This is a genomic window from Aggregatibacter kilianii (genome assembly GCF_003129965.1).
GTDB classification, from domain to species: Bacteria; Pseudomonadota; Gammaproteobacteria; order Enterobacterales; family Pasteurellaceae; genus Aggregatibacter; species Aggregatibacter kilianii_A.
In genome coordinates, this window is record NZ_NRCJ01000008.1 from 57,455 (window position 1) to 115,125 (window position 57,671).

Here is a 57,671-nt window from a genome sequence, read left to right on the forward strand (position 1 = left end):
TTTTTTTGAAAAAGTTGAAATATTTGCTGAATTTGTGACCTAGATCACAAAAAAAGAGAGTAGGGGAGTGGGGATTTTAAAAAGTGCGGTAGGAATTTCGGGCAAAAGAAAACCGCCACGAGGGCGGTTTGTTGATTATTTGTTTTCTTCTATTGTTCTTTCGGCTATATCAAAGATTAAGTTCTGAATAGTAAGAAAATTAATAATAAAGTAAATAATGCCTACCAAAGAAAATGATAAAGCAAATATTTTGGGATCAAATATGATTGTAAAATCAGCAACAGAAATGCAGTTGCGGTTAAACATTTGGCTGACCAAGAATGTTACTGTAGATAGTGAGAAATATACCATAAAAGAATTTCTCACATTGGCAATGTTGACTTTTATACGTTGAAAGATTTGTTTGTTTTTAATCGGACTTGGATTAAATGTACACACAATTCCCATTCCAATGGAAAACATAATGCCGGATAAGGTATAAATGGTAGGCACTATAGCTTGATTCATGTTATCTTCTTGATTAAAGATATAAGATAACACGAATGACGATAAAGATGTCATTAAGCTAACTATTGTCCATTTATTTTTTATCTGCATTTTCAAGTTCTTTTATAAAAATTTCCATTTGTTGGAAAAGGGTCTGTTCATTAAGTTTACCCGCGTCAGTAGTATCCACTTCAACCTGCTTAGTCTTTTCAAGTTCGCTTCCTGTAACAGACTTCCCACCGCGGGTCTTAAACGAAATATTATCTAAATCAGAGACCGGTTTCAACATTGCTGAAAATACTTTTTTGACCTCTTCAGGTGAGTTTTTAGTTGGCTTTTTAATTTGGATTAATAACTTGGCTGACACAAGCTGACTAAAATCAATATCTTCCAAGTCCTCTGCATCAGCAAATAATTCTTTAACATGCTGAACGGCAAGGTTAGTAATGTCTTTGTATCTGGATACAACTGAGTTGCCCGCATTATCTCTGGCACTTGCTTCAATATTTGTTTTGTTATCATTACTTGGATCTTGAATAACGAAAGATCTCACATTGCTTAAATCATATTCTTCTTTAAGTTCTATTACCGGATTAATCTCAATAAGTTCGTTTAATAGCCAATTTATATAGGTTTGTAAACGCATGATGGTTGTTCTGCCTGATAAATTAGTTACAACGAAATGATTGGAAAGTAAAAAATAATAATGATCTCTGTATATGGCACTTGTGCTAAGTTTAGCGTTAAGTAAATCTCCAATTGAGAAATTTGCTTTCTCAAATAGCTTTTCATCAATATGCTGAACATTATCTCCAGGAGCAATACGCAACATTGTTGCAAAGACGATGTCGTTTTTGCTTGTATCGAAGTGAGAAATTAAATCTTCTTCTTTCTTTGGATCGTCTTTATTTAGCAACATTCTACGTTCGTTACTAGACTTAGAATTGTCTAACTTTTGCTTTAATAGATCTGCGACTTTAAGCGATTTTGTCACGGCATTATTTGAAATCTCAAATGCTCTAAGCTTCACTTGTTTGCTCATAATCATTTCCTTAGGTTAGCAGTTATAGATCAACAATATCCAGTGTTAGCTTTTTGATCAGTTTTCCAACAAAATGAATCTGTTCTACCTGGTCTTTTTCTAAAATTTCAGGATCGTAGCTTGGATTGTCCGAAATTACTTTTAGTCTGTAGCCGCTTAGATACTGCAAGCGTTTAATCCTTGCTTTGCCCTCATATACGAATGCGTAAATGCCATCATCTTTGAATTCATTAATTGTCTGATCAATTGCTACTATATCGCCGTGTTTTAGGCTCATTTCAGCATTAGTCGGATTGTACATGCTGTTTCCGTCGATAATCGCAATCGAGAGATTATGAGCCGTTCTGCGTTGGAAAATCTCCATGAACTTGTCGCGCGAAAATTCAATAGAGCGGATTGTGTCCGGGTAATCAAGGTTGATGACGCCATCACCGGCGGCAAGATGGTTATCAAGTAGTGTGAGCTTGATTGAATCGGTGGCTGTCGGTTCCGAAAACTCTTTTGCTTTTGCTACAAGAGTAGTGAAGTCCTCGGAAATATCAGGATCTATATCAGATGGTTCAACATCAAGAATCGAAGCAAATTTAATGATTGTTTCTTTGCTTATAGGCTGCTTACTATTTGGGTTCATATAGTGACTTACACCGCCCTGTGTCTTAATATCCAACAGATTAGCGATTTTAGCTTGAGTTAATCCAAAATCTTTTTTCTTTGTTTCATAAATACTTTTTAGGCGAGTTTTAATCTCAAAAAGTCTTTGTTCCACTTCGCTCATTGTATCCCTCTCGTATCTTTTGCCGGAATTATATTAGCCCCGCTAATAAGATCAAGAACAGTGAAAATATTAAAACTATTGAACAAGGTAAATAGTTTTGCTAATATTTAACTATTCAGGAGGCTATATGAAACTAACCGATTATTTAGCCGAGAAAAAACTCACTCAAGAACAGTTTGCTCGGCTTGTACAAAAAACCCAAGGATTTGTTAGCCATTATCTGACGGGACGTTGTGAATTAAGCGCGAAGACGACATTAGCTTGGTCTGCAGTAACTGATTATTTAGTTACTCCGCATGAATTAAGTCCGCACTTATATCCAAACCCAGATGATGGATTACCAAAACACCTTAGAGCGTAATTTATCAACCCAACAGAAAAAGAAAACCATAAAAACAAGGCAAAAATTATGGCAATGAAGAAAGTCATCATCGAAATGATAGAGAAAATACCTGGTGGCAAAAGTGCGGTAGCGGGTTTTCTTGGATTTTCGGAAGCGGAGCTTAACAACCGTCTTTACCAGACCAAAGGGCAACGCTTCAAAAATGAGGAGCTGATCGCATTGCAGGTTGAGTATGGTTGCACTGATTTTATCGATGAACTTTGCCGTAGTGCCGGTGGACGTTTTGTACCTGACGCAACAGCAAGCGAATTAGATGCAGTGGAAATCTCAACACTACAACTGCATGAGTTATCAGCGCGTGGATTGCTATTTGAAGCATTGGAGAGCGCGTTAGCCGATGGCGAAATCACTACCGATGAAGAAGATGTAATCCGCAAATTATTAAGCAAACATTTAGCGGCAACACAGCATTCTGTTGAATGTGTTATTTCGCTAAACAAACGGCAATAAAAAACCACAGCGCCAACTGTGGTTTTACTCAAAGGAATTTTTATGGAAATAAAAATACAGTTATATGATACACAAATTCGCCAAGATGAACAAGGGCGTTTTTGCTTAAATGATTTACATCAAGCCAGCGGCGGTGAAAGTCGTCATCGTCCGGCTTATTGGTTATCAAATCAGCAAACGCAGGAGTTAATCGGCGAAATTTCAAAAGACGGAATTCCGTCTATCCTTACAAAACAAGGACTTGGAACATTTGTAAGTAAGGAGCTTGTTTACGCTTACGCAATGTGGATCAGTCCGAAATTCCACTTATACGTTATTCGCACATTTGACAACTTGGTAAGTCGTCAAAATTCGACCGCACTTTTACCACAAAATTACGCCGCTGCATTGCGTGAGTTGGCGGAATCAGTAGAGCGCGAAGAAACCTTAAAACTGGAAAATAAACAGCAAGCCGACCATATCGAAGCGATGAATAGCTATTTCCGCCAAGGCATGACCGCACCGCAGTTTGTAAAAGGCTTAAACGGCGTAAATTCAACGCAAATCAACACGTTTTTACAGCAAAAGAATTGGCTTTATAAAGACCAACGCGGCGAATGGCGCGTAACGTCTTATGGTCGCGATCGGTATATGACCGAAGAAACTAACGAGGTTGTGCCTCACGGAGCGGATCCGATTATCAAGTACAAGCCAACGTTACTTAAAAAAGGCGCAGCGAAACTCTATGAGTGGTACGCAAAAGGGTTGTTGCCGATGAAAGCAACGTGGAACGGCAAATTTATACAAGAGAAGGCGGTGGGGTTATGAGTTTTAATGCAGTAGCTAAAGCAGTTGAAATTCCGTTATCAGGTAATCTCAAGCTTGTATTTATTTTAATGGCTAACTATGCCGATGAAAAAGATTGCTGTTATCCAAGTCAGCCAACTTTGGCAAGACAGGCAGGAGTATCAATAAAAACTATTCAACGTGTAATTGAGAAATTAGAAGAACTTGGTTTTGTAAAAACACTGAGAAAAGGTACAGGAAATAAATCATCTCTATACCAACTCATTTTCTCTTTAGGATCTAGTCAAAATGTAGCCCCTGACAATTTGTCGGGTAGTCAAATTGTCCACCCAGACAAGTCAAATTGTCCACCTAGGGTAGTCAAAATGTCCAGTCAGGGTAGTCAAATTGTCCATCGATCCTATCAAGATACTATCAATGATCCTATTAATGAACCTATCAATAATACGGACGGTGCGAAAAAGCCGAAAAAAGTATCTGCGCTTAATCCCGAAACGGTAGATTTGCCTGAGTATGTTGATCGTAAAACTTGGATTGCTTATTGCCGAATGCGAAAAGCGAAACGTGCTGAGATTAAAACCGAAGAAACGCTTGAGAAGTGTTTGAGTGATTTAGAAAAATTCAGTGGCGGTGATCCGCAAAAAGCGATTGCGGTACTGGAACGTTCGATTGGTAATACTTGGACTGGGTTATTTGAAATTAAAAATTATTCGCTAGTAAATCCCAATAAACCCAATGCCCACACAGGATTTCAAGAGCGCAAATACACTGAAACAATCCCTGATTTTTATGCCGATGCGGTAGAGGCGATGGAGCAACAAAATGGCTAAATTAACCGAATTACAAGCTGAGTTAGCAAAATTGGAACAGACGTTGTTGAGTGTTGAGAGAATTCAGCAAGAGCCAACGGCTAAGCGTAGTATTTGTGAGGCAAATTCTAACCATGGTGAATACGCTTATCACGAAAGCACGAACCAGTTAATGAATCGAACATATACGTTTAAGACGGCTTGCCCACATTGTACCGCAGAGAAAATTGCGACGTTGAAAAAAGAGATTCAAGCAGAAAATCAAAGCGAAATTTTGAGTTTGAAAACATTATCAAATATCCCAATGCGTTTTGCCCATTGCAGCTTGAGCAATTATGAACCTGTGAATGATGGTGCTAAAAAAGCCTTAGCTTATGCGACACGCTATGCGGATAAATGGCTTGACCGTTTGGCAAAAGGTGGTGGTTTAGTATTTTGCGGTAAACCAGGGACAGGCAAAAATCATTTAGCTTGTGCGATTGCCAATAGCATTATCGAAAATCATCAAGCTAAAGTATTAATCTCAACCGCATTGCGTATTGCTCGTGATATCAAAAACTCTTGGAGCAGAGATAGCCAAATTAGCGAAGAACGGGCAATTAAAACCTACACAGACAAAGATTTGCTGATTATTGACGAAATTGGTATTCAGTTCGGCTCAGAAGCGGAAAAAATCATTTTATTTGAAATTATCAATACTCGTTATGAGCAAATGAAACCCACGATCTTAATCAGCAATTTATCTGAACAGGAGTTGGGTACTTATATCGGTGAACGAGTATTAGATCGCATGATGGAAGGTCAAGGGGCAATTATTGCATTTGATTGGGAGAGTTATAGAAAATGACAGACTTTGACAAAGATACCTATCCAACATCATTTTCACTATTTAACCCGATTCATGCTGAATTTGGCTTCACGATTGATGGTGCCGCACTGCCCCACAACGCAAAACTTGAGCGATATGTAACGCCTGAGATGGATTATTTAACTTATCCACTACAAAACGAGCGCATTTTCATCAACCCGCCATTTAGTGATCCGTTAAGTTTTATCAAACGTTCCGTCGAACTGTTTGAAAATCACAACTGCTTAGTGGTGATGTTGTTGCCGGTTGACATTAGCACGGAATGGTTTTCGTTAATCACTCAAAAAGCAACAGAAATCCGTTTTATTGTTGGTGGCCGTATTAAGTTTTTAAGTCCTCAGACTGGTTTATGGACTGATGTTTGCCGTGGTAATCATTTAGCGATATTTGACCCACGTCACCGCAATATGGGGCAGGTTATCCGTCATGTTCACATTGACGACCTTGGGAATTTCGAATGGCGAGCCAAAAGCAGAAGAAAACAGTAATTCACGCAGTTAAATATGCGAACGGTGCGGTGGTAGCGGAAACAGACTATGACCGCAATTTACTAAAAGGGCTACCGATAGGAAGTGCGGTAAAAATTACACCTATCGGCAACAATCGAAACTATCAACATCACAAGAAGTTTTTTGCGCTACTCGATGCAGGTTTTGAATACTGGCAGCCTGAATTTAGCGTACTTACCCAAGCGGAAGAATGGATAGCGCAGGCGGTTGCAAAAGAAATCGCGGTAGCGGCAAACGATGAAAATCTGTATCAGAATGTAACTAAACCGATAGCAGATAGCGTGCTGGCAAAAGTGCGGTCGAATCGCGAATCAAAATTAGATTATGAGGGCATGAAAACCCTTGAAGCGTATCTCGATCATGTGATGAAAAAAGCGGGATTTTACGACATCAAGCCAGCACAAGACGGCGGAACCGTTAAAGAGCGTTGGTCAATCTCATTCGCGAATATGAGTCAAGAACGATTTAACGATGTGTATAAAACAGTGTACGGCGTCATTTGGAACGAAACGCTTTGTAATATCTACGAAGACGAAGCGGAGCTTGATAACAAAATAAATCAACTAATTGGATTCGCCGCTTAACCGTCAATTATTAGTTGACAGTTAAAAGTGCGGTCATTTTTAGAGGTGTAAATATGGGAAAAATAGATTATCGCAAAGAAGCAAAGGGGCGTGATTGCCAAGTGCGGTTAATTGGGGTTTGTAATTATAACCCGGAAACAACCGTATTAGCACACATACGCGCCGCCGGCATTACTGGAGCAGGGCAAAAAGCGCCCGACCAATTAGGGGCGTGGGCGTGTAGTTGCTGCCACGATGCGATTGACTTGCGAACAAAGACCGGTTACTCCAAGGACGAACTGCTACTAGCTCATTTTGAGGGTATGGCCCGCACACAGGCGATTTTAATCAGCGAGGGTAAGCTATGAGCGACTGGTTAGAAATCTGTTTACCGTACCCGCCGAGCGTGAATCATTACTGGAAGCATACAAGACAGGGTAAACACTACATTTCAAAGGCGGGGCGTGAATTTAAACACGTTGCGACAGAAGTTTGCCGACAATTCGATCCGTTTGAAAGTGCGGTCGAAATCAAGATAGAAATTTACTTCCCGGATAATCGCCCACGCGACCTTGATAATCTGCCTAAAGGAATTTTTGATAGTTTGGTCGGCGCGGGTTTAATCAAGGACGACAACAGAAAAATCATACGCAAGTATTCAATTGAGGAAAAAGGCGTAGTGAGTAAAGGCAAGTCAATCATTAAAATTAGAGGTATTGAGTAAATGCAGTATAGCGTAGAGAAAATTTTAGTTCGTTGGGGAAATTGCTGGGGGCGCGATAGAATCGGAACGGAATATCCAAGTGTTACACCAAGCATTCCTGTTTTGCCATCAGAGCCACGTAAAGCATGGTTAAAGCATTTGAGTGATGAAGAATGCTTAAAAATTGAAGGTGCCATAATGGCATTGCATGGAGTGGATCTATTGGCGTACCAGGTCACTATGGCAATGTATATACAAGACTTAAGCGAAAAAGACATTACCACTGCGCTAAATATCTCCCCATCAAAAATGTACCGCATGCGCAATCGCGGTATAGCATTTCTGCAAGGTGCCTTTTCTATGCTAAAAATCAAATATCACTATATTGGATAAACTGATACAAGCCCGCAATACACGCGGGCTTTTACTTAGCAAATCTCCGATAACTCATGACAGCTTAACGTGTCAAAAAAATCACACAATAACCGCTCCAAAACCTCCATTTCACCGTTGTTGCAGTGAATGGGTTCTAGGGTATCGCTTACCCTGGACGCGATGGAATCAACGCCTAACGCATCAATAAACGGTGAATTAAGACTGATTAGCCATTGTTTGAATTGTTCTTTCATTGTTGTTCTCCTGCGTTTGTAAAATGCGCGGTGAGAATAACTACGAAAGAAAGTGCGGTCGAATTTTAATAATGGAATCTGCGATCCACATCGCAAAATTGAAATAAATTCGAGGGAAAACTTACGGAAATGTCTTGGGTTTTGTAGAATGGGCGTTTCTATTAAACCAAGAGGAATCCAAAAATGAGCGATCAAATTTTCAAAGAAAAAATATTAGCGCATTCTCAACATATTATGAGAGTTGGGCAACATTGTACAACCGAAGAAACAACGAAGCAGGCTTTGATTCTTCCTTTTCTTGATATTTTGGGATTTTCAGCGTATGACCCAACTAAAGTGAAGGCAGAATATGCCGCTGATTTTACTGGTGCGAAAAATGGCGAACGAGTTGATTATGCTTTATTCTGCCATAACGTGCCGGTGATGTTTATTGAAGCCAAATCTTATAATGAGGATTTAACTAATCATTCTCCCCAGCTTGCAAGATATTTTAATGCAACACCTGAAGTTGCTGTAGCCGCAATTACAAACGGGCGTGAATGGAGGTTTTTTACCGATTTAAAAGATAAAAATATTATGGATAATGCGCCATTTTTACGCGTTAACTTTGAAGCATTAGACGAATCAAAGATTCCCCAATTATCTCAATTTTGTCATGATAAGTTTCAGCCGGAAGCATTGCGGACATTAGCGGAAGAAAGTATTTATTTATCAGCCTTTACTAAAACCATTTCATCTTCATTAAAAGAAGTGGATAGTGAATTTGTTCGCTATGTGGCAGGGCGCGCTAATATTGGAAGACAGCTAAATCAACGCTTTATTGAATCTATCACGCCAATAGTCAAGCAAGCTGTAGAAAAAGCGGTAAGCGACATGGTAGTTTCAGGATTATCGAAAAAGGCTGTTGATACCGAATCTGTTAATGAGCCCGAATCTGAAATCATTGATGAGACTGCGCCGATTATAGATCCTGAAAACAGCAAAATAGTTACCACATATACTGAGAGACAGGTTTTAGAATATGTGTCAATGATTCTTGGTGAAGAGTCTGATTTAATCGCTAAAGACACTGAAAGTTATTTTAGTATTTTATATCAGGGAAAATCTAACAGATGGATATTGCGCTATTTTGATAACAAACAACGCCCTTCAATTACTATTCCTATTGAACTGACACCAGAAAACCAAAAAGAGATTTCTAGAGCGGGATTGGAAATTTCAGGCAGTCAAATTATTATAGATTGTCCTGAAAATATCTTGAGATTAAGTGGCATTATTCGAGATTGTTTTGAATATTGCATAAATGATGAAAACTTTAGAAAGAAATCTTCATAAAACCCAAAACCCCGTTTACAAGACGGGGTTTTTGTTTTATATTGTGCTCCAAGGCTCGTAACCTTAACAAGAAGCGGAAATCCGCACCCGACAGCATAGCGGTTTTTTTATGCGTAAAATTTGTGATCTCGTTTAGTTTTATTGCCATTAAGACTTAATACGCATACATCAAATTCTATCTATGCCGAGAGGGCGGAGAATACAACACCCGAAAGGGGAATAATCCCGGCCGACTTCTTGCGGTTTACGAACCTCTTGGCACCCTTAATTGGGTCAATCTAAACTTCGTAAAATTCAAGGAGAGACTTATGTCTAATCAAACCCAACTTTCCACATTCAATTTTGAATCAAAATCTATCCGCACTTTAGCTATCAATAACGAACCTTGGTTTATTGCTAAGGACGTTTGCGATGCAATCGGCATTGATAACAACCGCAAGGCACTCTTAGCATTAGATGAAGATGAAAAGGGTGTAACTTTAAGTTACACCCTTGGCGGACAGCAAGAAATGAACATTGTCAGCGAAAGCGGAATGTACACTTTAATCTTACGTTGCCGTGATGCCGTTAAAAAAGGATCTGTTCCGCACCGTTTCAGAAAATGGGTTACAGCGGAAGTTTTACCGGCAATCCGTAAAACAGGGAAGTACGAAGCCAAAACCACCGCAGACGATCGCACAGGCTTACGTAATGCCGTAAATATGTTAGTGAGCAAGAAAGGCTTGATTTATTCCGATGCTTATAATCTTGTTCACCAATACATGAACGTAGAGCGCATAGAAGATATTCCGGCAGATAAATTACAAAGTGCGGTTGAATATGTGCATAGAATTGTGCTTGAAGGTGAGCTTATCACTGAACCGAAAAAAGATGAACTTTTCACCCGTGAATTTACAGAGCATGAATTACAACAGCTTGTGTGGGCATGGTTTGCTTTATTGCGTGGCACCGAACTTTGCCAAAATCTTCTCCCTGCATTAAAACAAATAGGCTCACATTATGCTGCGCCCGTTCATGACATTGCTTATGAATATCGCAGCACTATCCGTCAAGCGCATAATGTGTTAAGTCGCATTACGGATCAATTTGAATGTAAGCAAGGCAATAACTGGCGAGTCTTAAAATATCTTAGAGCCTATGACCCTAAAGCAACGGGCTTTCAGCTAGACATCCTATAAAACAACACAAAATCCGACCGCACTTTTACCTTGAGAAAATCGTGCGGCGGATTTTCACACCCAAAATCCACGAAAAGGACACATTATGTTCAAGATTGTATTGGCGGTGGCGTTGTTGTGGGCGGCATTCGCATTAAATTTACACCAAGACTGCGACGGGCATATTTGCCATGTAACACAGGTAAAATAAATTTATCAAAAAACACTTGATTACTTGCAAGTGAAAGTATATAGTTAAGTATATCTTGCGATATTAGCAAGTAATTAGCGCAGAAATGAATTCTATCGTAACCCTGACTGGAAACAGTTGGGGTTTTTTATTACCAATTTTATAGATTCCATGAACAGCGGAATCTGCTGCAAAGCTCACGTTTACAGCGCGGGCTTTTTTGTTGCCCCGCAAAAAGCGAGGTGGAGTATGAAAATGTTTAAAGACGCAGGAAATCAGAGTGTTTTTTGGTCTGGGTTTGGGGCTTTCTGGGCTATGTATTCGCTTCAAGAATGGTTAGCAATATTCGGTCTGTTAATCGGATTAATTAGCGGACTTGTCAACATGTACGCTAAATGCCAAGAAGGGAAAGTGCGGCAGAATGAAGAGCGCCGAGCAGAAGAAATTCACAAGCTCAAAGTAGATCGATTAAAAAGGGGGTTAAGGGATGATGTTATCGAAGACTAGAGGGGCATTAGGCGTGTGTTCCGTGCTAGGAATTATTGGCATCATGTATGCACAATTCGGCACTGAAATTCGGTTAAGTCCGAAAGGTGCAGAAATCATCGGTAACGCAGAAGGTTGTCGCCGTGACCCGTATAAATGCCCGGCAGATGTGTTAACCGTTGGTATTGGTTCAACAGAAGCAGGTGGAGAAGAAATCGATCCGAAACGTCGATACACCGATTTCGAAATTGCCGAACGTTGGAAAAACGACATTAAGATTGCTGAATCATGTGTGAACAGATTCGCCAAAGGTGAACAATTGCCGCAATCAGTTTTTGATTCCGTCGTATCCATCACATTCAATGTTGGGTGTGGGCGCATTCAACGGTCAACATTATTTAAGAAGCTCAATGCAGGGGACTATGCCGGAGCTTGTAACGAATATCCAAAATGGGTGTATGCCGGTAAAACCAAACTGCCTGGCTTAGTAACCCGTAGGGAAAAGGAAAAAACGCTATGTTTAACCGACCTATCGAAACAATAAAAACTTACTTGATTGGCGCTTTAGCCGCGGTAGTTTTGGGCTTGGGTGTATGGTCACGGTACCAGCACAGTAATATTGTTGACTTAAAAGCCGAGAATCAGGCGCAGGCCCAAACTATTGAGCAACAAGAATCAGATATTACAGCGCTGAAAAAAGAAGCTCTGGATAATCAACGAATCTTGTTAGAGCTATCACAACGTGAAGCAGAAGCAAGGAGCGAAGCAGATGATGTTATCAAATCAATCCCGCAAGATGTCAAAAAAAGCAATCCTTACAATAGCGTTGGCCCTCGCGGCGTTATTGAGTTCTTGCGCAAATAAGACTCCCCCAAGCATTTGCCCAACACTACCACCCGCTTATATAGCCCATCTAGACAAGACGGGATTTAGTGGCAACACTTATGGTGATATTACGCAATACTCTGTAATACTTAAGCGTGAGCGTGATGTTTGTTTAAGTCGCTTGGATAAGATCCGTGAATGGCAAGTTGAGAGTGTTCAACATTAAAAACAATAATAAAAGGCGGTTAAAACAACCGCTTTTTGTAATCTATATGCTACATATTTTAAATCTAATTCCGCCGCGAGTATCAAAAATCTCGGGATTATATTTAAACTATGTAATGTATATATAACAAATCAACCAAAAAGGATTAACCATGAGCAGAAAAGACGAGGTTAAATCCACGTCTCGGCGTGGTGAATCTAAATTAACTAACAAGCAAAAGCGATTCATTGAGGAATACCTCATTGACTTAAACGCAACCCAAGCAGCGATTAGAGCAGGGTATAGCAAAGATACTGCTAAAGAGATAGGTTATGAGAACCTCACCAAACCTCATATTCAGGAGGCTATTGCAGAAGCTCAAAGCAAACGGTCAGAGCGTGCGCAAATTAAGCAAGATGATGTTATTCGAATGTTGCTTGAAAACATAGAAATTGCTTCCGGTAAAAAAGCCGTGATCAAGACCGAAATAAGAAAATCGGAAGACGGTGAGCTTGTGGGCGACGATATAGCGCAATTCGTTTATGAATCATCTAGCGTGAACAGATCTTTGGAATTGCTTGGTAAGCATTTGGGGATGTTTAAGGATGGCATAGACATTACAACAGGCGGGAAGCCTTTACCGACAACAATCAATGTGAGTTTTGGAGATGGCGACGCTTGATATTAAGTTCCCGCCTAAGTTTAAACCGCTATTTCAAGAGATTTGGCGGTTTATTATTTTCTACGGCGGTCGTGGTTCCGGGAAGAGTTTTAATATCGCAAGGGCATTAGTCCTTAGATCTTACACTAAGCCGATTCGCGTTTTGTGCTGTCGTGAGATTCAAAAATCTATTTCTGATTCTGTTATTCAGATGTTAGCTGATCAGATTGAATTGTTGGGGCTTCAATCATTCTTTGAGGTGCAAAAAACACAGATTGTTGGGCGTAACGGTTCACGGTTTACTTTCGCCGGGCTAAGAACAAACATCACATCTATTAAGTCAATGACAGGGATTGATATTGTTTGGGTGGAGGAAGGGGAAAATGTCTCAAAAGACAGTTGGGATGTTCTTATCCCCACAATTCGGGAAGATGGTTCGCAGATTATTGTGAGCTTTAACCCTAAAAATATTCTTGATGACACTTATCAGCGATTTGTCATCAATCAGCCTGAACGTTGTTGCTCTGTACTGGTTAACTGGCAAGACAATCCATATTTTCCGAAAGAATTAATGGAAGATATGGCGCAAATGAAAGAACGTGATTATGAGCTTTATTTGCACGTTTATGAAGGTCAGCCGATTGCCGATTCGGATCAGGCGATTATTAAGCCGTTATGGGTTGAATCTGCTGTGGACTCTCACCGCAAACTAGGCTTTACAGCTAAAGGCATGAAAAAGGTTGGATTCGACGTTGCAGATGAGGGCGTGGATAGTAACGCAAATGCGTTTGTTCATGGCTCGATTGTTGTTGATATTGATGTTTGGAAAAACGGTGATGTGATTGATTCTGCTAATCGCACGAATCAAAGTGCGGTCAAATTTGGTGCAGATTTAATTATTTTTGACAGTATCGGTGTCGGTGCCGGTGTGAAAGCGCACTTCAAGCGTTTACCAAAATCGCTAAAAGTCGAAGGGTTTAACGCCGGCGGTTCGGTTGCTTATCCGGAGCGCGAATATATCAAAGGTAAGAAAAACCAAGATATGTTCGCAAACATCAAGGCGCAAGCTTGGTGGGCATTAAGAGATCGTTTCTACAAAACTTATCGAGCTGTAAAACATGGTGATGTTTACCCTGAAGATGAATTAATTAGCTTGTCTGGCGAAATTAAAGAGCTTGAATATCTAAAAGCGGAATTATCGCGTCCGCGTGTTGATTATGACAATAACGGACGGGTGAAAGTCGAAAGCAAAAAAGATATGAAAAAGCGCGGCATACCTTCGCCAAATATGGCGGATGCCTTGGTGATGTGCTACGCGCCAACAAAACCAAAATCACTACTGGATTTATAACATGAAATTTTTTGACGGCATTAAATCACTTGCGCTGAAACTCGGAAGTAAGCAAGAGCAGACGTATTATTCGCGTGGCTTGAGTTTAACTGACGATCTGGTGCAATTAGAAGCCCTTTGGCGCGATAACTGGATTGCTAATAAAGTTTGCATTAAGCGCCCGGAAGACATGGTGCGTAACTGGCGCGAGATTTATTCAAACGACTTAAATTCAAAACAGTTAGATTCATTCACAAAATTTGAGCGTTCACTCAAATTGCGCGAAACACTTACTAAAGCCCTCCAATGGTCAAGCCTTTATGGCTCCGTTGGTTTGTTGGTTGTAACTAATTCTCCGAACATTAGCGCGCCATTGAATCCAACTGAACGTCTAAAACGTTTGATTATTTTGCCAAAGTGGAAAATCAGCCCGACCGGCACTAAAGATGATGATGTGCTTTCGCCTAATTTCGGACGATATAGTGAATATTCAATTCTTGGGGGTTCCCAATCAATTACCGCTCATTACTCCCGATTAATTATTCTAAATGCCAATGACGCGCCATTATCTGATAACGATATTTGGGGCGTTTCCGATCTGGAAAAAATCATCGATGTACTGAAGCGGTTTGATAGTGCTTCAGTGAACGTGGGCGATCTGATTTTTGAAAGCAAAATTGACATATTCAAAATTGCGGGGCTGTCGGACAAAATTGCCGCTGGTATGGAAAACGAAGTCGCAAGTGTCATTTCTGCGGTGCAGTCTATCAAGTCGGCAACAAACAGTCTTTTACTTGATGCCGAAAACGAGTATGACCGAAAAGAACTGACATTTTCAGGGTTAAAAGACCTGCTTACCGAATTTCGCAATGCGGTAGCGGGTGCGGCGGATATGCCGGTGACAATCTTATTCGGGCAGTCTGTTTCTGGATTGGCGAGCGGCGACGAAGACATTCAAAACTATCATGAATCCATTCATCGCTTGCAAGAAGCGCGACTTCGCCCAATCTTTGAAGTCATCGATCCGATGATTTGCAATGAGTTATTTGGTGGTGTTCCTGCCGATTGGTGGTTTGAGTTCGTACCATTAACTACGGTGAAACAGGAACAGCAAATCAATATGCTGAACACGTTCGCCACCGCCGCGAATACGTTGATTCAAAACGGTGTATTAAACGAATATCAGATTGCTAACGAACTGCGCGAAAGCGGCTTGTTTGCAAATATCTCCGCCGAAGACATTGAGGAAATGAAAAATGCTGATGAATTTGCCGGAAATTTTGAAGAGCCAGAAAACATGGAGGGCGCGCAAGTTCAGACCGGTGAAGGTCAGCAAGCGGGCGGAGCTTTGGTATAAACAACAGCTAAAGCAGCTTGTAAAAACGATGACAAGCGACGTAGAAAGGGCATTGCAACAACCGCAAGGCTCTTTTTTTATGGACGCCGCCGAGGGATTTAAGGCGATTAGTGCGAAAGCCTTGTTAGCATATTTGGAAAAGTACGAAAAAACCGACCGCACTTCACAGGTTGAAAATATTGCGCAGGGTTTTGTTATTCGTGGCGACGCACAAAACCAGGCGGAAGTGTCAACGAACCTAAAAAATCAAACAGGTGTGGATTTAGCTGGGTATTTGCGCAATAGCCCGAACATTGCCGAGAAAGTCAATGCGATGACAACGGCAAATGTGCAGTTGATTAAATCTATCCGGTCACAGTATTTAGATAAAGTTCAGAGTGCTGTTACTCAAGCCTTGGTTAGCGGCTCCCTGAACAAGGATTTAACCGCGCAAATTAAAGCGCTTGGGCAAACAACCGAAAAGCGCGCTGCATTTATCGCCCGTGACCAATCTTCAAAGCTTAACGCCGCATTGACACGGGCGCGCCATGAAGATTTAGGCGTTAAAAAATATATGTGGAGTACGGCTGGTGATGAGCGTGTGCGGGATAGTCACGCAGAGTTGGACGGTCAGATTTTTAGTTATGACAAACCGCCTGCGGTTGGCAATCCGGGGCATGATTTTAACTGCCGGTGCGTGGCTATTCCGGTGTTCGACGAGGTGCAGGAGAAAACTAAAGCGCAAGAGATACTATCGGAGCCAGTCAAAGAGAATTTATCGCTTTCGGTTGATAGGATTGTTGAAAAATCACAGAAGATAGAACCTACAATTACGGCAGATATTAACAATATTGCCATAAAAGCAGGTGGTAAACTTGTCGGATTAGAAAATCGTCTAAAAAGTCCATCTTCAATAAAGAGAAAAATTGAAGCGGAAGTAGCAGATGGATTTTCTAAGTCACTGTCACTGAATAAAATTCGTGATGCTATTCGGTACACGACCGTTTTCAAAGAAAAGGACTTTGTTACTCGCTATAAAGCAATGCAGTATTTGTTGGCAATCAAGGGGTATAAAACCATCATAGTCAAAAACACTTGGAAAAATGATAGTGCATATAAAGGCGTTAATACATTTATCCAAAATGAAGATGGTGATATTTTTGAAATGCAATACCATACGCAGCAGAGTTTTGACTTAAAAAATGGGTTATTGCATAAACTCTATGAGCAATTTAGAGATCCAAAAACGCCATTTCACGAAAAAGAGAAGTTATTGCTTGAAATGCGTAAGCTAAGTAGTAAAATTAAAGTGCCGGATGGCATTGAGCTTATTGAGGATAAAAAATGAGTTTTCAATATTACTTAGCAAACGTTGGCGAGAATCAACAGAAACTTATCAGAGGAAACCCTTCTGATTTATTATCCTTTTCAGTATTTGAGCCAAAAAAATTAGAGTGGGATTCCTCACGAGGTATTTCATGGGCTGAACGCTTGCTTGAAAGTGGTTTTAGTGATTTCAAGGTCATTTCCGAAAGTGACGCTATCCGATTTATGAGAAACTGATAATGACTTTATCAACAAGAGCTGAATTGTTCGCAAAATCAATCCATCATAATCAGATGGATAAGGCGGGCAGGCCATATGTTGAACATTTACAAGCTGTAGTAAATAACCTCGTAGAACCATCAGATGAAATGATGGCAGTAGCATGGTTGCATGATAGCGTAGAAGATACTGAAATCACTCTTAACGAACTATCACGTTATTTCGGCGATACGGTATCGGATGCGGTTTCTGCTATCACAAAAGTGAAAGAAGAGCCATACGATAAATATTTATCCAGGGTAAAAGCAAATCCAATTGCAAGGCTGGTTAAAATCGCTGACTTAACCCATAATATGGATCTGTCAAGGTTGCCGGTAGTCACTGAAAAAGATTTAGTGAGACAAGAAAAATACGTTAAAGCAAAGGCATTTTTAGAAAACTAAAAAATTGACACAATAAAATTTATGCAGTAAATTTTCCCACAATAGCCGAATTGTAGTAATGCAGTTCGGCTTTTTTATTGAAATTTTATAACCCGCTTGAATTGGCGGGTTTTTTATTGCCTGTAAGATAGCGATGTACACGCGACAAGCGGTGTTTCCTTCTCCACTCACCGCTTCTTACGGGTTCCCTTTTGTGGAGTAGGAGAAAATGAAATGGAAGCGTTAAAAGCTGAATTTTTAGGTAAAGAAATCACTTTAGTTGATAACAATGGCGTTGCTTATGTGGCAATGCGTGAAGTGGTTGAAGGGATAGGTCTTGCTTGGAAGCCTCAATATAAAAAACTTACAGATCAGTGGGATAAATTCAACTGTTACCATATGACCACAGTTGCTTTAGACGGCAAAGGGCGTGAAATGCTCTGCATTCCGATTAAAAAATTAAACGGATGGCTGTTTAGCATTAATCCAAACAAAGTGCGGTCGGATTTAAAGGGGCGGTTGGAAAACTACCAAGAAGAATGTTTCTTGGCGCTATGGGATTACTGGACAGAAGGCGTCGCCCGCCGTGATGAAGTCAAAAATAAACTGGCACTATGGCAGCAGAAGAAGACTGAATACACTCAACGCGCTGGGGAGCGCGGGAAGTTATTGCAACAATGCAAATCGGAAAAGCAGGCCCTTGAACGCGAGCTTTTACAAATTAAACAATTAGATCTATTCGCTAATTTATAACCGCACAATCTTTTTGGAAAGTGCGGTTTTTTATTGGGGTAAATAATGAAATTTACAGATAAAACAGCACAAGCAAAAACGCAGCGCACGATTACGAAGGACGGCTTTTTAGTGGTGCCGGCAACCATTTCCAAGGTTGGCGTGTTTGACTATCTGGCAACCGAACTTGGTTTGGAAGAAGAAGGCATTAAGAAAGTCGCTCGAACGGAGAAATCTTTGTTTGGTGACGAAACCATTAAGAGCTTTGAAAATGCCACGCTGACTATCGGACACCCGGAAGACGGCGTAAATGCCAAAAACTGGAAACAGCTATCCGTTGGTGTGGTACGCAATGTGAAGCGCGTCGGCGATGAGTTGACGGCGGAAGCGTGGATTTATGACGAAAACGCCATTAAAACCGTGCAAGAGCAGGGCGTTGAGCAATTGTCTTGTGGTTATGACTGCGATATTAAGCCGTCAACCGTACAAGATGCAGATTTTGAGATGTCGCCGATGATCGGCAACCACGTAGCGATTGTGGCAAAGGGTCGCTGCGGTGGAAGTGTAAAACTTGCCGATGAGGATAAAACCATTATGGGTAAAACCGCAAAATTCATTGATGCGTTTTTAGGTGCGTTCGGTATTAAGTTATCGGATGAGCAGAAAAAACAAATCGAAGATGACGAAGAAAAGGGCAAAGAAGGCGAAGGTAAACCGGAAGGGGAGAAAAAGCCTACTGAACCTAAAAAAGACGAATCCGACCCGAAAAAAGAAAAGGAAGACGACGTGAACAAAGAAGAATACGAAAAAAAATTAGCGGCAAAAGACGCTGAGATTCAACAGTTGAAAGACGCGCAGGCGAAGCAAGAAGCGGACGCAAAAAAAGCCGCCGTATTAGCCGACGCTCAAACCGTTTTCAAAGATGTGAAGTTCGCCGATAACGCAACCGTTCGTGAAATTCAAGAAAGTGCGGTAGTAGCTCAAGGTATTTTCACGAAAGACGAAGCCGCTAAGTTATCTGATGCAGAGATTTCCGGTGCATATCAAACTGCAAAAGCGGTTGTGGCGAAATTGGCTGATGAACGCAAGTCACTTGGTAGTATTTTGCTTGGTGACGCTACGCCAAATAAAGCCGCACCAACGATTGACTTCAATAAAACTTACAACAGTTAAGGAGAGTGACTAAATGAGTTACGCTTATGAACAAGCGCCTGCTCGTGCGGGTGAATTAGGTAAGGGCAACCTTGCCAGTGCAAAAACAAGTGCCGAGATGGTTTCTGGTGGCGCATTAAAAGCGGGTTTATTCGTCGCGTTAAATGCTGCCGGTGGTGTAAAAGCCTTAGCGGCAAAAACTGACGTGATCGCCGGTGTGGTTTTGGCAAGCCGAATCAAAGACGAATGGGCGGAAGGTGAGCTGGTCGATGTCATGCACATTGCCCCTGCCGACGCTATTTGGGTGATTGTGGCAGAAGGTGAAACCGTTGCTCGTGGCGATAAAGTTTTTGCTATCGCGGTAACAAACAGCAACAAAAAATCCGGCACAATCCAAGGCAAAGCGGACGCAACCAACGCGATCGCCACTGATTACAACGTGATTGATGTTAAAGGTCAATTAGCGTTAATTACCAAACTTTAAGGAGTGATGAATGTCATTATTGGCTTATGTACAAAATGGCTTAACCGCCGTAAGTAAGGATATTGCAGAAACAAAATATCCTGAAATCGTCTTCCCGCAATTTGTTTATGTGGATCAGCAAACTGCGGTAGGCATTACCGAAAAACTGCATTATGGCGCCGATGAACACGGTTCTCTTGATGATGGTTTAATTACCGTCGGCACAAGCACGCTTGATCAGGTGGAAGTTGGTTTCACGCCTACCCGCTCTTACATTGTGCCGTGGGCGAAATCCGTAACATGGACTAAACCGGAGCTTGAGCAAGGTCAATTATTGGGCTTGGCGCTGAACACCGCGAAAATCATGGCGTTAAACAAAAACGCGCAACAAACTTTGCAAAAAGTCGCGTTCTTGGGCCATGCCAAAGATTCCCGTTTAACCGGTTTGTTGAACAACAAGTCTGTAGAAGTGTATGCGATCAAAGGTGCTGCACAAAACACCAAAGTTCAGGCAATGGACTTTGATAAAGCCGTGGCTTTCTTCAAAGAAATTTTCCTTAAAGGCATGGAGAAAACCAAACGCATTGAAGCTCCGAACACTTTCGCCATTGATAGCCTTGATTTAGCTCACTTGGCATTAGTGCAACGCGCAAACACCGACACTACCGCGTTAGAGTTTTTAACTAAACATCTTTCTGCGGCGGCCGGTCGTGAAGTTGCGATTAAAGCGCTACCATCCAATTATGGTACTCGCGTGACAGACGGGAAAACTCGTGCCATGGTTTACGTGAACAGCAAAGAACACGTTATCTTTGACGTGCCGATGTCGCCTACTGTGTTAGACGCACAACCTAAGGGCTTATTAGCCTTTGAATCTGGTTTGCGTATGGCATTTGGTGGCGTAACATTCATGGAGCCTGATTCAGCGCTTTATGTGGACTACTAAGGGGTGAGTTATGCCATTAACCGAAGATTTTTTATTACGCTATCCTGAATTTGGAAAGACCGATGCAAAACGTATCGGTCTTTTTCTTTCTGACGCACAGGCGGAAGTAAGCAAAGTTCGGTGGGGTAAATTGTACGATCGCGGTGTAATGGCATTAACCGCGCATTTGCTCAAACTTAGTGCGGACGCAGAAATTAGCGGAGGTGCCGCAAGCCGTAATCTCGCAAGCGAAAGTGCGGGCGAATTATCGGTTAGTTATGCGGCGCCGATTTCTGCTAACGGCTCTGATGATTTTTATCAGCTTACGGCGTATGGGCAAGAGTATTTGCGCTTGCGTAGATTGATTGGTGTAGGGGTTATGGTGGCTTAAATGGCGGTAACTGTAACGGCTAATTTCAGCGCGGCGAAACAACTGATTGAGCAGATGAAGTCGCTAAAAGAAAAGGCGGTTTATGTGGGGTTCCCCGCAGAGTTTGATGAGAAGGTAAAAGGGAGTAAAAACTTTAATCTCGCTTCCTTGGCGGCGGTGTTGGAGTTCGGTAACGAACATATTCCTTCCCGCCCTTTCCTGCGCCAGACGCTTGAGGAAAATCAGGGAAAATATACCGCACTTTTTATCCAATGGTTCGATCAGGGTGTACCTGCTGCGCAAATCTATGAGCGATTAGCTGTTATGGCGCAAGGTGATGTGCAGATGAATATCGTCAAGGGTGAATGGGTAGCAAACGCGAAATCAACAATTAGACGCAAAAAATCCAGCAAGCCTTTAATCGACACCGGGAAAATGCGTCAAGCAGTAAAAGGTATCGTCAAATGAGCTTAATTAATCAATCGGGGCGCTTTTTAAATAGCCGATTTCGTCAGCAAATCACTGTTCAAAAGCAATCGGGATCGCATTCTGCAAGTGGCTTTGATGTGAGGTATGAAACGCAACAAATCACCGCAATTGTGATTCCGACTTCACCTAATGATGTGATGTTGTTGCCTGAAGGTGAGCGCTATTTGCCGTCTATTAAGGTTTACACACAACAGCCGCTTAATATTGGTGATCTGGTGGACTATCGGGGTCAAACCTACAAAATCAAAACCGCAGCAAACTGGGGAGATTATGGATACTACAACAATATCGGGATTAGACATAGTCAGACTGCGAAAGTTGATTCAACAGGCTTTACAGTTACCTGACGGCGTAGTGATTGGCGGGTGGTTGCCTGAAAATCCGTTAAGTGCATTTATTACCGTAGATGTACTGATGAGCAGTGAAACGGGTATCGCAAGACGTGACTTTGACGGCAAGCGGGAGCGGATCACTATGTCAATGCAAAGCACGGTAAGTTTTTCCTGCTTCGGCACAAATGCCATGGCGCAGTGTTACAAGATGAAAGCTATCTTGCAAAGTTCCGTGATACTGCAAGCCTTAAAAACAATGAATGTCGGCATTGTGAGCTTCTCCGATGTGCGCAACCTCACGGCAACCATCGGCGCCGATTATGAAGAGCGCGGGCAGTTTGACGCGGTGTTTAGTCATCATCATATCGTCGATACGCCGCTTGATCCGATTAAGCGCGTAGAGCAACGAACAAATCATTTAACTCAACAAATAGGAGAATAGCCTTATGGCATTATCTATTTCGCAGATTGTCAACGTGCAGTTAAACACTGTGCCGAAATCTGCTGCACGAAAATCATTCGGCATTGTCGCGTTGTTTACGCCGGAAGCGGGGCAGGCATTCGCCGACGAAAAAACGCGTTATGTGTATGTCGAAAATCAACGTGATGTCGAACAGTTATTCGGCACCAATTCAGAAACAGCAAAAGCGGCGCAACCGTTCTTTGCACAAAGTCCGCGGGCGAAACAATTAATCATCGCGCGTTGGCAAAAAGCGGCATCAACCATCGATGCAACAAAAAACACTTTGAGCGGTGCGACATTATCAGACGATTTGGATCGTTTTAAATCCGTTGCTAATGGTCGTTTCTCGCTGACTATCGGCGGCGAAGTGAAAAAGGTTGATGGGTTGTCTTTTGCACGCCTTGCTGATTTTAATGCAGTGGCCACAAAAATTCAGGAAAAATTGACCGCACTTTCTGTTGCCGTGTCGATTTCTTATGACGAAACCGGCAATCGCTTTATTGTAAGCGCAAATGTAGCCGGCGAAGATAAAACAACCGAAATTCATTACGCCATTGATGAAGGTGGAGACGGCGAATATATCGGCGCATTGCTTAAGCTGGAAAATGGACAAGCAAGCCGTAAAGTCGGTAAAAACTCCGTTTCTCTGAAAAAAGAAACCTTGGGCGAAGCGTTGTTTAATGTGGCTGAAGTAAATAACACCTGGTACGGTTTCACTGCGGCGGCACAATTAACCGATAGTGAAGTGGAAGCGGCGGCGAAATACGCCCAAGCAAACACGAAACTATTCGGCGCTAATGTGATTCGAGCTGAACAAATTGAGTGGTCTGCCGATAACATTTACAAGAAATTGTACGATGCCGGCTTAGATCATACCTTGGCGATGTTTGATAAAAACGACATGTACCCGGCTTCTTCCGCCTTAGCCCGTTTGTTATCAACCAACTTTGCCGCAAACAATTCAACCCTGACGCTCAAATTCAAGCAGCAACCGACCATCACGGCGGACGAAATCACCGCAACGGAATTTGCTAAAGCTAAGCGTCTTGGAATCAACGTTTACACCTATTTTGATGATGTGGCGATGATTGCTGAAGGTACGGTTATCGGTGGTAAATTTGCTGATGAAATCGTGATCTTAGATTGGTTTGTTGACGCGGTGCAAAAAGAAGTGTTCGCCCGCCTTTACAAATCACCGACTAAAATCCCATTAACCGATAAGGGGCAGGCGATTTTAATTGCGGCGGTTGAAAAGGTTTGTCTTGAAGGCATCAACAACGGCGCATTCGCACCAGGGCAATGGACTGGCGATAGTTTCGGTAATTTAACCACTGGTGATTATCTTGAAAAAGGCTTCTATGTCTGGGCGGCACCAATGGATACGCTTTCTGACAGCGACCGTGAAGCACGTCGCGCAACGCCGATTCAAACTGCGGTGAAATTAGCCGGCGCAATCCATTCAAGTGATGTGATTGTGAACTATAACCGATAACCCCAAAGCCAGGAATAGCCCTGGCTTTATTTTTTTAATAAGGAAAAACTATGGCAGTTTTCGATCCAAAACAAGTTGTCGTGTTATTAGACGGCAGAGAAATTAGCGACTGGGCAGATGGCGCAGATGTTATTAACGCCACAAATCAGGTTGACGCGGGGCAGATGGTCATCGGCGCAAATGGTACAGGCGTTTTTATCGCGAATCCGGATCAGTCCGGCAAGTTGACGCTAAAAATTAAACAGCACTCTGAAGATAATGCTTATCTATCCAAGTTATTTAATCAGCAGAAAACAAGTATCAAAACCTATTTGCCGATCACCCTCGCTATCCGCGACTTAATCAACGATGACGTGGTAACAGCAACTAAGGGTTATTTCACTACGCCTGCGCCTTATGTGCGCGGTAATGGGCATAATGCAACCACATGGACGATTGTGTTCGAAAAAATGACGATGAATCTTGAAAAAGGTGTTCAATAATGGAACAAAGCAAACAATTTACACTTGAAGACATCACCTATAACATGACACCGGCAAATGCGACGGCGTCATGGTCTGCATTAAAAAATGCGCTGAAATTGGTGCAACACGTTGACTTATCAAATATCGGCAAGGAAAAAGGCAATGTCGGCGCTAATATGTTGACAGCGATTATTGCCAATTTGGGCGATCCGAGCATTAAAGCACTGGAAGATATTGTACTGAAACACACCTCCTGCGAGCAGGACGGCAAGCAATACCGCTTATCCGAACGTTTTGATGCGCACTTCAATCAACATCGCGGGCATTTATTACCCGTACTGAAAGAAGGTTTGGTGTATCAATTCGCTGATTTTTTTATCGGTGGGGGCGGGTTGCTGAGTTCTATGCTTCCAAATCTCAATCTGAAAACACAGTAAGCCAGTCTGATTCCCAGGTCGATTGGTTTATTTTCACCCCTATTGTTAAGCGCTTCTGTACGCTTCATGAATTAAGGTCGGTCTATTCGTTAGCCGACCTTTTGTCTTTTCATGAAGTGATTGTGGAGCTAAACCAAATGGAACAATCCAATGCTACTCAATGAACTACTTATTAAAATCGGCTTCGACGCTGACAGCCAAGCTATGCAGCAATTTGAGCAATTGCTTAATACGCTTGAGCAGGGCGCGAATGGGGCCGCCGAACAGTTAGGTGATTTTGCAAAAGCAATTGAAGATGTTGCAAAAGAAGCCGTTGAGCAAGCAAAGGAAATGCCGGAGTTCTCCGAATTTTTTAAGTCGTTAGACGATTTGCAGGAGAAAACTAAGGATTTATCGCAAGATGAAGCGCTTGACGCATGGGTTCAGAAAATCCTTGAAAGCGACGAGTTGTTATCTCAGTTCGGAGAAGATTTCACCACCAATGCACAAGAGCTTGAACAAGGTTTGGTTTCCCTTGGATTGAGCTCGGAGAATGTAGAAAAGGTTATTGTAAAACTCAAAGACGCTATCGAGAAAAAGCAAAAAACCACCGAAGACGACACAGAAAGCACTCAAGAAAACACTGAAGCACAAAACGACAATGCGGAAAGTGCGGGTAATTTAGCCGATAAAATGATCGCCCTTTGGGCGACCAAATACGGTGCTGATGGGCTGATTGAAAAATTCGAATTGCTCGGCATCAATATCAGTAAAACCACATTGAAATTTGCGGCGTTTGGTGCGGCGTTTTATGCGGCAACTATCGGAGTAAAAAACTTTGTCGATAATAACCTTGATGCCCTGGATGAAATTAAACAGCTTTCGGCGGTAACAGGCGAAGCGGCAGATCAGATCTACAAACTTGGTAAAGTCGCCGAAGTTAACGGATCGTCTTCACAGGCGGCCCAGGCGTCCATTGAAGGGTTATCACGCACTATCGGTGAAGCTGCAGCGGGAATTGGGCGTGGTGCCAAGTCTTTTGAGCAATACGGATTAAGCGCGAAAAAAGCCAACGGCGATGTGAAAACGTCAAGTGAAATGCTTGGTGAAATCTCCGATAAGATGAAAAAGATGGGCGAGCAGGAGCAAATTGCGATGCTCGCCAAGTTGGGCATTGATGGTTCAATGATCCAGCTTTTGCGTCTTGGTAATGATGAACTTCGCGAGCAAATCGAACTTGCTGACAAGTTAACGCTCGGTGTTGGCAATGCGGAAAACGCGGAAACGGCAGCGGCATTTAAAGACAATATGACGCAGCTCACGCAAGTTTTCACGGCAATGGGAGAATACTTGTCGTTACGTATTGCGCCGGCGATTTCTCGTATTATTGAGCGCTTTACAAAATGGTTTTCAGAAAACAATGATCTGATTAAAGCCATTTTGAACGGCTTCGGAAGAGTGTTTTCATTCTTGTTTGAGTTAGCCGGAGCGATTGATAATGTGGTATCAAATACCATTGGCTGGCGCACTGTCATTTATACCTTGGGCGCGGCGTTGCTTTGGTTAAGTCGTCGTATGATTTTAGCCTTTGCGACCAATCCGATTACGCTTGTTTTGGCAGCGATTTCAGCCGTCTTTTTGTTGGTTGATGATTTTATTGGATATTTAGAGGGTAATGAAACAGCCTTGGGTGAGTTTTGGAAACCTTTTAAATCCGCGCTTTTGTGGGTAAAAACCACATGGCAAAACTTTGTCGATAATTTCACTGTAGATCCGATTGGTTCAACATTATCACTGGTTACCAATATGATTGAGCTGCCTTTTAAGCTCGGCTTGGCATTAGTGGTTGGTTTGTGGAATTTATTCACTGGTGAACAGTTAGATCTTGACGTGATTGAAAAGGGCTTCGCTAAAGTCACCGATTGGATTAAAAAACCGTTCCAGTCAGCCTTCGATTGGGTAAAGGGTTATTACGATGAATACATTGGTCCGATTGTTGATACGGTGAGAGATTGGTTTGGTTCTAGCGGAACTGGCAAAGTGAGTGAGAACACAAAAGCCTATGACGCAATGATGTTTGACCCGAATTACTATGCGACAGCCCCGCAAGCGGCAGCCGCCGGATTGGGGCAGGGGACATCAAACGCGGATAACAGTATCAAAAACAGTAATAACAAGATCACCATCACGCAAAACATTCAAGGCGCGGACAATCCTAAGATCGTTGCGGATCAGTCTGCTCGTGCAATTAGTAATCAACTTTCGCCTATTGTGGGGTAATCAATGTTTAATTTTGCACAGGTCTCTAACCGGTCAATTGGAACTATTAAGTTTGATGTGGTCACGAGTGAAGATCATCAATCCGATCTCTCCATTACCGAAAACCCCATTGAATCAGGAGCTGCAATTGCCGATCACGCAGTGATTCAGCCGAAACAGGTGACGATAAACGGCGTTATGGTCGATCATGACCATAATACTTTTGGTTTAGACCTCCCGTATATCGGTGATATACGGGGTGGCGTGGACTTTCTAAACAATTTCCCTCTGCCCTGTAAAGTAGTTACGCAGACTGCTCAAACCATTGCTAAAGTCGGGCGTGCGGTTAGCATGGTCGCTACAGCGGTTCGCACAAGTCTTGATGTAGTGAATAAAGTGCGGAAACTTGCACCGTGGCTACCTGATTCTGCGGTTCTTGATTTGTTGGATAGCTCATTGGGTGACAGTCGGGTGCAGAAGTGCTACGCGGATTTAGTCGCTTGTCAGAAATCGGGCGAAACCATCGATATTCAGACCGGCATCCACTTGTACAAAGATATGCTAATCCAATCTGTGGCAGTTTCACAGGCGCAAGATGGCAGCGCCACATTCACGATCACCGCGCGAGAAATTTTTGTGGTAAACACCGCTACAACGAAAAGCGGGAAGACTACGACGGCAGGCAATAAGAAAAGTGGTCGGGCGGGTTCGCAATCTGCGTCGAAAACACAACAAGGCAATACACAGCCTGTTGCAAAAGAGCCGAAAAAAACGACCGCACTTTATAACTTAGGTGGAAATATAGCAGGTAAGATTAAGCGTGGTTTAGGAGTGTCGCAATGAAACAAATTCCCGTAACCCAATCCCCCCACCAAGAACAAACGTTCGAATTTAATGGCACCAAGATTCGCCTCACGCTTCGATTTAACAGTGTGGGGCGTTTTTGGGCAATGGATGTATTTGAGCCGGTGAATCAAAAACAAATTTGCACAGGTCAAGCGCTTGCTTGCGGCGTTCCTTTACTTGTCCGCAGTACGCAGCCTTATTTTTTCTTCCTTGAAGATGAAAGCGGTGCGGAGTTAGATCCGATGGAAATATCGGATTTAGGCACTCGTTGTTTTTTGTATATAGGTGAAAAGTCATCGTAAAAACGACCGCACTTTAGAATAAAACAAACCCCGATAGCTGGTAACTATCGGGGTTTTTCATTCCAACTTTCCCAATAAAGAAGGAACAAATTTTGAGTAAGTATAGCAAAACTAAGTTAAAAATCCACTTAAAAGAGGGGTTAGAAATGGAAACAAATGCAAGTCCTATTATGCGCGGTGCAATCGCGTTTTCTATTGTTATTGTTGCCCTTGGATTGTTTGCTTTATGTATCACACCGTTAGCTAATGTTTTGATTGAAGTTATAAAATAGTTTTAAGGGGGATGCATGAAGCAATTCGGGCGACGATGGAAACTTGACATAAGTAACGATCAGGAAACGTTGAGTATCGAACAATTGCGTGTGGCATTTGAAATTGATAAGACTATCAACGAGAAGCCAAACCCGGCAAAAATCCAAGTCTGGAATTTAAATCGAGATCACCTTAATCAACTTTTAAGTGGTGCGTTTCAAAAAGCTACTTTATCGGTTGGTTATGGCGAATTGCGCCAGATTTATTCCGGTGATATTACAAAAGCGCGCGTATTACGTCAGGGCTTGGATTTCGTGTTAACGCTCGAATGTGCGGACGGACATCAAGCCTATACGAAATCGCGGGCAACAACGACACTTAAAGCGGGTGCAACAGATGAGCAAATTGTTCAGGAATTACAGAAAACCATGCCAAAAGTGCAGACGGGCGCAATAGACATTCCGAATCAACGTAAACTTCCTCGCGGGCGTGTATTAAACGGCAACAGCCGGGATATTCTCACCAAGATCGCGCGTAACAATGGGGCGAATTGGTCTATTCAGGACGGTTCTTTGGTTTTCTTGCCGAAAGACAAGGTGTTGAGTGATGACGCCGTTTTGTTGTCGCAGGAAACGGGCATGATTAACGCACCGGAGCAAACCGATGATGGGCTTGAATTAACCTGTTTGCTTAATCCTGCATTGCAAATAGGTGGGTTAGTCCAGGTGGAATCAATCTTAGAGTATTTCAACGGCGAATATAAAATCGTGAAGCTGGCGCACAGTGGAGATGGTATTGGCGGAGATTGGCAAAGCAAACTCACCGTGATTGGCGGCAAGTTCAAAAAAGTGGAAAAACCGAAGAAAGACGGTAAAAAGGATAAAAAATGAATTATGACCAATCCTTAGCAACCCCAGAAACGGCGACAGATCAGCAAATCCAGCAAGATCGGCTTAACTTACACACCGCTTTGCCGGCTAAAGTGGTCAGCTTCGATCCTGCAAAACAGACGGTTACGCTTGCGGTACAAATTAAAATGCAACTTGCAGACGGAAGCGGCGCCGACATCCCCCCGTTGGTTGATGTGCCAGTGAGTTTTCCGCGCGGAGGGGGCTTTGCTGTGACATTTCCGCTACAGGCGGGTGATGAAGGCATTGCTATTTTCTCCGAACGTTGTATTGACGGATGGTGGCATAGCGGAGGTGCGTCGTTGCCACTAGATTTTCGGTTGCATGATTTGTCTGATGCTATGTTTATCCCGGGCGTCTGTTCGGTGCCGAAAGCGCTTAATGGCTTTTTTACCGGTGGCTTATCCATGCAAACCCTCGACGGTGGCACGTATATTCGTATTGTGAACGGATCAATCAAGATTAAAGGCGATATTGAGCATGACGGCAACACAAAACAAAAAGGCGAATTACATTCTACGGGTGCAATTAGTAGCGATACCGACGTAAAAGCGGCGGGTATTTCCGGCAAGTCACATACTCACCGGGGGGACAGCGGCGGAACAACAGGAACACCACAATGACAACAAGAGTAAGACGGCTGGATAAAAATCACGATTGGACGTTTGGGCAAGGCTTTTCGAACTACGCCACCGAATCTGAAGCTATCGCGCAGAATGTACAAACCCGCCTTTGGTCATTTGCCAATGACTGGTTTTTGGATTTGGAACATGGTTTACCGTGGCTTGAGCAAATGGGGCGCGGTGTCAATCTGGCTGATTGGGAAATCAAAATTAAGCGTCATGTATTAGAAACGGAAGGCGTGTCAAAAATCACCGATTATCAGGCAGATTTTGAACCCGATTCGCGCAAGCTGACAATCTCAATTGACTATCAAGACATTTACGGGCAACAACAGACCGCACGCTATACAGCTTAAAGTGCGGTCTTTTTTTATGAGGGAATTATAATGGCGACGCTGATTGAAACCGGCATCCAGATTGAGCGATTAAACGACATTATTACACGCTTTGAAGAAGGCTTTCGGCAAATTTACGGACAAAATATTGACCTTTCGCCCGATACACCGGACGGACAGATGGTCGGCTTATTATCGCAAATTAAGATGGATATTGAAGAACTGGCGGAAAATATCTATCGCCAATTAGATCCTGATGTGGCAACGGGTGCATGGCTTGAACAGCGCGTCGCCTATGCGGGTTTAATGCGGCGAGCGGCAAGTTACAGCTATCTGCGCTCGGTAGTTTTAACCGGTGAACCCTTAACACAGCTTTATGCCGGTATTGTCGTTTCAGACCCTCATAAAGTGCGGTGGGTACTGAATGCAAATGTGCAGTTAGACAGTAACGGTTCCGCACGTGCGGATTTTCGCAGTGAAGAACTGGGCGCATTTAATCTTGCCAAGAACACAAATTTGACGATTGAGACTGTGACTCTTGGGCTTAACGCGGCCACAACGCTTGAAAATGCGGAAATCGGCGTGGAAGAAGAAACCGATCAGCAATTACGAGAACGTTTTTTCATTAGTCGAACCAAGAATGCGCAAAATTCGGCGGACGCTATCCAATCCAAAATTGCCGCCTTGCCTGATGTTAAACAGGTGAAAGTGTTAGAGAACAACACCAAACAACGGGACAAAAACGGCGTTGAGCCACATTCTTTAAACGTTATTGTTGACGGTGGCGCAGATAATCAGATCGCGCAAGTGATTTACGAAAACAAGGGCGCCGGCGTAGGGTTGCAAGGTGGCACAGAAACGACTTTGACCATAAATAATGAGCGTCGCACATTACGCTTTGATCGCGTTGCGCCGGTTGATGTGCAGGTGTCTATGCGTTGTGTGCGGTATGAAGATTTTACCGAAGTGGATAAAGACGAAATTAAGCGATTATTATCTATCCAAAAGTTTGAAATCGGTCAGAATTTATCGTTATCCCGTCTTTATTCGCCAATTAACCAGGTGGGCGGATTCTGGGTAGAAGAACTAAAAATTGGACGCAAAGGGCAGGCATTAAAAGCAGAAAATGTGATTGTTCAGCCACGTGAGCTGGCTCGTATTTTAGCATCCGATATTACTATCGAGGTGGAATAATGGCTTATGCTGATTTATTGATTTGGCAATATCGCAACAAGCCGAAAGCCATTGCCACTATCAAGCTGATAGAAAACATTATCGCCAAAGGCTTTGTTGACCTGTATCAGTTGCAAGACGTGTTAAATATTGAAACGGCAACAGGTCATCAGTTAGATCTTGTCGGGAAGCACGTAGGGCAGGGGAGAATCATTAACGGGTATCAACTGCGTAAGTTTTTCGGCTTTCGAGGTTCACCACTCGCACTCGGATTTAGTCAAAAACGTGTCGGCGGTGGGCAATGGTACAGAAAGCGAGATCCATTGGCTGATTCGGTGCGATTATCCGATGAGGATTATCGATTTCTGATCAAATGCCGAATTTTGAAAAATTACCAGACCAGCACGCTACCAAATATCATTGAGGCGTGCCGGTTTATTTTTGGAGACGGCTGCCGGGTCATCGATAACTATGACATGACAGTATCAGTATCAGTATCAAACCAAAACATATCCGATTTCAAAAAATTTGCAATCAATCATCTTGATATTTTACCGCGCCAAGCAGGCGTGCAATATCTTTTCAGCTTAGTATAGAGGTCATTTATGGCATTAGTGAATAAACCGGACGAAAGCATTTTTGCTTCATCAGCAAAACAGGGCGAAGTGGATAATTTCCCCGATTTGTTGCGTGGGTGGGGAATCACATTCGATCAAACGCAAGGTATTCCGCCTATGGAGTGGTTTAACTTTTTGTTTAAACGCCTGGACGAAAAACACGCCTATTTAATGCAGCGCGGTTTGCCGGAATGGTCTGCTACACAAGACTACACTAAAGGTTCTTGTGTACAGTTTGACGGCTTAAGCTATCGCGCACTAAAAGCAAGCAAAAACAACCAACCAAATGAAGCTAATTCGCAATATTGGGTGCGTTGGGGTTTTACGCTAACCGAAATTGCCCGTGCGACATTAACCCAATACGGCTTAACTCAACTTTATACCGGTTACGACAGTCAGCGCGAGGATTTAGCATTAACGCCTAAAACTGCATTTTTACTAAAACAACTTATTGATTCAAATACAAGAACTCTGGGTAATGTTATTCCGAACAGCAAAAAATCTGATGCTGTGAATAGTAACTCGTCTGATACTGTAGCGACATCAAAAGCGGTTAAAACGGCTTATGACAAAGGCGTGGAAGCGAAAACCGCAGCAGATAATGCACAGAAAACCGCAGACGCTGCTTTGCCGCTAAATAATAGCAATAGTAAAGAACTTACTATTGGCGATTATAAGTTTGTATTTCAAACCGACGGAAACTTAGTTGTTATAAGAAAATCAACGAATGATGTTATTTACGCGGCAAATAGATGGGTTAGCAAACTTGGCGACACACTAACGGGCATATTGCGCACAGTTGGCATTGCTTCAAAACAGTTTGGCTTTGGTGATTACAATCAACAATACACAAGCGGCGCACCGTTTATGGTTGAAGAAGCTGAAACCGACAGAAAAAATACTTATTTCCCGCTGGTTAAAGGTAGATTTCGCAAAGCAGGGAAATACGGAACCGCATTCTCATTCGGCTACACAACAAAACAGGGTGAAGGCGATGGATTCGGTAAAGGCATTATCCACATGGCGGAAGATAATGGCTCAAATAGATATTGGGCTTTTGAACATAACGGCGATTTTATTGCGGCGAATGATGTTAAAACCGCTGGTGGTAAATCACTAAATACAGCTGCACAATTAAGTGATTTCGCATATCAAAAAATCGGTAATTTTGAGATTCGCCGGTATCCAGACGGGACGATGATACAAACGTATTTTATAGAACAGTATGATTTAAAAGACTGGGTGGAGAAATCATTTAACTGGGCACAAGCATTTGTAGGAAGCCCGCTGATCTTTGAAAAAATCCAAACGTCGTATAACGGGAATCATTCATGCGGTGTAAATATACTAAAAAAATCAACAAACACAACGTGTTATTATTTTGAATGGGAAGTTGGAACTCCTGACCAAGGTAACGTAAAAATCCAATTCTTAGCAATCGGGAGATGGAAGTAATGGCAATCTACTATAAAAATGGTTTCTATAACGATGAAAATGGCGGCTATGTACCGCAAGGTGCAGTAGAAATCACCGAACAAACCTACCGCACTTTACTTGATGGTCAAGCTACAGGAAAACAAATTATTGCTGATAACACAGGCAAGCCAATTTTAGTTGAACCACAACCAAGCCCCGCGCACGAGTTAAAAGACGGCAAATGGATAATTTCACCCGAAAAACTAACCGCACTTTTGCAACAACGAAAAACGAATTTGCTCAAAACCATCGCCGACAAAACCGATAATTTCAAAGCGCAGTATCTAATCGGCTATTCACAGGCAGAAATTGACAGTTTTTATCGACAAGAACGTGAAGCGCGAGACGAATTGCCGACCATGCTTTTGACGGAAATTTTCGAAGGGCGCGATGATTTAAGCTCAATTGATGACTTGAAAAAAAAGGTTATCGAAAAAGCGGACCTGTTCGCGATCATCATGGGTAAACTCTTTGCAATTAAACAAGGCTTTGAAAAGCATATTGAGCAAGCCGAAACAATGGAACAATTGGATAAAATTGAACAGGAGATTAACCAATGGCAAAAACTGTGAAAACATGGGGCTATCATGTAGTCGTGGCAATCGATCAGTTATTCAACGCGCTGATTGGCGGCGCAGCAGATGAGACATTATCAAGCCGCACCTATCGTCGCGCAGCTCTAACCGAGTATCCGCGTAAGCGTTGGCGCGTACTTTACCGCGTGATTAACGGGGTGTTCTTTGACCGTAACCACTGCAAAGAAGCGTATTTTAGTGAGGTTTACCGCCGACAATACACCGAAGATTTTCAATAGCATAAACAAAACGGCGGGGAATCCGCCGTTTCTTCCTTATCATAGGTTAGCCATTTATCCATTCGTCCACCTGATCCGCCCACCGTTGCATCATCTCTTTACGCTGTTCGGCATATTCCGCTTTGTTGTAAACAGCACGTACACCTTGTTGTTCATGTGCCAGGCTTTTCTCAATCCAATCACTGTTAAAACCCATTTCGTGCAGCAGGGTAGATCCTGTGCGGCGTAAATCATGAACAGTGAAATCATCAATGCGATTTTCATCTTTGTTGATGATGTTGATACAGTTTGCTATAACTCGATTAAGCGAGCTATTCGCGATTGGCTGACCACGATTTATTCTTCCCGGCAACAGATACGGCGAACCTTCCGAATAAATTTGAAATGCGACGATGATGTCTAATGCCTGTTCTGACAAATAGACGTTGTGCGCCCGTTTTGCTTTCATTCGGTCTGCCGGAATCGTCCACACCTTATTTTTAAAATCCACCTCGTCCCAAGTTGCATTAATGAGTTCCCCTTTTCGCACAAGCGTTAGCAGGATAAATTTGACTGCTTTTTTCAGCGCAAAATCGGATTGCGTATTTTCAAGCGTACTGAAGAAGAGTTTTATCTCTCTCGGGGTTAGAACGCGTTCGCGCTTTTTGAACGTTGCAATAGATGAATTTGCGATTTCGTCGGCCGGATTTGTCAGTTTATGGCCGCGCTGAATCGCGTATCGGTAGATATTCGCGATTAGATCACGAACGAAAATGGCCGTGGAAGGCGCACCGCGATCTTTAATTTTATTGCAATGGCGGCGGATTTCATCCGTAGTGATTTCGGTCATTAAGCGATTCCCAAACGTACCTTTAATATCTCGTTCATAAGTGGCCGCGCGTAGGGCTTTTGTACTTTCTGCCAGTTGCACCTCATCAAGGTATTTTTCAGCGAAAGCAGAAAAGCGATCTGCATTGCGGATAAGGTGTTTTTGGTTACGCTTTTCACCGGCGGGAGAAATTCCTTCACTGACCTGCTTCCTTGCGATCATTAATTTTTCGCGCGCTTCTGCGAGATTTATTCCGTCGGCGCCGTATTTGCCGATAGTTAAAGTTTCGCGCCTACCGTTGATCCTGTAGTCGTAACGAAAAGTGATAGTCCCTGCGGGGGTTACTGATACATAAAGCCCGTCACGATCAGCAACTTTATAGAGTTTATCTTTGGGTTTTAGTGATTTGATTTTTGAATCGGTGAGCATTTTTATTACGTCCATTATACCGTCTGAAAAGTGTCGGTATTTTTGATCTTTTTGGATTGTGTTTCAATACACACCGTCAAAAATAACGCAATAAAAATGAAATACTATGAAATGATATGAAACGCCATGAAATAACAAAACCCCGACAGAGCGGGGCTTTATGACTATTTTGAAACGTCATGAAATGTTATGAAATGCGGAAATATTATTCCCACTCAATCGTTGCCGGCGGTTTTCCGCTGATGTCATATACCACGCGGGAAATACCGTTCACTTCATTGATGATACGGTTGGAGACTTTGCCGAGTAAATCGTAAGGCAGATGTGCCCAATGTGCGGTCATAAAATCGATCGTTTCCACGGCACGCAGAGAAATTACCCAGTCGTATTTGCGTCCGTCGCCCATCACGCCCACGGATTTCACAGGAAGGAATACGCTAAATGCCTGACTGGTTTTGTCATACCAGCCGCTATTACGCAATTCTTCGATAAAGATGGCATCGGCGCGGCGTAATAAATCGCAGTATTCTTTTTTGATTTCGCCGAGCACGCGCACGCCCAAGCCCGGGCCCGGGAACGGGTGGCGGTTGATCATGTCTGCCGGCAAGCCTAATGCCAAGCCGATTTTACGCACTTCGTCTTTGAACAATTCGCGCAACGGTTCCACCAAGCCGAGTTTCATGTAATCCGGCAAACCACCGACGTTGTGGTGGGATTTGATCACATGGGCTTTGCCGGTTTTACTGGCGGCGGATTCGATCACGTCAGGATAAATCGTACCTTGCGCCAACCATTTTACTTTGGTGAGTTTTTTCGATTCGTCATCGAATACATCGACGAACACTTTGCCGATAATTTTGCGTTTCGCTTCCGGATCGGCAACGCCTGCCAACTCGCCTAAGAAGCGGCTTTCCGCATCCACGCGGGTGATGTTCAAGCCGAATTTATTACCAAACATTTCCATCACTTGATCGCCTTCGTTTAAACGCAATAAACCGTTATCCACGAACACGCAATGCAGGTTTTTGCCGATGGCGCGGTGTAATAACAAGGCGACCACGGAGGAATCCACGCCGCCGGATAAGCCTAAAATTACTTCGTCGTCGCCCACTTGTTCTTTAATGCGGCCAACAGCGTCTTCAATAATGTTTTCCGCCGTCCATTTGGTTTCGCAGCCGCAAATGTTCACCACGAAATTGGTTAATAATTCCAAGCCTTTCTTGGTGTGGGTCACTTCCGGGTGGAATTGCACGCCGTAGAAACGACGATTTTCATCGGACATCGCCGCAATCGGGCAGGTCGGTGTGGTGCCGGTGATTTGGAAGTGTTGCGGCAAGCGGGTGACTTTATCGCCGTGGCTCATCCACACGTCCAGTTTGCTGTCGCCGTCATTTAAATGGGCGAAAAGTGCGGTCGGATTTTCCATTAAAACGGAGGCATAGCCGAATTCACGGTGATCGGAGGTTTCTGTTAAGCCCCCAAGTTGCATTGCCATGGTTTGCATACCATAGCAAATGCCCAGCACCGGTACGCCGGCATTAAAGACATATTCCGGCGCACGCGGGCTGTTTTCTTCCGTGGTGCTTTCCGGCCCGCCGGAAAGAATAATGCCTGTCGGGTTAAATTCGCGGATTTGTTGTTCTGTCACATCCCACGCCCAAAGTTCGCAATACACGCCGATTTCACGCACACGACGCGCAATGAGTTGGGTGTATTGGGAACCGAAGTCGAGAATGAGGATTTTATGGTTGTGGATGTTGGTCATGGTTTTATCCAAAAATTTCAGAATGAGTATTTAATCGAATAAGGTGTAAATCGTCATCAACTAAGCGATAAATCAACACGAGATCATTTTTTATATGACAATCCCGAAAGTCCTTCATATTTCCGGTAAGTTGGTGATCTTTATACTTTGCCGGTAATACCTTCCTATTTAAAAGGCAATGCATTACTTCAATATATTCGGGACTTGTTGCCATTTGGAAAGACTGCTTTTTTAAATCCCGTTTAAAATCATTAGTATAATAAAGTTCTCTTTGAGTGTTACTCATCAGTCATTCTCCAGAATTTGACGATGTAATTCTTCTAAAGAGGATGCTTTAATTACTTTTCCATTCAAAGAATCTTCCATTGCCCGACGGGTAATTTCATTCGGCTGATAATCCAAACTGAGCGGAATGGTATTGGTTTTGGCGATTTGGGTTAAAAACATATTTAATACTTGGGCAGGCGTTAAGCCGTAGCTTTTGATGACGTTAAAGGCTTGCTCTTTGATCTCTGCTTGAGTACGGAAATTGACAGCGCTATCTAACATAATTTGTTCCTCCATTAAGTCATGGAGGCATTATACGTCAAATGTATTGCAATGCAATACAAAAACATTGCCGATTTCAACCGCACTTTTAAATGATTTTATGCACTATCGCAAAACGGTGGCGCATTCTACCACTTCCCCCACCTAACGTAAACGATTGCGACACTTGTGTAGCACAAAGTGCGGGCACAAAAAACAACGTTTTTTGAACGTTGGTTTTGCCAACGGCCCCAACGGGGCGAATAAATCACTTCAGTGATTTATGAGTATTTTTTTTACTTGTTTTTTAGCGACCCCAAATAAATCGCCAATAAGGTCACTAACGCGCCGAGCCATTGCAGGGCGTTGATGGGTTTGTGTAATAAAAAGGCGTCGATAACCAGCGCGGCGACAGGCTCGGAGAGCAGTAATAAGCCCGTCAGGCTGAGGCTGAGTAGCGGGATCGTGTAGGCGATCAAGCCCCAAGCGATGCATTGCATGACGATGCCGTAAATCAGGATTAAGCCGATGTCCGTGAACGTGGTCGGGTAGAGGGAATCGGCGTTGAAAATCAGTGCGGGCAGAATTAATGCGACGGCACCGCTGATACTGATAAGCCACATGAGCGGAAAAATGGAAATCGGCTCAATGCTGTGCGCTTGGCGAATCGCCGCCATGGAAGACGCGAGGCAGGCACCGGAAAGTAAGCCGATAAAAATGCCGTAACCTGCGTCGATGTTATGTTGCAGTTCCGGGCTGGCGATAAGTAGCACGCCGACAGTGGCGATAAACAGGCTTGCCAGTTGCAATTTGCTTTGTCGTTCTTGGAAAAACAGCCGACCGATGAACGCCAAAAAGAAGATTTGCAGGCTGTTCAATAAGGTGGAAATGCCAGGGCCGACGGCGTAAATGCTTTCATGCCAAAAGGCTAAATCAAAGGCGAGAAACACGCCGGAGGCAATTGCCCAGAACAAGGCTTTCGGTTGTTTCGGCAATGTCTTGCGGTAAAGTTTCACCAGCACCCAAAAAATCACGGAGGCAATGAGCAAGCGCCAAAAGGCGATGGCATAAGCACCTACGGGCACGAATTTGACGATAAGGCTGCCGAGCCCGAATAAAATACAGCCGACAACCAACATGGTGGCGGCAAAGCGATTTGATTGCATGATTGATTTATTGAAATGAAAAACGAGGGAGGATTATAACAAAAGTGCGGTCACTTTCACGGGTGTTTTTCATTGCTAAAAAACGCCGGAAAAACCGACCGCACTTTATGTCTATTATGCCGGAATGAATAGCTCGGTGGCGATAATGACGCAAATAAAACCTACAGCCATGGGCACAGACATCCGTTTCACGATTTCAAACGGTGAGATTTTTGCCATGCCGGACACTGCCACCACCACGCCGGACACCGGGGATAAGCCGCGACCAAGATTGGAAGCTTGCAACATCGGAATGGTTAAATACGCCGGGTTGGCGCCCATTTGTGCGGCGAGTTTCGGAATCAATTCGGCGAAGGCGTAGAACGCGGCGTTGCCGGAACCGGTCGCCATGGTGGCTAAAATCGTGATCACGGCAAGCACCAACATCATGATTAAACTGCCGCCGCCGAAAGATTGGGCGGAATCGATCAGATTGGTAATGAAGCCGATGGCGCTTAAACTTTGCGCAAATACGCCGGCGGCAACCAATAACATGACCACCCCGGCAAAGGCGTCCGCCATACCGCGATAGGCGACCACCAAGTTGTCAAAGGTTTTTTTCGCACTGAAATTGCGGGCGAAGTCAATGATCGCGGTAATCACAAAGCAAAGAAGAATGATGGTGACGATGTGCAGTTTCGGCAAGCCTAGCTGCCCGTCGAAAAGTAACACGCCGATGATTGGCAAGAGTGGCAAAATCGCGTAGAAATTTGGTGCGATGGTTTTGATTTCGGAAGCGTCAACCCGTTCGATTTTAATCCCTTCTTTACGATCCAAATAGCGTTGCCAGAAAAAATGCGCCACGGCGATACCGCAAATGGCGAAAACGGATACCGGCAGGCTGGTGCTGAAAGCGAATTCGCTTAAGGGGACTTTAGAGATTTCGGCGGATAACACCACGTCGCCGGAGGTAGGTGACAAAATAATAGAAATCGGTGAGGCACAAATCGCCGCCGCAGCGCCACGGGAAATCCCTACGTTTACCATTACCGGGAACAGGGTCGCCATTAACAACACCCCTAAACCGGTGGCAGAGGCGACGGCAAAAGACATTAAGCATGCCAGAAAATAGGCGAACACCATTAAAATATAGGGCGAACGAATATTTTTTAACGGCTTGGAAACCAGTTTGACCACCACGTCGTTGGCGCCCAAATGGGTCATGTAGGCGGAAAAACCGCATAAGATCATGATCATTAAGCCCAAGCCGCCGGCGCGATTGGACAGCAAGTCTTTGACATATTCCAAAATATCAAAATAGGCGGAGCCGGTACTTTTGACATTTGCCGGCAAGATGGAGTGCCCCAATAACACCGAAATCAGTAACAGCGCCAAGCCGCCGAACATTAATACGCCTGTCGCCGAATAGCCTTTAACGATGTAGTACGCCACGGCGATAATCGCGACTAAGCCGATGATTAAATCCATAATTGCTCCTTAGATTGTGAGATTTATTCGTAGAACGTTGAATGTAGCGAAAAAATAAAGCCGTTGTAAACGGCTTTATGTGTAAAGTTTGAAGTGGATCATAAAAAGTGCGGTGGTTTTTCGGCGTGTTTTTAAAACGCCGTGAAAACTGACCGCACTTTTTCTATCAATGTAGGTTATTGTCTGTTAAATAAACGCTTTTATCGGAGGTGTCACGCGGTAACACCAGATTTAACACTACCGCTGTGATGCCGCCCGCAGCAATGGCGTTACGGAACACGTCAGGCAACATTTTGAACACTTCCGGTTCAAAGGCGACGCCCAAACCGACGCCGACCGCCGTGGCGGCAATGACGGCTTCTCGGCGATTGATCCCGTGGGTCATAATGATTCGCACACCGGCAATGGCGATTAAGCCGAACATCAACACCATGGCACCGCCGAGTACCGGACTTGGAATCGTGGTGAAGGCGCGCCCGATAATCGGGAACAAACCGAATAGCACCAAAATGGCGGCGATAAATTTACCCACATGGCGGGAGGCGACGCCGGTCATTTGAATCACGCCGTTGTTTTGTGCGAAGGTGGTGAGCGGCAGGGATCCGAGCGCAGTGGCAATCACGGAGACCAAACCGTCGGCGAACACCCCGCCGCGTAAGCGTTGACGAAATTCTTCGCCTTCATAAGGCTGACCGGAAACCATTGCGGTGGCGGTTAAATCGCCTACGGCTTCAAATACGCTTAATAAATAGATGATGGCGGCGACCCAGAATGCCGACCAGTCGAAAGTAAAACCGTATTTAAACGGTACGGGAACGGTAAAAATAGCCACGTCTTTTAACGGCGAAAAATCCACCATGCCTAAACATAACGCCACGATGTAGCCGGCGATTAAGCCGACGGCAATGCCGCTCATGCGTAATACTGGGTTGCGCATACAGTTAAAAATCAACACGATGATTAATACGAAGCCTGCCAAGCCGATATTTTGCAAGGAGCCGAACGCCTCTGTGCCTTTCGCCGAAAAGCCACCGCCGAAGTCGGTGATGCCGATGTCAATGAGACTCAAGCCGATGAGCAACACGACTACGCCACTGACGGTCGGGGTGATGACGCGTTTCAAATAAGGCAGGACCCAAGCCGCACCGCACACTAAAAATGCGCCCACAAAGGACACGCCGAGCAGGGTAGAGACCATAGTGTTTTCGTCAATGCCGTTTTCTTTCATGCTCATGCCGACGGCGATCATGACGCTAACGAAGGAGAAGTTGACCGATTGAATGGAAAGCAAGCCGGAACCGACAAAGCCGAAGCGGTGTACTTGAATGTAGGTGCCGATGCCGGATGCCACCATCGCCATAGACACCAAATAGGCGGTCATGTGCACCGGTAAGCCTAGCACGCCACCGACGATAAGGGCGGGCGTGACCATCGGCACGAAAATCGCCAGCAGGTGAGTGATGGCGCTGATTAACGCGTTGAGAAAGGGCGGTTTATCTTCAAGGCGATAAACCAAATCGGCTTCGGCAGCCTTTTGCTCGTGTTCCATAGGGAGTCCTTTGAATAGATGAAAGTTGTGTTATCAATGAGAAGGGCGCTATTTTAGTGAATTTCATTTTATTGCGCAAACGATTGCTTGATGATTCGACGATAATGAGTCAGAAAAGTGCGGTCTGTTTTCGTGGTGTTTTTAAGATCAAAAACGTCTGAAAAAATAACCGCACTTTGGAGCATAAAAGGGGCAATAAAAAAGGCATAGAAATCTATCTATGCCTTTTGCTATTAAGCTGTGCGATTAGAAGTGCATACCTGCACCTACTGCCACGCCCACTTTGCCTTGGGAATCGCTGGTACCGGAAAGTCGGATAATGTACTTGCTGTTATCAGACACTTTCGATACCCCTACCGCAATGGCGTTTTCGCCTTGGTAGTTACCCGCCGCGACGGACACCATGCCTTTACCCGGCATAAATGCCTGTGGCAATTGAGATGCCGCTAAAGCGCTCGCCACACCCGCGTTGACGCGTTTACCCATATGGTTCACTTGACCGGCAAGGGTGTTGTATTTGTTGCCGACATCAGTTAACGCCGCGTGTAATTGCGCACCGTTGACGGCATCTTTGCTGTCTTTGGTGACACGACCCGGTGCAACGTTCGTCACTTGATTGTTACCGGCATCAACACCTTTCGCCGTCACGCTCGGGCTGTTTTCGATTTGTTTACCGTTGTTGTCCACAAAAGTAAGCCCGTTTTCGCTAATGCGCGTACCGCCCGCCGTGACGGAATCCACGTTCAGCTCTTTCGCCATGGCAACGGTGATGGTATCGCCGTTCACTTGGGTCATGATATTTTTGCCTTCGTCAAATTTGCTCCAGTCGGAATTGTCTTTATGACCTTTCACATTCACTTGCGTATTTAACTTAGCCGCATGCGTCGTACCATCGTTAGCGCCGAATTTCATTCCGTCGTTGAGGGTAGCAACATGTTCACCGTTAACGTCTAAACGTGGTTTGGTCTCGTTAATTGCACCTTCAACACCGGCTTCACCGTTTGATAGACTTAAGGCGATATGCTGGTTACCATCTTTCGTCAAGGTGATGGAACCGTCTTTACCATTAATCCCCACAGAGGCTTTGCCATCGGCACTTTGTACCGTCACGACGCCGTCTTTGCCTGCCGCACCTTGCGCATCCGGACCGCCTACATCAATGGTATTGGATTTAATCGTATCGATTGTCGCGGACTCGGCATCCAAGTTTTGGTTGGTTTCAATGGTAATTTGCGTACCGTTTTGGGTCAGCATAATGTTGTTACCGGCAGTATAGGTGACCGTGTTGCCCGGTGCGACGTTGGTGACGGACGAGCCGTTGGCAACACCTGTTGAACCTGCTTGAGCCGAAGTGGTGACATTCCAACCGCGACCGGCAAGTTCTTTCACTTCATGTAATTGACCGCCGTTTACCGCCTCTTTGCTGCCGGCGGCAACATTTCCATCGGCAACATTACTGATGACTTTATTCCCCGCGTTAATACCGGTGTCTTTATTGATTTCAACATCACCGGCTTTAAAGCCGTTTTCGGTCACTTTCACGTCATCGCCGACATTTAAGCCATCTTTCGTGACAGAGACTTTGTCGCCTACTTTCAAGCCGTCTTTATTGATGGTTGTGTCGCCCATTTTCACGCTACCGTTATTACCAAGATCTAAGTTCCTCGCCAGTTCAATTTGAACTTTGCCGTTTTCAACTTTAGTGGAGATATTGTCGTCTGCGCCAACCACTTCAATGGTTGTACCCAAACTTTGTTTCACCTCCTGACCGTCTTGGGCTTTCAAACCGAAGCCTTTTGTGGTCAAGTCATTCACGGCAGTGTCTAATTGGCCTTTGTTTACTGCGTCGGTTGCGTCCGTACCGTCGGCAACATTGGTAATTTTGTTCCCGCCGTTATTTAAGCCGTTATTGGTTAAACTCACCGCATTACCACCGTTTGCCGGCGTAATGGTCACGCCGTTACCGTTAATAACCGTATTATTTCCGGCGGCATCAACAAATTGCGCACTGGTTAAGTTTTTCAACTCTTTCGCCAATTTTACGTTTAAGGTGTCGGTGCCATCGGCAATTACACCGATGTTGCCGTTAACAAGCTTGTTGTCGTCAGTTTCACCGCCTTTGATTTTGACGGTTTCGCCCAGCTTACGTTTCACGTCGGCTCCGCTATCACCGGCAAAGGTTAATTGACTGTTTTTCACGTCATTTAACTGTTTCAGATTTACTGCGTCGTTATCATCAGTACCATCAGCTACACCGCTGATTTTTGCATTCGAACCATCCGCTTTGCTGACTTTTAAACCGTCCGCTGTCGGTGTTAAGTTCACAGCATTATTGCCATCAACTAATTGAACCTCTTTAAATTCCGGTTTTTCCGCAATTTGGATTTCTACTTTATTGTCCGTCACAACGGTGCGAACATTTTGTGCAGTAGACTCTTTGCCGTTAGCTAAACCGCCTTCAATGGCTAAAGTAGAACCCAATTTTTGTTGAGTACCGTTTGCTCCGGTATCGCTATTTGTATTACCGGTTACAGTTAAGTCCTTAAAGGCTTGTTCTGCCGTTTTGTTAATAGCGTCATTCACATTATTCACGGTTGCACCGCCGACGGTGATCTGCGCGTTGGTCACAGTTACACCGCCTACTGTCAAGCCGTTGCTATCAAGTTTGGTGTTTTCTGCAGTTACCGTATTGATGTTCAAGTCTTTCGATAACTTCACTTTAAGTTTTTTATCATTAGCATCGGTTTCATCGATTTCTGTTGAGATGTTTTCATCACCGACAACCTCGATGGTGTTACCCAAGGCTTTCTTAGACTCTTTGCCATCTTGCGCTTTCAAGCCGAAACCTAAAGTGGTTAAGTCTTGTGTAGCTTTGTCTAACTGACCTTTGTTCACGGCATCGGTATTATTTATCCCGTCGGCAACATTGGTAATGGTGTTATTGCCATTATCCAATCCTGCTGTGGTTAATTTCACAGGCGATTTAGATGTATCTGCCGGGGTAATGGTAATTCCATCACCGTTAAGTGTGGTATTGCCGGTTGCGCTTGTGAAGTTTGCACTAGTTAAATCTTTTAACTCTTTCGCTAATTTCACATTGAGTGTATCTGTACCTGCAACCACACCGATATTGTTATCGGATAACGCAGAAGCGTCGGTAACACCACCTTTCACATTCACTTGTTCACCAAGTTTACGCTCAAATGCAGTGCCGCTATCGCCACCAAATGTTAATGGATTAAAGGCTTGGGCTGCGGTTTGAGTGATTGCGCTGTTGAGGTTATTAACAGCTGCACCGTTCACCATTGGTGCTTGACTGGTTACTGTAACGTCGCCCACTTTTAAACCGTTGGTATCAAGCACGGTATTACCCGTGGTTACCTTGTCCAATGTGATTTCTTTGGCTAAATTAAACGTCACATTATCGTCAGCAGCTGTTTTACTAATCACGATATTGTTATCTGTATTATTCAGATCAACCGTTTCACCGGCAGCCACATTCGTTGAATTTGCACCTTGCGCCGTTAAATTCCAGCCTTTGTTAACAGTTGTTTTCACTTCATCCAATTGGCTGAAGTTCACGGCATCATTTGCTGTCGTACCATTCGCTACACCGGTTAATTTGGTTGGTTGACCATTTGCATTACTTAAAGTTAAACCATCTGTAGTCGGTGCTAAATTCACGGTATTTGCACCGTCAACTAATTTAACGCCTTTAAACTCAGGTTTTTCAGCCATTTTCACTGTTAAAGAACCGTCAGCTGCATTCGCTTCAACATAGATATTCTTCGCAGAGGTATCTGTGCCGGCGTGCTCACCTTTTACCGTCAGTTTTTGACCTAAATTACGGTGCACGGTTTCGGTGTTGTTATTACCTGTGAAATCCAAACCTTTATTGGTAAGTGCGGTCTCTTTTTCCGTCAATTGTTTGAGGTTAACCGCATCCGTATTATTTACGCCGTCGGCAACGTTGGTAATGGTGTTATTACCCGCGTTAATACCGGTTTTAGTGATACTTGGGCTGTTATTAATTGCATTACCTGAATTATCAACGAAAGTTAAGCCGTCAGAACCAATCTTCGTGCCGCTTGCTGTCACGGAATCCACTTTGACATCTTTGGCTAACTTCACATTTAATGTATTTGTTGTGCTATTCGCAACGACACCAATGTTGTTATCAGATAACTCTGATTCATTAGTAATGCCACCTTTCACATCAACTTGTGTGCCAAGTTTGCGCTCAAATGCCGTGCCACTATCCCCACCAAATGTTAATGGTTTGAAGGCTTGAGTTGCGGTTTGTGTAATAGCGTCATTGAGGTTATTAACCGCAGTTCCGTTCACAGTCGGTGCTACGTTGGTTACGGTAACACCACCCACAGTTAAGCCATCGTTATTCAGTTTTGTGCTACCGGTAGTCACATTATCTACGCTAATGTTTCTAGCCAAATTGAACGTCACGTTATTATCAGCAGCCGTTTTGTTAATCACGATATTGCTATCGGTATTGCTTAAATCAACGCCTTCACCCGGTGCAACGTTACTTAAGTTTTGACCTTGAGCAGTCAAATTCCAACCTTTATTGGCTGTAGCGTTAACAGCATCTAACTGGCTCTTGTTCACCGCGTCGTTAGGTGCTACACCATCGCTCACATTGGTGATTTTTTGACTTGCAGCATTAATTCCCGCAGTGGTAATGCTTGGACCATTATCAATAGTTAAGCCTGTGCTATTTAATACTGTGTTACCTAAATTCACAGTGTTGAAACTCACATCATCAGCCGTAGCATAAGTAAAGTTGTTGTTAACTTTCTTAATGGTTAAATTTTTACCGGCTTTAAAGACAACTTCATCGCCGTTGGTTACATCGCTTGCTGTAGCTGTTCCATCAACAGCACCACCATCTGCTGCCGCATTAGCTTTCCAACCGGCATTATTGATTGCAGTTGCTACATCAGCGGCTGTCGCAAAGGTGTTTCCTGTCGTTGTTGCAGATAATTTACCCGTGTTACCGTCTTTGGTCAGAGTAGATGTTACAACATCAAATTTTACAGAGGTTTCGTTATTTGCTACTTGAGTGACGTTGGCAGTTGTGCCAACACCGTCAACAAAACGAACAGTTGCATTGGATTTCACCTGACCTTTTTCGTTTTGATTTTCTGCAATTTTCCACCCCATGCCATTGACATTGTTGGTTAAATCTTGCAATTGACCGTAGTTCACCGCGTCGTTGGTGCTTGTACCGTTGGCTACGCCGCTTAATTTGGCCGGAGTGTTATTGTTATCTTTACTTAACGTTAAACCATCCACTGTTGGTGCTAAATTTACGGTATTTCCGTTATCAGTTAATTGAACACCTTTAAATTCAGGTTTTTCCGCCATTTTCACGGTAAGTGAACCGGAGGTATCTGCCTCGACATAAATATTCTTCGCTGAAACATCCGTAGCATCGTGATCGCCTTTAATTGTCAAAGTTTCACCTAGATTACGATGAACATTAGTTGCAGTATCATTACCTGTAAAGTTCATACCTTTGTCGGTAAGTGCGGTGTTATTTTGAGTAATATTTTCTCTCAATTGTTTAAGATTAATTGCATCGGTATCGTTCGTACCCGCAGTAACATTGGTAATTCTGTTGCCCGCGTTGATGCCGTTATCTTTATCGATCACGGTATTACCGACAGTGACTTTATCGAAACTGACATTCTTGCTTGTGCTGACGGTAAATTCGGTACCGTTTTTGGTGATATTGATATTTTCGCCATTTAAGAACTTAACAGTATCACCGGCTTTAACCTGGCTTGCAGCTTCGCTGTTAGAAGTTACATTCCAGAATGCACTATTGATTGCAGTAGCAACAGACTGTGCGGTTGCAGGGGCTGCGGAAGTTGCAGTTGCTTGACCGTTTGTATTAACTGAGACATTCTCAGTCGTCACATCAACTTTGAAGGTTTTAACATCTGCTACTTCACTATGCGTTACTGTTGTATGATTACCATCCTGAATATTGATTAAGCCTTTAACAACATTTTTACCGGTATCGGTAATGTTGCTTAGATCTTTATCTGCTGCGTTATTAATTTTATTTTCAGTAGTAGTATCCAACTTCACAGTAACGTCATCACCGGTAGCAGAGGTTGTTAAACCATTTGAACCTTTGATGTTAAATTTCAAGCCATTGTTTTTATTTAGGGCTTGTGTATTAGTTTCACCGCTATCACTACCAAGTTTAATGGTGTTATTACCAAGAGCATCTAACTGCGATTTATTTACGGCATCATTGGCATTAACGCCATCTGCCACATTGGAAATCACTTTACTTCCTGCATCAATACCACCTGAGGTAATACTTGGAGTATTAGGCAGTTTCGTTCCGGCAGTATCAACGAATGATAATCCGCTGTTATCTAATTTGGTTGAACCGGCAGTTACGGAATCAATTTTGATGTCTTTAGCCAGTTTAATTTGTAAGCCGTTATTGGATACAACCCCGATATTGTCGTCGGATAACTTAGTTGGGTCAGTTAAACCACCGGTAACATTTAGGGTTTCTCCTAGTTTACGTTGAGTATTTGTTCCGCTATCGCCGGCAAAGGTCAGCGGTTGATTTGCCGTAGCGTTAACGGCGTCTAACTGAGATTTATTAACCGCGTCAGTGCCATTTACCCCATTCGCTACATTCGTCACCACTTTGTTGCCTGCATTAATGCCGTTACTGTCAACGACAACATTGCCGACAGTGACTTTATTAAAGGTCACATCATCCGCTGTCTTGATGGTAAAGTCGGTTCCATTTTTGGTGATGTTGATATTGTTACCATCAATAAATTTAACGGTGTTACCTGGTTTTACTTCACTTGCCGTTTCACCGTTTGATGTGACTTTCCAGAAGCTGTTATTGATGGCATCAACTACAGATTGTGCAGTCACAGGCGCAGTACCGCTGGTTGTTGCCGCCACGCCGTTAGTTGAGGTAATGGCAGTTGTAGTGACATTGACTTTAAAGGTTTTTTTACCTGTCGCCGCATCGGTCGTATTGCTGACAACGGTATTTTCACCGTTTTCCATATCAACTAAGCCGGTAATCACACCTTTGCCTGCATCACTAATGTTGCTTAAATTCACATCAGCTGCATTATCAATTTTATTCTTGGTTGCCGTATCCAACTGCACAGTTACATCCTCACCCGCAGCAGACGTCGTTAAGCCGTTGGTGCCTTTAATGTTAAATCTTAACCCGTTGTTTTGGCTTAAGTTTTGTGATCCGGTTTCACCATTATCCGAGCCAAGTTTGATGGCGTTATCACCGATTTTGCTATCAACGGAATTAATTTTTGTTCTGGTCGCATCGTCGATTTTAACGGTAATGCCGTTTCCGTTGGCAGCTGTCGTAATTCCGTCCGCACCTTTAACGGATAAGTTAGAAGTGGCTAAGTTTACAGAACCTGTACCACTATCTCCGGATGTGTTTAACTTAATGTTTTGAATAGCAGTATAAACTGCACCACTGGTCACGACTTTACTGTCATTATTTGTAACGACAGTTGATTTATTCAAGCCGATATCAATGCTGTTGCCTGACGCATTTGCGTTTGTTGTGATGTCACTACCATTGCCTTTAATGGTTAGCGTATCACCGAGTTTTCTTGTAAATGTACCGGTATTTCCGTTTAATGTTAGCGGGGAGTTTTTAACGGCATTTAATTGTTGTAGGTTCACGGCGTCTGTTAATGCTGTACCGTCAGCCACACCCGAAACTTTTTTATTCCCTAGGTTCACGCCATCGGCACCAAAAGTCATAGTTGTACCTGAGCCACCAATAGATGTGATATTCGTCAAAGTAGAATTCACAGAGAATTTGAAATCTCTAGTGGATTGGTCAATCACCATGTTTGAGCCGGCTTTTAATGTCACCTGTTCTTTTGGTTTGACATTTACAACAGAGTTCCCGGTCACAGAACCGCCATCGGCAGTAGAAGTAATATTCCAACCGGCAGTTGCAACTTCAGCTACAGCATAAAGTTGAGAACCATTGATGACATCGGTTGATGTCGCGCTGACATTACCTGCCGCAATGTTTTTCAATTGACGCTCATAGCCTTCGGAACCGAAGGAGACAATGTCGCCTTTGAGCGTTTTATTTCCGCCAGCCCAAGTTAGAGCAGTACCGTTGATTGTCGTACTTAACTCTTCTGTACCTTCTTTATCAGTGGTTGAACCGCCACCGATTGCCACAGCATTATCACGATTTGCAACTGCGCCTGTACCAATAGCAATGCTGTTTGTTTTAGCAGCTTCCGCACTAGTACCCAACGCCAAGGCAATGTCACCGGCAATGGCTTTACTACCTAAAGCAACGGAGGATTCACCCGTTGTGGTATTACGGTATTGCTGGGTTTGACCATCGCTGTTTGTACTCATTTTGAAGGCTTTACCGGTAATGCTGGTAAAGGCATTCTCAATCGTACCTTGAGTTTCGTTTCCGCTTGTCGGATCGGTATATTTGGTTTGTGTGTCTGCACTTTTATCTACGTCATCACCACCAATGGCAACGGAAGAGTTCCCTTTGGCGTAGGTGTTACCACCAATTGCAATAGATTGATCGCCTGTTGCGTTAGCCCCCGCACCATCGTAGTTACCGCCACCGATAGCAATACTTTGTGAATTTCCTGCACCATTGGTGGAAGCAAAACGACCGATCGTGATACCATCTCTGGCTTCCGCTTTGTTTTCGGAACCTACGGCAATAGAGCCGTCATTGCCGGCATTCGCTTTATTACCTAATGCAACAGCATAATTACCTGCGGTAGATTCAGGACCTACAGCGATAGCATCATTACCTGTCGCACCGGTGTTGTCTCTATTGCCCGCTTTTGAGGAGCTTACAGAGAAATAGTGCATTTGGGTTGATTGGCTGTTCGCTTGAATAGCTTTATAAACCGCATCCCCAGTGACAACTTTGTTGTCGCCTTGCGTTACCGTTGTGGATTTATTCAGGCTAAAGGTAATATTGTCAGCCGTGGCAGTACCGGTAATATCGTCGCCGTCACCTTGAATTTTTAAAGATTCACCTAATTTTTTGACCGCACTTCCGCCGGTATTGGAGGTGAAGGTAAATTGGCTATTTTTCACAGCCTCTAATTGTTGGTAGTTAACGGCATCACCTGTGGTTGTACCATTTGCCACCCCGCTGATTTTCTTATTGTTTAAGCTCAATCCGGCAGCAGTGAAACTTAAGGCAGAGCCATTGCCGTTGATGCTTGAAATATTGCTTAGGGTTGAATTGACGGAGAAAGTGAAATCTCTACCGGCTTGCGCGATCACCATATTTTGACCGGCTTTTAATGTCACGTTATCTTCAGGTTTTACGCTGACGACAGACGCGCCGCTCACTGAACCGCCATTGGCAGAGGTGGTAATATTCCAACCGCCTGCCACTTTTTCGGCAACGGCATTTAATTGTGAACCATTCACGGCGTCTGTTGATGTTGCACTCACTTCACCCGGAGCGACGTGTTTTAATTGACGTTCATAGCCTTCCGTACCAAAGGAAACAATATCCCCCGGCAAGGTATTCCCGCCACCTACCCAAGTGAATTTATAGGTTGCGCCATTTACGGTGTAAGATTTTTCGGTTTGTTTGGTACCGGCTTGATCTGTGGTTGCACCGCCACCGATAGCGACCGCGTTATCACGATTTGCGACAGCGCCTGTACCGATAGCAATAGAGTTGGTTTTAGACGCGGTTGCTAATGTACCCATCGCCAATGCGATATCGCCTGCGGTGGCTTTCATCCCTAATGCAACAGCAGCTTGTCCGGCAGTCGTATTTGCATAAAGTGGTTGCAGAAGATTTTTGTTGGTAAGTGCAGTAAATGCCTGACCTACAGTGCCGGAAACTTCAGTACCTGCAAGGTTGGTATATTTGGTTTGTTGATTAGATGCGCCAGTAACATCATCACCGCCAATAGCAATAGAGGAGTGTCCTTGAGCTTTGGTATTTCCACCAATGGCAATGGATTGATCGCCTAATGCATTTGCTCCATTTCCTGATGCACCACCGCCACCGATCGCTATACTTTGAGATGTACCTCCGGTTGTACTATTGGCACCGATAGCAACGCTATAATGCGGTGCTGCTGTTGCATTTTGACCTAACGCAACAGCGGCATATCCTGTTGAGCTTGCATTCCAGCCAACTGCAACACCGGTTCCTGCAACAATACCTTGTGGTACATTCCCCGCAGCAAACGTATTGCAACTAATCCCAATCAATGTGGCAGTAGCAAGAAATGTGATTTTTAATGATTCTGAAATGGATGTACGTTTATCTGTCTTTGATGCAGTTGATTTTTTGTGTGCTTTGGTTAATTCCGAAACGGCAACCCAAGATTGAGTTGCGTGATTCCAAATTACTTTAAATACTTTGTTCATAGCTATTCCTTGTCAATAAGATAAACGTGACGGGGTGAATAAAACGTTGGCAAATGCCGTATATAGCACGTTTATCGTGGCAATTTTGTCGCGCGTATTATAGATAAATCCACATAGAGTTCAATGTTTAATTAACGGATTGACAAAGATTTACACTGTTTTGACTTGGTTTGGCGCGAGGTTGGTAGGGGAAAAGTGCGGTCATTTTTAAAAACGTTTTTAAAACCCACCGCACTTTATGGGGATTTACATAAATTTAAAATTGTGACGCATGAAGATATTTAGGAAAATACCTGGTTTTTCAACGGATAATCCTTAAATATGGAAAACCTGATAAATCAATTTAAATAATTGTAAATCAGCTTAATAACCATACGGTTTTCTGGTATATTTTGCGCACTCATTTCTCATTGCTCTATTTTTTTCTCAATTTGTGATTCGTGTGTAAAGAAACCGTGAAAATAGAGCGACATTTTTATCATTGTTAAACATATTTCTTCTATTTCATTACGACTAGGATTTTTTAATTTATGAATAAAGTATTTGAATAAAGTATTTAAAGTTATCTGGAATACAACGCTAAATCGTTTAATTGTTGTTTCCGAATTAACGAAATCAAAAGGGAAATCCTCTTCTTCCTCGGATAAACGCATCAAATTATCGTCAGATAAATCAGGATTAATCAATTTAAGTGCCTATGGAACCGCGATGGTGACCATTGGGTTTGTGGCTTCGTTTGTGGCTAGTGATGTGAGTGCTTATGCTGTACATGGAACAGATGATGTTTATCGGACAGGTGTTGCTATTGGCGGTGCAGATACTAATGCTACCACCAAAGCTTATGCTCCGGGTGGTCAGTCTGTTGCAGTAGGTCCAAATGCAAATGCAAATGGATCTCAATCTGTGGCTATCGGAAATGATGTTTTTGCCACCGGACGTGGAGCAATTGCAATTGGTGGTGATGATTTAACTGGGATTGGAAGTACTCTGGGATTCACCCCGCCAAGACTGGCTTGGTATCCTAAGCCAACGGCAAGTAATTTTGGTTCTATTTCAATCGGTTCGCAATCCTCTTCAACCGGTAAGTTGTCATCTGTTCTTGGCTCAGCGTCCAGAGCCACTGCCGACGGGGCAACTGCTGTCGGTTCAGGATCTAATGCAACAGGTATTGCTTCATCTATACTTGGCTTTAATTCCAATGCGAGTGGAGATAATTCTACAACTGTGGGTTCCTTTGCTTCGGCAGGCGGATTAAATGCGACGGCAATTGGGCATAAAAGTAATGCTTCAGGTGTAAATGCAACAGCCATTGGTCTTCAAGCAAGAGCTTCCGGTACCAGTTCCTTTGCTTTTGGTATAGACAGTAATGCTAACAGTACTGACGCTATGTCATTTGGTTCTTATTCTAACGCAACGGCTAATCAGGCAGTGGCTATTGGTTACGCAGCCAATGGGTTAGGAGATAATGCGGTTGCGTTGGGAAGTAATTCTAAAGCGACTAAAGAATATACAACAGCCATTGGCATGAATGCGAATGCGACAGCGATGAGTGCTACAGCTATTGGTAATGGGGCGAATGCTACAGGGACAAATTCATTTGCGTTGGGTCTATATGCAAATGCTTCTGCTGAAAGAGCAATTGCGATTGGTGATAGCGCCAAAGCAGCAGGGATTCAGGGCATTGCAACCGGCTATAATGCAAATGCTTCGGGAAGTTATTCTTTCGCAATGGGAAATAGCGCTAATGCAACAGACAATAATGCGATTGCTTTAGGTAGCCTTACTAATGCGTTGGGCAAATATACCGTAGCAATTGGTAATAACGCCAATGCCTCCACAGAAAATGCCGTTTCTATCGGTTCAGGTTCTAAAGCCCAGGGGCAAAGTGCAACAGCATTGGGGAATGACGCAACAGCAAGCGCAGCAAGCTCTTTAGCTTTGGGACACAAAGCCAATGCTACGCTTGCAAACTCCGTGGCATTGGGCAACGGCGCCAATACCGTTGCTGCTGTGAACTCAGGAAGTTTAAGTTACACAAACTCAAATGGTGCTGCTTCAACAATCAGCTTCGCCGGCGCTACATCCGGTGGGGTCGTTTCCGTAGGTAATGCTTCTACAACCCGACAAATTAAATATGTTTCAGCCGGACAAATTTCTGCAAGTTCAACGGACGCCGTAAACGGTAGTCAATTATTTGCCGTTCAAACCATGGCACAACAAGGTATTACTGCCGCCAGCACCGCACAATCTACGGCTGTGGTTGCCAATAATACGGCTAACGCCGCATCTACCGCAGCGAGTAGAGCACAATCTACCGCAACGGTTGCAAACAATACGGCAAATGCCGCCAGTACCACCGCAACAAATGCCCAGACTCTAGCTACTCAAGCCAGAGATACGGCTAATTTGGCAAACGCTACTGCCAACTCGGCACAAAACGTAGCAAATGATGCAAGAACCATTGCAACTGACGCAAAAACAGCTGCGTCCGAAGCAAAAAATGACGCGGCCAACGCTTCAACGGCAGCGAGTACGGCATTAACCACAGCCACTACGGCTTCTACCGCAGCAAGCACGGCATTATCCACCGCGACTATTGCAAACAGCACGGCAAATGCAGCTAACGCAACTGCAAGCACGGCAAATGCCACTGCAAGTCGCGCCAGTACCGCCGCAAGTAGTGCTTCTACCGCTGCGAGCACAGCGCAATCCACAGCAACAGTTGCAAATACTACAGCAAATGACGCGAAAACAACGGCGAATGATGCCTCTACAGCTGCAGCTAATGCCGTTTCCGTGGCAAATACAGCAAATACAACCGCAAGTAGCGCTTCAACTGCTGCAAGTCGAGCCGAAACAACAGCAAATCAAGCAAATACAACAGCGGTAGCAGCTTCAACTGCGGCAAGTGAGGCAAAAGATACGGCAACTTCTGCCTCAACGGCAGCAAATGAAGCAAAAGATACGGCAAATACCGCATCTACCGCAGCCAGCACAGCGCAACAAACAGCAACCGTAGCCAATAGCACAGCAAGTACGGCATTGTCTTTAGCGCAAACTAAAGCAGATGCTAACCGTACTTATACCTTTAGTACTCAAAATGAAGGGGCTACAGCATCGACAGCGGATACTTGGACGTTAGGTGCTAATGATTCCCTTGTCTTTGCGGCGACTTCGGATCTTGACGTCACCACAGATGGCAATGGAAAAATTACTTACGGCTTGTCTTCAACAGCGAAACAATCCATTTCGGCTGCTTCATCTGCAGCTTCTACTGTCAATGAGAATTTAGGAAAAATTGAAACGGCAGCAAGTAGTGCGGTAAGTGCGGCGAGTTCTGCCAGCGGATCCGCCATAGCCGCAAGCTCTTCGGCAAGTAAAGCGGATTCCTCTGCTTCTGCTGCATCAACCTCAGCGACTTCGGCAGCGACATCGGCAACACAAGCATCAAGCTCTGCGTCTGCAGCAGGATCTTCAGCTACAGAAGCAAGCAGTTCAGCAAGTAAGGCAGATAGTTCTGCGACCCAAGCGAGCACCTCGGCAAGTAAAGCGGATTCTTCGGCAAGTCAGGCATCAAGCTCAGCCTCGGCAGCCGGATCTTCAGCAGATAAAGCAGCTTCTTCAGCAACTGAAGCAAGCAGTTCGGCAAGTAAGGCTGATAGTTCGGCAACTAAGGCATCAAGCTCGGCAGCTAATGCGAGCACATCAGCTTCTGAAGCCTCAACTTCAGCGAGTAACGCAAGTTCATCAGCAACTGCCGCTGGTAGTTCTGCGACAGAAGCGAGTAGCTCAGCAAGTAACGCAAGTTCTTCTGCATCTGCCGCGTCAAGCTCGGCAGCTAATGCGAGCACATCAGCCTCTGAAGCCTCAACTTCGGCAAGTAATGCAAGTAGCTCCGCAACGGCAGCTTCAGGTTCAGCCAGCGCGGCAAGTACCTCAGCAAGTCAAGCAGATAGCTCAGCTTCTGCGGCGTCAACCTCAGCGACTTCGGCAGCGACATCGGCAACACAAGCATCAAGCTCTGCGTCTGCAGCAGGATCTTCAGCTACAGAAGCAAGCAGTTCAGCAAGTAAGGCTGATAGTTCGGCAACGAAGGCAGAAAACGCTGCCACAGCAGCGAGTACATCCGCAGAATCTTCAGCATCATCCGCCACAGTGGCAAGTACCGCTGCATCTAATGCGTTAAGTTCAGCAAATGCCGCTTCAACATCAGAAAGCAAAGCAGCGTCTTCTGCGACAGAAGCTAATTCATCTGCAACCAAAGCGGCAGATTCTGCAACATCTGCGGCAAGCTCTGCGTCTAATGCGAGCACATCAGCCTCTGCAGCGTCAACTTCGGCAAGTAATGCGAGTACATCCGCAGAATCTTCAGCGTCATCTGCCACAGTGGCAAGTACCGCTGCATCTAATGCGTTAAGTTCAGCAAATGCCGCTTCAACATCAGAAAGCAAAGCAGCGTCTTCAGCGACAGAAGCTAATTCATCCGCAACGAAAGCGGCAGATTCTGCAACATCTGCAGCAAGCTCTGCATCTAATGCGAGTACGTCAGCCTCAGCAGCATCAACTTCGGCGACAAATGCAAGTAGCTCCGCTTCAGCGGCATCAAGTTCTGCATCAAGTGCATCTACGTCAGCAACTAATGCCAGCACATCAGCTTCTGAAGCTTCAACTTCAGCAAGTAACGCAAGCAGTTCTGCAACAGCAGCTTCTGGTTCAGCGAGCGCGGCAAGCACTTCAGCAGATAAAGCAGCATCTTCAGCAACAGAAGCAAGTAGTTCAGCAAGTAAGGCTGATAGTTCGGCAACGAAGGCAGAAAACGCTGCCACAGCAGCAAGCACATCTGCAGAATCTTCAGCGTCATCTGCCACAGTGGCAAGTACCGCTGCATCTAATGCCTTAAGTTCAGCAAGTGCTGCTTCAACGTCAGAAAGCAAAGCAGCATCTTCTGCGACAGAAGCTAATTCATCTGCAACCAAAGCGGCAGATTCTGCAACATCTGCAGCAAGCTCTGCATCTAATGCGAGTACGTCAGCCTCTGCAGCGTCAACTTCGGCAAGCAATGCAAGTAGCTCCGCAACGACAGCTTCAGGTTCAGCCAGCGCGGCAA

64 protein-coding genes (1 of these 64 cut by a window edge) are annotated in these 57,671 nt (G+C 44.0%); 45 read left to right on the top strand and 19 right to left on the bottom strand.

Going from position 1 to position 57,671, the window contains the following annotated elements:
* Nucleotides 1–135: 135 nt before the first annotated feature.
* The 3 genes from DK430_RS07380 to DK430_RS07390 all read right to left on the bottom strand — a co-directional run bounded on the left by DK430_RS07380 (nt 136) and on the right by DK430_RS07390 (nt 2,303).
* A complete protein-coding gene (locus tag DK430_RS07380) occupies nt 136–507 on the bottom strand; it encodes a hypothetical protein (protein ID WP_239496795.1) in 372 nt (123 codons plus the stop codon).
* A gap of 73 nt (nt 508–580) precedes the next feature.
* Complete coding sequence (locus DK430_RS07385; RefSeq protein ID WP_109078446.1) at nt 581–1,528, bottom strand: hypothetical protein; 948 nt, start codon at nt 1,526–1,528, stop codon at nt 581–583.
* A gap of 22 nt (nt 1,529–1,550) precedes the next feature.
* On the bottom strand, nt 1,551–2,303 hold the full coding sequence (locus DK430_RS07390) for a LexA family transcriptional regulator (protein ID WP_109078447.1): 753 nt from the start codon (nt 2,301–2,303) through the stop codon (nt 1,551–1,553).
* Nucleotides 2,304–2,430: 127 nt separating this feature from the next.
* Between DK430_RS07390 and DK430_RS07395 the strand changes: the two genes are divergently transcribed.
* From DK430_RS07395 to DK430_RS07440, 10 genes are read left to right on the top strand one after another with little or no spacing between them, the layout of a single operon-like run.
* A complete protein-coding gene (locus DK430_RS07395; protein ID WP_109078448.1) occupies nt 2,431–2,664 on the top strand; it encodes a helix-turn-helix domain-containing protein in 234 nt (77 codons plus the stop codon).
* A 48-nt stretch (nt 2,665–2,712) separates the two neighbouring features.
* Nucleotides 2,713–3,156, top strand: a complete 444-nt coding sequence (locus tag DK430_RS07400; protein WP_109078449.1) for a YmfL family putative regulatory protein — start codon at nt 2,713–2,715, stop codon at nt 3,154–3,156.
* Between the two features lie 42 nt (nt 3,157–3,198).
* Nucleotides 3,199–3,963: a KilA-N domain-containing protein gene (locus tag DK430_RS07405; RefSeq protein WP_109078450.1), complete on the top strand. Its 765-nt coding sequence runs from the start codon at nt 3,199–3,201 to the stop codon at nt 3,961–3,963.
* The gene (locus DK430_RS07410) at nt 3,921–4,772 is read left to right on the top strand and encodes a helix-turn-helix domain-containing protein (protein ID WP_162616822.1); all 852 of its coding nucleotides are present in this window, start codon (nt 3,921–3,923) and stop codon (nt 4,770–4,772) included. Before DK430_RS07405 ends, DK430_RS07410 begins: the two co-directional genes overlap by 43 nt.
* Nucleotides 4,765–5,598 carry an ATP-binding protein gene (locus DK430_RS07415; RefSeq protein WP_109078452.1) on the top strand — a complete coding sequence of 278 codons (834 nt, stop codon included), beginning with the start codon at nt 4,765–4,767 and terminating at the stop codon, nt 5,596–5,598. Before DK430_RS07410 ends, DK430_RS07415 begins: the two co-directional genes overlap by 8 nt.
* On the top strand, nt 5,595–6,107 hold the full coding sequence (locus DK430_RS07420; protein WP_109078453.1) for a DNA N-6-adenine-methyltransferase: 513 nt from the start codon (nt 5,595–5,597) through the stop codon (nt 6,105–6,107). The genes DK430_RS07415 and DK430_RS07420 overlap by 4 nt, the downstream gene beginning before the upstream one ends.
* Entirely contained in the window at nt 6,077–6,712 is a 636-nt protein-coding gene (locus DK430_RS07425) for a DUF1367 family protein (RefSeq protein ID WP_109078454.1), read from the top strand. Before DK430_RS07420 ends, DK430_RS07425 begins: the two co-directional genes overlap by 31 nt.
* 53 nt (nt 6,713–6,765) lie before the next feature.
* Nucleotides 6,766–7,059 (top strand): DUF1364 domain-containing protein, encoded by a 294-nt coding sequence (locus DK430_RS07430; protein ID WP_109078455.1) that lies wholly within the window; start codon nt 6,766–6,768, stop codon nt 7,057–7,059.
* Entirely contained in the window at nt 7,056–7,415 is a 360-nt protein-coding gene (locus DK430_RS07435) for a RusA family crossover junction endodeoxyribonuclease (protein ID WP_109078456.1), read from the top strand. Before DK430_RS07430 ends, DK430_RS07435 begins: the two co-directional genes overlap by 4 nt.
* Nucleotides 7,416–7,787 carry an antiterminator Q family protein gene (locus DK430_RS07440; RefSeq protein ID WP_109078457.1) on the top strand — a complete coding sequence of 124 codons (372 nt, stop codon included), beginning with the start codon at nt 7,416–7,418 and terminating at the stop codon, nt 7,785–7,787. It abuts the gene before it with no gap.
* Nucleotides 7,788–7,822: 35 nt separating this feature from the next.
* On the opposite strand, the gene DK430_RS07445 is transcribed toward DK430_RS07440, so the two are convergent.
* Nucleotides 7,823–8,023 (bottom strand): hypothetical protein, encoded by a 201-nt coding sequence (locus tag DK430_RS07445; RefSeq protein ID WP_109078458.1) that lies wholly within the window; start codon nt 8,021–8,023, stop codon nt 7,823–7,825.
* 183 nt (nt 8,024–8,206) lie between these two features.
* On the opposite strand from DK430_RS07445, the gene DK430_RS07450 reads away from it, so the two are divergent.
* The 35 genes from DK430_RS07450 to DK430_RS07620 all read left to right on the top strand — a co-directional run bounded on the left by DK430_RS07450 (nt 8,207) and on the right by DK430_RS07620 (nt 34,418).
* Nucleotides 8,207–9,358 (top strand): type I restriction endonuclease, encoded by a 1,152-nt coding sequence (locus DK430_RS07450; protein WP_109078459.1) that lies wholly within the window; start codon nt 8,207–8,209, stop codon nt 9,356–9,358.
* Between the two features lie 308 nt (nt 9,359–9,666).
* Nucleotides 9,667–10,536, top strand: coding sequence for a P22AR C-terminal domain-containing protein (locus DK430_RS07455; RefSeq protein WP_109078460.1), 870 nt, complete (start codon nt 9,667–9,669; stop codon nt 10,534–10,536).
* A gap of 418 nt (nt 10,537–10,954) precedes the next feature.
* Nucleotides 10,955–11,212, top strand: coding sequence for a phage holin family protein (locus DK430_RS07460; RefSeq protein WP_239496796.1), 258 nt, complete (start codon nt 10,955–10,957; stop codon nt 11,210–11,212).
* Nucleotides 11,193–11,735, top strand: a complete 543-nt coding sequence (locus DK430_RS07465) for a lysozyme (protein WP_109078461.1) — start codon at nt 11,193–11,195, stop codon at nt 11,733–11,735. Before DK430_RS07460 ends, DK430_RS07465 begins: the two co-directional genes overlap by 20 nt.
* Nucleotides 11,708–12,055 carry a DUF2570 family protein gene (locus DK430_RS13345; protein WP_239496797.1) on the top strand — a complete coding sequence of 116 codons (348 nt, stop codon included), beginning with the start codon at nt 11,708–11,710 and terminating at the stop codon, nt 12,053–12,055. Before DK430_RS07465 ends, DK430_RS13345 begins: the two co-directional genes overlap by 28 nt.
* Nucleotides 11,988–12,242 (top strand): Rz1-like lysis system protein LysC, encoded by a 255-nt coding sequence (gene lysC / locus DK430_RS13470; RefSeq protein ID WP_429696969.1) that lies wholly within the window; start codon nt 11,988–11,990, stop codon nt 12,240–12,242. Before DK430_RS13345 ends, lysC begins: the two co-directional genes overlap by 68 nt.
* Before the next feature lie 151 nt (nt 12,243–12,393).
* The gene (locus tag DK430_RS07480) at nt 12,394–12,903 is read left to right on the top strand and encodes a terminase small subunit (RefSeq protein ID WP_109078462.1); all 510 of its coding nucleotides are present in this window, start codon (nt 12,394–12,396) and stop codon (nt 12,901–12,903) included.
* A complete protein-coding gene (locus tag DK430_RS07485; protein ID WP_109078463.1) occupies nt 12,890–14,233 on the top strand; it encodes a PBSX family phage terminase large subunit in 1,344 nt (447 codons plus the stop codon). Before DK430_RS07480 ends, DK430_RS07485 begins: the two co-directional genes overlap by 14 nt.
* Nucleotide 14,234: 1 nt before the next feature.
* Nucleotides 14,235–15,569: an anti-CBASS protein Acb1 family protein gene (locus tag DK430_RS07490; protein ID WP_109078464.1), complete on the top strand. Its 1,335-nt coding sequence runs from the start codon at nt 14,235–14,237 to the stop codon at nt 15,567–15,569.
* Nucleotides 15,469–16,896 (top strand): phage head morphogenesis protein, encoded by a 1,428-nt coding sequence (locus DK430_RS07495; protein ID WP_109078465.1) that lies wholly within the window; start codon nt 15,469–15,471, stop codon nt 16,894–16,896. Before DK430_RS07490 ends, DK430_RS07495 begins: the two co-directional genes overlap by 101 nt.
* On the top strand, nt 16,893–17,111 hold the full coding sequence (locus DK430_RS07500; RefSeq protein WP_109078466.1) for a hypothetical protein: 219 nt from the start codon (nt 16,893–16,895) through the stop codon (nt 17,109–17,111). Before DK430_RS07495 ends, DK430_RS07500 begins: the two co-directional genes overlap by 4 nt.
* Nucleotides 17,112–17,113: 2 nt before the next feature.
* A complete protein-coding gene (locus DK430_RS07505; RefSeq protein ID WP_109078467.1) occupies nt 17,114–17,536 on the top strand; it encodes an HD domain-containing protein in 423 nt (140 codons plus the stop codon).
* Between the two features lie 213 nt (nt 17,537–17,749).
* Nucleotides 17,750–18,268 carry a phage antirepressor N-terminal domain-containing protein gene (locus DK430_RS07510; RefSeq protein ID WP_109078468.1) on the top strand — a complete coding sequence of 173 codons (519 nt, stop codon included), beginning with the start codon at nt 17,750–17,752 and terminating at the stop codon, nt 18,266–18,268.
* A gap of 45 nt (nt 18,269–18,313) precedes the next feature.
* A complete protein-coding gene (locus DK430_RS07515; RefSeq protein ID WP_109078469.1) occupies nt 18,314–19,420 on the top strand; it encodes a DUF2213 domain-containing protein in 1,107 nt (368 codons plus the stop codon).
* 13 nt (nt 19,421–19,433) lie between these two features.
* Complete coding sequence (locus DK430_RS07520) at nt 19,434–19,883, top strand: structural cement protein Gp24 (protein ID WP_109078470.1); 450 nt, start codon at nt 19,434–19,436, stop codon at nt 19,881–19,883.
* Between the two features lie 10 nt (nt 19,884–19,893).
* The gene (locus DK430_RS07525; protein ID WP_109078471.1) at nt 19,894–20,808 is read left to right on the top strand and encodes a DUF2184 domain-containing protein; all 915 of its coding nucleotides are present in this window, start codon (nt 19,894–19,896) and stop codon (nt 20,806–20,808) included.
* Between the two features lie 10 nt (nt 20,809–20,818).
* Nucleotides 20,819–21,178 (top strand): DUF4054 domain-containing protein, encoded by a 360-nt coding sequence (locus DK430_RS07530; protein ID WP_109078472.1) that lies wholly within the window; start codon nt 20,819–20,821, stop codon nt 21,176–21,178.
* Nucleotides 21,179–21,625 (top strand): hypothetical protein, encoded by a 447-nt coding sequence (locus DK430_RS07535; protein ID WP_109078473.1) that lies wholly within the window; start codon nt 21,179–21,181, stop codon nt 21,623–21,625.
* Nucleotides 21,622–21,993 (top strand): hypothetical protein, encoded by a 372-nt coding sequence (locus tag DK430_RS07540; protein WP_109078474.1) that lies wholly within the window; start codon nt 21,622–21,624, stop codon nt 21,991–21,993. Before DK430_RS07535 ends, DK430_RS07540 begins: the two co-directional genes overlap by 4 nt.
* Complete coding sequence (locus DK430_RS07545; protein WP_239496798.1) at nt 21,917–22,420, top strand: phage neck terminator protein; 504 nt, start codon at nt 21,917–21,919, stop codon at nt 22,418–22,420. The genes DK430_RS07540 and DK430_RS07545 overlap by 77 nt, the downstream gene beginning before the upstream one ends.
* A 4-nt stretch (nt 22,421–22,424) precedes the next feature.
* Nucleotides 22,425–23,933 (top strand): DUF3383 domain-containing protein, encoded by a 1,509-nt coding sequence (locus DK430_RS07550; protein WP_109078475.1) that lies wholly within the window; start codon nt 22,425–22,427, stop codon nt 23,931–23,933.
* A 50-nt stretch (nt 23,934–23,983) separates the two neighbouring features.
* A complete protein-coding gene (locus DK430_RS07555; protein ID WP_109078476.1) occupies nt 23,984–24,415 on the top strand; it encodes a phage structural protein in 432 nt (143 codons plus the stop codon).
* On the top strand, nt 24,415–24,834 hold the full coding sequence (locus DK430_RS07560; RefSeq protein WP_109078477.1) for a phage tail assembly chaperone: 420 nt from the start codon (nt 24,415–24,417) through the stop codon (nt 24,832–24,834). The genes DK430_RS07555 and DK430_RS07560 overlap by 1 nt, the downstream gene beginning before the upstream one ends.
* Nucleotides 24,835–25,038: 204 nt before the next feature.
* On the top strand, nt 25,039–27,093 hold the full coding sequence (locus tag DK430_RS07565; RefSeq protein WP_239496799.1) for a phage tail tape measure protein: 2,055 nt from the start codon (nt 25,039–25,041) through the stop codon (nt 27,091–27,093).
* Nucleotides 27,094–27,096: 3 nt separating this feature from the next.
* Nucleotides 27,097–27,915, top strand: coding sequence for a phage baseplate protein (locus tag DK430_RS07570; protein ID WP_109078479.1), 819 nt, complete (start codon nt 27,097–27,099; stop codon nt 27,913–27,915).
* Nucleotides 27,912–28,220 (top strand): phage baseplate plug family protein, encoded by a 309-nt coding sequence (locus tag DK430_RS07575; RefSeq protein ID WP_109078480.1) that lies wholly within the window; start codon nt 27,912–27,914, stop codon nt 28,218–28,220. The genes DK430_RS07570 and DK430_RS07575 overlap by 4 nt, the downstream gene beginning before the upstream one ends.
* Nucleotides 28,221–28,312: 92 nt before the next feature.
* Nucleotides 28,313–28,492 (top strand): hypothetical protein, encoded by a 180-nt coding sequence (locus DK430_RS07580; RefSeq protein ID WP_109078481.1) that lies wholly within the window; start codon nt 28,313–28,315, stop codon nt 28,490–28,492.
* A 15-nt stretch (nt 28,493–28,507) separates the two neighbouring features.
* Complete coding sequence (locus tag DK430_RS07585; protein WP_060828844.1) at nt 28,508–29,362, top strand: phage protein; 855 nt, start codon at nt 28,508–28,510, stop codon at nt 29,360–29,362.
* On the top strand, nt 29,359–30,003 hold the full coding sequence (locus DK430_RS07590; protein ID WP_109078482.1) for a Gp138 family membrane-puncturing spike protein: 645 nt from the start codon (nt 29,359–29,361) through the stop codon (nt 30,001–30,003). The genes DK430_RS07585 and DK430_RS07590 overlap by 4 nt, the downstream gene beginning before the upstream one ends.
* Entirely contained in the window at nt 30,000–30,359 is a 360-nt protein-coding gene (locus tag DK430_RS07595) for a contractile injection system sheath initiator (protein WP_005545972.1), read from the top strand. Before DK430_RS07590 ends, DK430_RS07595 begins: the two co-directional genes overlap by 4 nt.
* A gap of 30 nt (nt 30,360–30,389) precedes the next feature.
* Nucleotides 30,390–31,532 (top strand): baseplate J/gp47 family protein, encoded by a 1,143-nt coding sequence (locus DK430_RS07600; protein WP_109078483.1) that lies wholly within the window; start codon nt 30,390–30,392, stop codon nt 31,530–31,532.
* On the top strand, nt 31,532–32,107 hold the full coding sequence (locus tag DK430_RS07605; RefSeq protein ID WP_109078484.1) for a DUF2612 domain-containing protein: 576 nt from the start codon (nt 31,532–31,534) through the stop codon (nt 32,105–32,107). Before DK430_RS07600 ends, DK430_RS07605 begins: the two co-directional genes overlap by 1 nt.
* 9 nt (nt 32,108–32,116) lie before the next feature.
* Nucleotides 32,117–33,583, top strand: coding sequence for a tail fiber protein (locus DK430_RS07610; RefSeq protein ID WP_109078485.1), 1,467 nt, complete (start codon nt 32,117–32,119; stop codon nt 33,581–33,583).
* A complete protein-coding gene (locus DK430_RS07615; protein WP_109078531.1) occupies nt 33,583–34,176 on the top strand; it encodes an HI_1402-related protein in 594 nt (197 codons plus the stop codon). Before DK430_RS07610 ends, DK430_RS07615 begins: the two co-directional genes overlap by 1 nt.
* Nucleotides 34,161–34,418, top strand: a complete 258-nt coding sequence (locus tag DK430_RS07620; RefSeq protein WP_109078486.1) for a hypothetical protein — start codon at nt 34,161–34,163, stop codon at nt 34,416–34,418. Before DK430_RS07615 ends, DK430_RS07620 begins: the two co-directional genes overlap by 16 nt.
* A gap of 46 nt (nt 34,419–34,464) precedes the next feature.
* Here DK430_RS07620 and DK430_RS07625 read toward each other — a convergent pair whose 3' ends face one another.
* The 15 genes from DK430_RS07625 to DK430_RS13355 all read right to left on the bottom strand — a co-directional run.
* Nucleotides 34,465–35,670, bottom strand: coding sequence for a tyrosine-type recombinase/integrase (locus tag DK430_RS07625; RefSeq protein WP_429696970.1), 1,206 nt, complete (start codon nt 35,668–35,670; stop codon nt 34,465–34,467).
* 190 nt (nt 35,671–35,860) lie between these two features.
* The gene (guaA, locus tag DK430_RS07630; RefSeq protein ID WP_109078488.1) at nt 35,861–37,420 is read right to left on the bottom strand and encodes a glutamine-hydrolyzing GMP synthase; all 1,560 of its coding nucleotides are present in this window, start codon (nt 37,418–37,420) and stop codon (nt 35,861–35,863) included.
* Nucleotides 37,421–37,424: 4 nt separating this feature from the next.
* Nucleotides 37,425–37,706: a type II toxin-antitoxin system YafQ family toxin gene (locus DK430_RS07635; protein ID WP_109078489.1), complete on the bottom strand. Its 282-nt coding sequence runs from the start codon at nt 37,704–37,706 to the stop codon at nt 37,425–37,427.
* The gene (locus DK430_RS07640) at nt 37,706–37,969 is read right to left on the bottom strand and encodes a type II toxin-antitoxin system RelB/DinJ family antitoxin (RefSeq protein ID WP_109078490.1); all 264 of its coding nucleotides are present in this window, start codon (nt 37,967–37,969) and stop codon (nt 37,706–37,708) included. The genes DK430_RS07635 and DK430_RS07640 overlap by 1 nt, the downstream gene beginning before the upstream one ends.
* A gap of 275 nt (nt 37,970–38,244) precedes the next feature.
* On the bottom strand, nt 38,245–39,114 hold the full coding sequence (locus tag DK430_RS07645; protein ID WP_109078491.1) for a DMT family transporter: 870 nt from the start codon (nt 39,112–39,114) through the stop codon (nt 38,245–38,247).
* A gap of 114 nt (nt 39,115–39,228) precedes the next feature.
* Nucleotides 39,229–40,581, bottom strand: coding sequence for an anaerobic C4-dicarboxylate transporter DcuC (gene dcuC / locus DK430_RS07650; RefSeq protein ID WP_109078492.1), 1,353 nt, complete (start codon nt 40,579–40,581; stop codon nt 39,229–39,231).
* 166 nt (nt 40,582–40,747) lie between these two features.
* Nucleotides 40,748–42,130 (bottom strand): nucleobase:cation symporter-2 family protein, encoded by a 1,383-nt coding sequence (locus DK430_RS07655; RefSeq protein ID WP_109078493.1) that lies wholly within the window; start codon nt 42,128–42,130, stop codon nt 40,748–40,750.
* Between the two features lie 246 nt (nt 42,131–42,376).
* The gene (locus tag DK430_RS07660; protein ID WP_109078494.1) at nt 42,377–52,564 is read right to left on the bottom strand and encodes an ESPR-type extended signal peptide-containing protein; all 10,188 of its coding nucleotides are present in this window, start codon (nt 52,562–52,564) and stop codon (nt 42,377–42,379) included.
* Between the two features lie 896 nt (nt 52,565–53,460).
* Nucleotides 53,461–53,874 (bottom strand): hypothetical protein, encoded by a 414-nt coding sequence (locus DK430_RS13185; RefSeq protein ID WP_162616823.1) that lies wholly within the window; start codon nt 53,872–53,874, stop codon nt 53,461–53,463.
* A gap of 405 nt (nt 53,875–54,279) precedes the next feature.
* Nucleotides 54,280–54,561, bottom strand: coding sequence for a hypothetical protein (locus DK430_RS13190; RefSeq protein ID WP_162616824.1), 282 nt, complete (start codon nt 54,559–54,561; stop codon nt 54,280–54,282).
* 204 nt (nt 54,562–54,765) lie between these two features.
* The gene (locus DK430_RS13405) at nt 54,766–54,897 is read right to left on the bottom strand and encodes a hypothetical protein (RefSeq protein WP_275425149.1); all 132 of its coding nucleotides are present in this window, start codon (nt 54,895–54,897) and stop codon (nt 54,766–54,768) included.
* A 51-nt stretch (nt 54,898–54,948) separates the two neighbouring features.
* Nucleotides 54,949–55,266 carry a hypothetical protein gene (locus DK430_RS07675; RefSeq protein ID WP_109078495.1) on the bottom strand — a complete coding sequence of 106 codons (318 nt, stop codon included), beginning with the start codon at nt 55,264–55,266 and terminating at the stop codon, nt 54,949–54,951.
* 513 nt (nt 55,267–55,779) lie between these two features.
* Nucleotides 55,780–56,100: a hypothetical protein gene (locus DK430_RS13115; protein ID WP_111890595.1), complete on the bottom strand. Its 321-nt coding sequence runs from the start codon at nt 56,098–56,100 to the stop codon at nt 55,780–55,782.
* A 30-nt stretch (nt 56,101–56,130) separates the two neighbouring features.
* Nucleotides 56,131–56,415: a hypothetical protein gene (locus DK430_RS13350; protein WP_111890596.1), complete on the bottom strand. Its 285-nt coding sequence runs from the start codon at nt 56,413–56,415 to the stop codon at nt 56,131–56,133.
* A gap of 93 nt (nt 56,416–56,508) precedes the next feature.
* Nucleotides 56,509–57,671, bottom strand: the end of a protein-coding gene (locus DK430_RS13355) for a coiled-coil domain-containing protein (RefSeq protein WP_239496800.1). 1,264 nt of this gene lie beyond the right edge of the window; 1,163 of the gene's 2,427 nt are visible here — the last part of the coding sequence; its start codon lies beyond the right edge, outside the window; the stop codon is at nt 56,509–56,511.

Bases quoted from the DNA above. Each gene is read 5' to 3' on its own strand.
- DK430_RS07485 (WP_109078463.1), top strand. From the start codon at position 12,890: ATGGCGACGCTTGATATTAAGTTCCCGCCTAAGTTTAAACCGCTATTT.
- DK430_RS07430 (WP_109078455.1), top strand. From the start codon at position 6,766: ATGGGAAAAATAGATTATCGCAAAGAAGCAAAGGGGCGTGATTGCCAA.
- DK430_RS07600 (WP_109078483.1), top strand. From the start codon at position 30,390: ATGGCGACGCTGATTGAAACCGGCATCCAGATTGAGCGATTAAACGAC.
- DK430_RS07435 (WP_109078456.1), top strand. From the start codon at position 7,056: ATGAGCGACTGGTTAGAAATCTGTTTACCGTACCCGCCGAGCGTGAAT.
- DK430_RS07420 (WP_109078453.1), top strand. From the start codon at position 5,595: ATGACAGACTTTGACAAAGATACCTATCCAACATCATTTTCACTATTT.
- DK430_RS07500 (WP_109078466.1), top strand. From the start codon at position 16,893: ATGAGTTTTCAATATTACTTAGCAAACGTTGGCGAGAATCAACAGAAA.
- DK430_RS07395 (WP_109078448.1), top strand. From the start codon at position 2,431: ATGAAACTAACCGATTATTTAGCCGAGAAAAAACTCACTCAAGAACAG.
- DK430_RS07640 (WP_109078490.1), bottom strand. From the start codon at position 37,969: ATGTTAGATAGCGCTGTCAATTTCCGTACTCAAGCAGAGATCAAAGAG.
- DK430_RS07540 (WP_109078474.1), top strand. From the start codon at position 21,622: ATGAGCTTAATTAATCAATCGGGGCGCTTTTTAAATAGCCGATTTCGT.
- DK430_RS07590 (WP_109078482.1), top strand. From the start codon at position 29,359: ATGAATTATGACCAATCCTTAGCAACCCCAGAAACGGCGACAGATCAG.
- DK430_RS07390 (WP_109078447.1), bottom strand. From the start codon at position 2,303: ATGAGCGAAGTGGAACAAAGACTTTTTGAGATTAAAACTCGCCTAAAA.
- DK430_RS07415 (WP_109078452.1), top strand. From the start codon at position 4,765: ATGGCTAAATTAACCGAATTACAAGCTGAGTTAGCAAAATTGGAACAG.
- DK430_RS07400 (WP_109078449.1), top strand. From the start codon at position 2,713: ATGGCAATGAAGAAAGTCATCATCGAAATGATAGAGAAAATACCTGGT.
- DK430_RS07655 (WP_109078493.1), bottom strand. From the start codon at position 42,130: ATGGAACACGAGCAAAAGGCTGCCGAAGCCGATTTGGTTTATCGCCTT.
- DK430_RS07545 (WP_239496798.1), top strand. From the start codon at position 21,917: ATGGATACTACAACAATATCGGGATTAGACATAGTCAGACTGCGAAAG.
- DK430_RS07565 (WP_239496799.1), top strand. From the start codon at position 25,039: ATGCAGCAATTTGAGCAATTGCTTAATACGCTTGAGCAGGGCGCGAAT.
- DK430_RS07440 (WP_109078457.1), top strand. From the start codon at position 7,416: ATGCAGTATAGCGTAGAGAAAATTTTAGTTCGTTGGGGAAATTGCTGG.
- DK430_RS07620 (WP_109078486.1), top strand. From the start codon at position 34,161: ATGGCAAAAACTGTGAAAACATGGGGCTATCATGTAGTCGTGGCAATC.
- DK430_RS07425 (WP_109078454.1), top strand. From the start codon at position 6,077: ATGGCGAGCCAAAAGCAGAAGAAAACAGTAATTCACGCAGTTAAATAT.
- DK430_RS07530 (WP_109078472.1), top strand. From the start codon at position 20,819: ATGCCATTAACCGAAGATTTTTTATTACGCTATCCTGAATTTGGAAAG.
- DK430_RS07575 (WP_109078480.1), top strand. From the start codon at position 27,912: ATGAAACAAATTCCCGTAACCCAATCCCCCCACCAAGAACAAACGTTC.
- DK430_RS07495 (WP_109078465.1), top strand. From the start codon at position 15,469: ATGCTGATGAATTTGCCGGAAATTTTGAAGAGCCAGAAAACATGGAGG.
- DK430_RS07595 (WP_005545972.1), top strand. From the start codon at position 30,000: ATGACAACAAGAGTAAGACGGCTGGATAAAAATCACGATTGGACGTTT.
- DK430_RS07450 (WP_109078459.1), top strand. From the start codon at position 8,207: ATGAGCGATCAAATTTTCAAAGAAAAAATATTAGCGCATTCTCAACAT.
- DK430_RS07560 (WP_109078477.1), top strand. From the start codon at position 24,415: ATGGAACAAAGCAAACAATTTACACTTGAAGACATCACCTATAACATG.
- DK430_RS07615 (WP_109078531.1), top strand. From the start codon at position 33,583: ATGGCAATCTACTATAAAAATGGTTTCTATAACGATGAAAATGGCGGC.
- DK430_RS07645 (WP_109078491.1), bottom strand. From the start codon at position 39,114: ATGCAATCAAATCGCTTTGCCGCCACCATGTTGGTTGTCGGCTGTATT.
- DK430_RS07520 (WP_109078470.1), top strand. From the start codon at position 19,434: ATGAGTTACGCTTATGAACAAGCGCCTGCTCGTGCGGGTGAATTAGGT.
- DK430_RS07625 (WP_429696970.1), bottom strand. From the start codon at position 35,670: ATGGACGTAATAAAAATGCTCACCGATTCAAAAATCAAATCACTAAAA.
- DK430_RS07480 (WP_109078462.1), top strand. From the start codon at position 12,394: ATGAGCAGAAAAGACGAGGTTAAATCCACGTCTCGGCGTGGTGAATCT.
- DK430_RS07405 (WP_109078450.1), top strand. From the start codon at position 3,199: ATGGAAATAAAAATACAGTTATATGATACACAAATTCGCCAAGATGAA.
- DK430_RS07460 (WP_239496796.1), top strand. From the start codon at position 10,955: ATGAAAATGTTTAAAGACGCAGGAAATCAGAGTGTTTTTTGGTCTGGG.
- DK430_RS07635 (WP_109078489.1), bottom strand. From the start codon at position 37,706: ATGAGTAACACTCAAAGAGAACTTTATTATACTAATGATTTTAAACGG.
- DK430_RS13185 (WP_162616823.1), bottom strand. From the start codon at position 53,874: ATGGCTGTTGCATTTACACCTGAAGCATTACTTTTATGCCCAATTGCC.
- DK430_RS07610 (WP_109078485.1), top strand. From the start codon at position 32,117: ATGGCATTAGTGAATAAACCGGACGAAAGCATTTTTGCTTCATCAGCA.
- DK430_RS07515 (WP_109078469.1), top strand. From the start codon at position 18,314: ATGAAATTTACAGATAAAACAGCACAAGCAAAAACGCAGCGCACGATT.
- DK430_RS07455 (WP_109078460.1), top strand. From the start codon at position 9,667: ATGTCTAATCAAACCCAACTTTCCACATTCAATTTTGAATCAAAATCT.
- DK430_RS07465 (WP_109078461.1), top strand. From the start codon at position 11,193: ATGATGTTATCGAAGACTAGAGGGGCATTAGGCGTGTGTTCCGTGCTA.
- DK430_RS07585 (WP_060828844.1), top strand. From the start codon at position 28,508: ATGAAGCAATTCGGGCGACGATGGAAACTTGACATAAGTAACGATCAG.
- DK430_RS07490 (WP_109078464.1), top strand. From the start codon at position 14,235: ATGAAATTTTTTGACGGCATTAAATCACTTGCGCTGAAACTCGGAAGT.
- DK430_RS13345 (WP_239496797.1), top strand. From the start codon at position 11,708: ATGTTTAACCGACCTATCGAAACAATAAAAACTTACTTGATTGGCGCT.
- DK430_RS07505 (WP_109078467.1), top strand. From the start codon at position 17,114: ATGACTTTATCAACAAGAGCTGAATTGTTCGCAAAATCAATCCATCAT.
- DK430_RS07605 (WP_109078484.1), top strand. From the start codon at position 31,532: ATGGCTTATGCTGATTTATTGATTTGGCAATATCGCAACAAGCCGAAA.
- DK430_RS07550 (WP_109078475.1), top strand. From the start codon at position 22,425: ATGGCATTATCTATTTCGCAGATTGTCAACGTGCAGTTAAACACTGTG.
- dcuC (WP_109078492.1), bottom strand. From the start codon at position 40,581: ATGGATTTAATCATCGGCTTAGTCGCGATTATCGCCGTGGCGTACTAC.
- DK430_RS07445 (WP_109078458.1), bottom strand. From the start codon at position 8,023: ATGAAAGAACAATTCAAACAATGGCTAATCAGTCTTAATTCACCGTTT.
- DK430_RS07510 (WP_109078468.1), top strand. From the start codon at position 17,750: ATGGAAGCGTTAAAAGCTGAATTTTTAGGTAAAGAAATCACTTTAGTT.
- DK430_RS07555 (WP_109078476.1), top strand. From the start codon at position 23,984: ATGGCAGTTTTCGATCCAAAACAAGTTGTCGTGTTATTAGACGGCAGA.
- DK430_RS07380 (WP_239496795.1), bottom strand. From the start codon at position 507: ATGAATCAAGCTATAGTGCCTACCATTTATACCTTATCCGGCATTATG.
- lysC (WP_429696969.1), top strand. From the start codon at position 11,988: ATGTCAAAAAAAGCAATCCTTACAATAGCGTTGGCCCTCGCGGCGTTA.
- DK430_RS07570 (WP_109078479.1), top strand. From the start codon at position 27,097: ATGTTTAATTTTGCACAGGTCTCTAACCGGTCAATTGGAACTATTAAG.
- DK430_RS07535 (WP_109078473.1), top strand. From the start codon at position 21,179: ATGGCGGTAACTGTAACGGCTAATTTCAGCGCGGCGAAACAACTGATT.
- DK430_RS07660 (WP_109078494.1), bottom strand. From the start codon at position 52,564: ATGAACAAAGTATTTAAAGTAATTTGGAATCACGCAACTCAATCTTGG.
- DK430_RS07525 (WP_109078471.1), top strand. From the start codon at position 19,894: ATGTCATTATTGGCTTATGTACAAAATGGCTTAACCGCCGTAAGTAAG.
- DK430_RS07385 (WP_109078446.1), bottom strand. From the start codon at position 1,528: ATGAGCAAACAAGTGAAGCTTAGAGCATTTGAGATTTCAAATAATGCC.
- guaA (WP_109078488.1), bottom strand. From the start codon at position 37,420: ATGACCAACATCCACAACCATAAAATCCTCATTCTCGACTTCGGTTCC.